Source organism: Psychromicrobium xiongbiense (assembly GCF_030271165.1).
Lineage (GTDB): Bacteria > Actinomycetota > Actinomycetes > Actinomycetales > Micrococcaceae > Renibacterium > Renibacterium xiongbiense.
Map to the genome: position 1 here is coordinate 56,667 of NZ_JASSZH010000038.1, position 42,713 is coordinate 99,379.

Sequence of the window (42,713 nt, forward strand, 5' to 3'; positions counted from 1 at the left end):
AGCTCCACCCTCCCCTCAGTGGTCCTTGAGCTGGGGCGACGCTTTGTTGACGCCGGTTATGAGCTTTCCCTGGTGGGTGGGCCGGTGCGGGATCTGCTGCTGGGACGCACCGCTCCCGACCTGGACTTCACCACCAGTGCCACCCCGGATCAGACCCTGGAGGTGGTCCGCGGCTGGAGCGACGCAGTCTGGGAGATAGGGCGCGCCTTCGGCACGATCGGCCTGCGGAAGAACGGCTACCAGATTGAGGTGACCACCTACCGGGCCGAGGAGTACGACGCCGACTCGCGCAAGCCCGAGGTCGCCTTTGGCACGTCGCTGGAAGCGGATCTTCGGCGCCGCGACTTCACCATGAACGCGATGGCCCTGCGCCTGCCCGGTCTGGAACTGGTGGATCCTTATGGCGGCATCAAAGATCTGCACGCTGGGCTGCTGCGCACCCCGGGGCGAGCGGAGGACTCCTTCTCCGATGATCCTCTGCGGATGATGCGCGCCGCGCGTTTCGTGGCCCAGTTGGCCGTGGAGCCCGCTGCCGAGCTGGTCGCCGCCATGACCGAGATGGCTGGTCGCATCGAGATCATCTCTGCCGAACGGGTGCGGGATGAACTGTGCAAGTTGATTCTGGCCCTGCACCCACGCCGCGGCATCGACCTGCTGGTCAGCACGGGACTGGCTGACCGCGTCCTGCCGGAGGTTTCCGCTCTGCGCCTGGAAGCGGATGAACACCACCGGCACAAGGACGTCTACCAGCACTCCCTGCAGGTGCTCGAACAGGCTGTTTCGCTGGAGACCGGACCGGAAGGACCGGTGCCCGGCCCCGATCTGGTGTTGCGGTTGGCGGCGCTGATGCACGATGTCGGCAAGCCGGCCACCCGCAAATTTGAACCGGGCGGCGCGGTCAGTTTCCGTCACCATGATCTGGTGGGCGCCAAACTCACGGCCAAGCGGCTCCGGGCCCTGCGCTTCGACAAGGACACCATCACGGCGGTGTCCCGGCTGGTGGAGCTCCATATGCGTTTCTACGGGTACGGGGATGCGGGCTGGACGGATTCTGCGGTGCGTCGTTATGTCACCGATGCCGGGCCACTGCTGGAACGCCTGCACCGACTGACCCGCTCGGATGTGACCACCCGGAACCAGCGCAAAGCGGATCGACTCTCCTTTGCCTACGACGACCTTGAGCAGCGGGTGGCTGAGCTGGCCGCCCAGGAGGAACTCAATGCCATCCGTCCGGATCTGGACGGTGCACAGATCATGGAGCAGCTGGGCATCAGACCCGGACCGGAGGTGGGCCGGGCCTACAAATTCCTGCTGGCTGAGCGAATGGAGCACGGTCCGCTGGGTGAGAGCGAGGCCCGACGACGCCTGGACGCCTGGTGGGCAGCTCAGGGGCCCTCTGCGGGGATATCGTTAGCTGACGGATCCGGTCATCAGGAAAGCGACGGAGAGAGCTCATGAGCAGCGAGACCAGCACCGAACCGACTCTGCCCTGGGACCACACCCCGTTGCCGAAACTCTGGCTGCTGCGCCATGGCGAGACTGAATGGTCGCGCAGCGGCCAGTACACCGGACTGACTGATCTGCCGTTGACCGCCAAAGGTGAGGATCAGGCCCGCTCGGCTCGTCCCGCACTGGCAGGAGTGGTCTTCGATCTGGTGCTCAGCTCACCCCTGCAGCGCGCCCGCAGGACGGCCGAGCTGGCAGGTTTCCCGGACGCCATCGTCGAGCCGTTGGCCCATGAATGGGACTACGGCGACTATGAAGGTGTGAACAGCGCCGAGGTGCGCCGCGACCGCCCGGGGTATCTGATCTGGAATGACGGAGTTCCTGGCGGGGAAACCATTGAGCAGGTGGCGGCTCGCGCGGATGCGGTGATTGATCGGATTCGTGGCTCCTGGGCGGCCAACCAGAAGCAATCCTCGCCTGGTGGCGCTGGTGCCGCCACCACGGAGGCCGGCGAACCGATCCGGAATGCTCTGGTGGTGGCGCACGGGCATTTCCTCAGGATCCTCGCTGCACGATGGCTGACACTTGACCCGCGTGAAGGAAAGCATTTTGTGCTGGGTACTGCGAAGGTCTGCACTCTGGGCTGGGACAAATTGACCCCCGCCATTGAGCAGTGGGGTCTATAAGCAGCATTGCTTTTTGGTCTGTATCCTGAGGATTGCTATTCCGAGCAATATGCGTGTATATTCCTAAGAGCGACCTAAGGCCGCGCCTTTCCCTGCTCCGACTCGGAGCGCTGACGGGAACTCACGCAGAAAGGGGTATGACGACATGATGATTTCCCAGACTTCGCTGGATGCGTTCACCATGGGCGGCACTGCTGCGCGCCGACGTCTCACCGTCTTTCCTGTGTGCGGAGATACGGGCCTCTGATGCCTGATTTCCAGGGTTTGTCGGACTGATCCGTCAACCAGTTCACCTCTCACAGGTGTATTTCAACAATGTTTTGAGCGTTCTTCGCGCCGCCTAAACCTCTTGTTTCTTCTTTCCCCCATCAGTGATATTTCTTCACGCCACGCCCTGGAACGGGATTGACCGTTCCATGATTCCCTGTGCCTATTAGCGCATATTCACTGGGCTGAATTGGCATGCCCGGAATTCCTGACAGAACCCTTCGGAGCACTTCATGATCCGCAGACCCGTCCCCGGACAACGTTCAGCTCGCTATCCCGCCAAGGAGGTGAACCCTATGAACGCCGAATCCATGCCCCGTCCCGTGCGGCCCGTGCTCGCTGACCAGATTCTGGACGGAAATTCTCACGACGTCGCCTCCCATCGCGAACGCGTGATCCGTGATCTGTACCAGCTCAGCACCCTCAACCTGAGGTGACCCCCTGGGCTGTGCTGTAGGCGGTTCCGCGCCACTCATCCGGTCTGTGCTGCCCGGTAAGCTCGTGCCATGCAGCACAGACCAGGTGGAAGGAGCACGCTCCCGCCCAGCCTCCGGAAATCACCCATTGTGGTACCCACTCGGTCGGACCCGACGCTCTCCCGGATGACGGAGGGCATCGGCGGGCCTCTGGGCAGACATGCTGAGCCCGGCGTGGTGCCTCCGCGGTTCTTCACGGTGGAACGCGTGCTGGTCCTTCTGGTGGGCCTGTCGGCGGTGCTCGCGGTGCTGTTCAAGGATCATTGCCGCCAGGTGGGCTGGCTCACGCCGGACCAGTTCTCCACCACCTGCGCCTCCGACATCGTGGCCGCAGGGCCGGGAACCGACACCCCGCTGGCGCCGCTGACCTCTCTGCTGGCTGCGCTGACCGGCTGGCTCAGCGGAGCTCAACCGGCCGATGCAGCCGGGACGTTGAGGTTCTTCGACCTCAACGCAGGGTTGATCGTCGTGGCCTGGCTGCTCGGCGTACTGGCTCTGGCACGCAGCAATCGGCTCAGGCCCTGGGATGCCGCCGTCTTTGCCGCCTCGCCACTGCTGCTGTTCAGCGCTTACGCCAGCTGGGACCTCTGGGTGGCGGCGCTGATCGGCATCGGGCTCTTCCTGTTCTCGCGCAGAACCTTCTTCGACGCCGGGTTGGTGCTCGGCGTGGCCGGGGCCATGCACCCGGTCGCTGCGTTGACCGTGACAGCCGCGGTGGTGCTGGCCGTACGTCGCGCCCGGGAGAGCCGCGCGTCGTACGGCCTGGGGGCCGGCCGGTTGGAAGCCGGGCCCGCCCTGGCTGTCGGGCCCTTGCTGGTGGGCGGCGTCCTGAGCTGGCTTGCGATCACGGTGGCCAGCTTTGTGCTTTTCCCCACCCGTTGGCTCGCCTACTGGGTGGTTCCGTGGACGGATCCGCCCGCTGAGGGTTCGTTGTATGGGGCGGTCAATGCCCTGGTGGCCAAGCTGGGTGTGGAGGCCTTCAGCGGTAGCGATGCGCTGGTGGTCTCCGCCGCACTGCTGATCATCGGCCTGGTGGGGCTGCTCCTGATCGCCGCTCGAACCCCACTGCCGCCCCGACTGGCCGCGCTCGCTTTCGTGCTGACCGCCTGGGCTCTGCTGGTCGACAAGCACGCCGGGCCGCAGCAGGCGGTGTGGCTGCTGCCCCTGCTGGCACTGGCCCGACCACGCTGGAAGACGGTGCTGTGCTGGCAGGCACTCGCTCTGGCGTACTACCTGGCGTATCTGCTGCACCTCGGCGTGATCCGGGGTGACAACAACACCCAGCACGGCATCGACGGCCCCTACTATGCCCTGGTCGTGCTGTCCTTTGACCTGGGGACGCTGGTGCTGATCGTCCTGGTCTGCCGTGAGATGTTCCAGCCATGGCGGGACCAGATTCGTCGGGGCGGCGTGGATGACCCGCTGATGGCCCCTGAGCAGCTTGTCGCTCAGGGGCCCGCGCCGCTCAGCTGATTAGCCAGTTCAGCTGGGAGGTCAGCTCAGTCGAGTAGCCAGCTCAGTTGGCGGCGGTGAAGCGCTGACGATGGTGCTTCGGCTGCTCCACTTCGTCCAGGAGGACGACGGCAAAATCCTGAGTGGAAATGCTCTCGCCCACCGGGCTGTCCAGGCCCAGGGTGACGTTGCCGGTCCGCTCCCCGGGGGCGATCACCGGGGCTGGAGACTGCATGGTCCAGTCCAGATCATCGCGGCTGGAGCGCAGCAGGTCCAGGAATCGGGCGGCGGTCAGAGCTTCTGCTTTGTAGGCTTCCGGGAAATCCGGGGTGTCGACGAGCCGGACGCCATCCACCAGCAGGGAGCCCGCTCCGCCGACCGCGAGCACTCGGGTGGTGCCGACGGCATCGAGCGCGGTGCGATTCTCCTCCAGCCAGACCTCGTGGTCGCCACCGGTGCGGCTGGGGCCGGTGGCCAGGATGATGGCGTCGTTCGCCGCCGCGAGCGACTGGACGGCCTCGGCATCGCCGAGTTCGAGGGCGAGCGGGACGGCGGCCGGTGCGCCTTCGACGGGCTTGCCGCTGCGGCTTGCTGCGGTCACCTCATGGCCACGCTGCAGAGCTTCGGCAGTCAGTGCCTGGCCGACCATACCGGTGGCGCCGATGATGGCGAGTTTCATGAGAGTTCCTTTCGGAGGGACTGGTAACCTGAACCCTTTGAAGGTATCTTTCAGTAACCGATATTTTCAACGAAAGTCAGTATCTTCTAGGTAAGTGAGATCTCCGCCATGGACGCGAACATTCTGGATCCTGATTGCCCTTCCCGTCTGGTTTTCCAGCGAATTGGCGACAAATGGGCGTCCCTGGTGGTGCAGGTCCTGGAGGAAGGACCGCTGAGATTTGGCGAGGTGCGCGCGCGGGTGGCTGTGGTGACGCCCAAGGTGCTGACCCAGACCTTGCGTGCGCTGGAGCGTGATGGCCTGGTGTCAAGGACCCTGCACGCCCAGATCCCACCCCGGGTGGACTACGAACTCACTGCCCTGGGGCGGAGTCTTGTGCCGCCCTTGCGACTGCTCCGTGAGTGGGCGGAGAGCAATGTGGAGCAGATGGAGCAGGCTCGTCTGGCCTATGACGAAGCGCAGGATGCCGCAGTGCTGGGCGGCTGACACTCAGTGCTGCCCGGGGTCAGGCCGGTGGTGGCACTTCGCCGGAGCCGCGCACGATGAGACGGGTGGGAACGGTGACCGTCCGGGCTGGCTCATTGCTGCCGTCCAGGCGGGAAAAGAGCAGATCCGCAGCCGTGCGTCCCACCTCGCCGGGGTCTTGCGCCACCACGGTGATCCCGGGCTCAATGACATCCGCCAGCTCAAAATCGTCAAAGCAGACCAGGGCGGGAAAACCTGGGCGACCCAGGCTGAGCCCTGCCTCTTTCATGACTCGCAGCGCGGTGATGGAGGCCTTGCTGTTGGTGCAGAAGAGAGCCGTGGGCCGCTCGTCCTCCGGCAGAGCGCAGAGCGAGGCAAGCCACTCGGCACTACTGACTCCGCCGCGGCCTTCGGCATGCTCCCACCGCGGGTTGGCTTCGATGCCGACCTCCTGAAGGGCTGCACGGTAGGCAGCAGCGCGCTGAAGGACCGTGCTGAGCTCACTCTGGTCACTCAGGCAGGCAATCCTGCGGTGTCCACGGCAGATCAGATGACTGACACCGTCCGCAGCGCCACCGTGGTTGTCGGAAACGACGGCATCTGCTGCAAAGGTCTGCGGTGCGCGGTCCACAAAGACCATGGGCGTGCCACTCCGGATTTCCTCCTGCAGTAGCGACTCGTCCAGCATGCGCGGTGGTGCCACGATCAGGCCGTCGAGGCGGCGCGCGCACAGCGCGTGGATCAGATCCGCGCCATGGACGGCATCGTTTTCTGAGGAAGCAGCCACTGATACGGTAGTCCGGCCGATTGCTGTCCTTTCCACCGCTCGGCTGAGCGCGGAAAAATAGGGGTCTGCCATGTCATCCAGGACCAGACCCACGCTCGCAGCACTCCCGGTGCGTAGCAGGCGAGCGCTGTCATTACGGCGGAAATTGAGTTCCTCGATCGCTTCCTCAACCGCAAGGCGGTTGTGTTCGCTGACTCGGGAATCACCATTGACGACGCGGGAGACGGTGGCGAGTCCGACGCCGGCGCGCCGGGCTACATCTTTCATGGTGGCCCTCGCGGAGCTTGATCTGGTGGACATCTGCGTGCTCATGGGCCCTCTCCGATCAGCGTGAAGCTCATTTGTGGGAAACGTTATCAACCTTTCGTCGCGGGAGGTTCCCCGGAAAATGGGAGAAACATCCCTCCCTCGGCGACCCGCGGTAACCAGGTGGACGGCCATCGTGTGACCCCAGCGTTTAGGGTGGCGGTATGAGTGTGATGAGAGCACATGACGAACCGCCGGTTCCAGGAAGTTTCAGCACCTCCTTCGAGGACTCGCAGACTCCGGCAGCGCTGATCAGCGTCGTGGAGACCGGTACCGATGGCACTTCGATGGCCTCCGGTATCAACGGGGCCCGGTCGGCATCGACCATGAACACCACCGTGGGCAACGGACCTGACAGCGGGTACAACATTAAGGCCCATGCCGGGTTCACTGGGCTGCGTTCTCTGCGTTACTCGGGAACCAAAACGGTCGCGGGTCGGGCATACGCAACGAATAAGCTCTTCGAGGTTCATCTTCCGGTGGGCCCGGACAGCCGGCTCAGCTACACCGTGATCCCCGATGCCGACTACACCAGCTATCTGCCGACCTACGTCGCCATCGACCTGCATTTCACGGATGGCAGCTACCTCTCCACACTGGGAGCGACGGACCAGAACGGCGTGCCGCTCACGGCTCAGGGGCAGGGCGATGGCAAGATCCTCTACCCGGCACAATGGAACTATGTGAGCAGCGCCCTGGGCGAGGTGGCTAAGGGCAAAACCATCGACCGCATCCTGCTTTCCGTCGACAACAGTGCCGCCCCGGCAGGCACGGCCTTCGGTGGATGGCTGGATGACGTGTCGATCGAGGGCAACCCGATCCCGATCGATGGCTCCTCGCGGACCCACTATGTGGACACCCGGCGCGGAACCAATGCCTCCGGTCAGTATTCCCGGGGCAACAATCTCCCGCTCACTGCCGTCCCGAACGGATTCAACTTCCTGACCCCGGTGACGGATGCCAGCTCGTCCAACTGGGAGTACAGCTACCAGTCGGCCAACAATGCTGAGAACCTGCCGACGCTTCAGGGGCTGGCCGTCTCGCACATCCCCAGTCCCTGGATGGGGGATCGCCAACAGTTCTCGGTCATGCCACAACTCGGCGCCGGGACCCCCAGTTCCAGCAAATCCGCCCGGCAGCTCGCATTCTCGCACCGGGACGAGATCGCACAGCCGGACTATTACTCAGTGAAACTGGCCGGGAACCTGAGGGCGGAAATGACGCCGAGCGATCACGGCGGCATCCTGCGTTTCACCTTCCCGGACACAGCCGGGACTCTCGTCTTCGATTCACCCAAGTCTGGGGCAGTTTTCAGCTTCTCCGGGAGCACCGTGACCGGCACCGTCCCGGCGCAAGGAGGCTCGGGTCAAGGGGACATGTACGTCTATGGCAGTTTCGACCAGGCTCCGAGCAGCACCCAGAACTCGGGCCCGAGCTTTGCGGGCTTCACTACCGCAGTGAATCCCATGGTGAACCTGAGTTTCGCGACGTCCTTCCTGAGCGCGGATCAGGCCAGACACAATTTCGATCTGGAAATCGCTGGCCAGAGCTTTGAGCAGGTGCGTGCGGCAGCCCGGGCGCAGTGGAATGACCGGCTCGCCGTGATCGACGTCCAGGGGGCCAACGATTCCCAGTTGACCACGCTCTATTCCAATCTCTACCGGCTCAACCTCTACCCGAATTCCGGCTTCGAGAACACCGGCTCCACCCAGGCGCCCGTCCACCAGTACCGTAGCCCGGTGTCTCAGAATGCCAGCGGTGTGGGGAGGGTCGTGAACGGCAGGATCTACGTCAACAATGGGTTCTGGGACACCTACCGGACCGCGTGGCCGGCCTATTCCCTCCTCTATCCACAGAAGGCTGCCGAACTCATCGACGGATTCGTTCAGCAATACCGCGATGGCGGCTGGATTGCGCGGTGGTCCTCGCCGGGCTATGCGGATCTGATGACCGGGACCAGCTCGGATGTCGCCTTCGCCGACGCTTATCTCAAAGGGGTTCCACTGCCGGACCCACTGGGAGCTTACGATGCCGCCGTGCGCAATGCCACGGTGCCCTCGACCGGCAACGCGGCGGTGGGCCGTAAGGGTCTGGATACCTCGATCTTCACCGGGTACACGGACACCACCACCGAGGAAAGTGTCTCCTGGGGCCTGGAAGGCTATATCAACGACTTCGGCCTGGGAAACATGGCAGCGAAACTGGCCGCCGACCCGATGACTCCGCAGGCGCGTCGGGCGCAGCTGACCGAGGATTCGGCGTACTACCTGAACCGGGCCTGGCACTACGTGAACATGTTTGACAGCCAACGGGGTTTCTTCAATGGACGCAGCCGTAGCGGCGAGTTCCAGGGCGGCCTGGATCCGCTCGTCTGGGGCGGCTTGTTCACCGAGACGGATGGCTGGAACTTTGCCTTCCACGCCCCGCATGACGGTGCCGGTCTGGCAGCGCTTCATGGCGGACCGAAGGGGCTCGAAACGACGCTGGACGACTTCTTCGCCACCCCGGAGACGGCCAACCACCCGGGAGGTTATGGGAGTGTCATCCACGAGATGCTGGAGGCTCGCGACGTACGGATGGGCCAGCTCGGCATCAGTAATCAGCCCTCGCACCACATTCCCTACATCTACAACTACGCCGGGGCGCCAGCCAAAACGCAGGCGGTCGTGCGTGAGATCCAGCAGCGGCTCTTTGTCGGCTCCGAGATCGGTCAGGGCTACCCCGGCGACGAGGACAACGGAGAGATGAGCGCCTGGAACATCTTCTCCAGCCTGGGCTTCTACCCACTGCAGGTCGGTTCCCCCTATTTCTCCATCGGTTCGCCTCAGTTCACCCGGGCCACGATTCACTGGGGGAATGGGAAGACGCTGACCATCAACGCTGCTAACAACTCGCAGCAGAATGTTTACGTTCAGTCACTGATGGTCAACGGCAAGGATCACCCCTCCACGGTCCTCAGCCAGTCGGAGATCGCCGACGGCGGCACCCTGGACTTCGTCATGGGACCGGCTCCTTCCAGCTGGGGAACCAGCGACGCCGTCACGGTGCCGGTGCGCGAACCGCTGATGGACACCACGGGCGACGCCCAGTTGAGTAGCGACGGTGGCGAGGATCTGCGCCACCTGAGCGACAACAGCTCCGCCAGCCAGGTTTCTTTCAGCACGGCGACGCCGGTCATCACGGTCGGTTACCGGGCATCCAGACAGAAGGTGGGCTTCTACACCCTCACCTCGGGCTCCACGTCGCCGGGATCCGATCCGAGCGCCTGGACGCTGGAAGGATCCGACGATGGCAAAGTCTGGACCGTGCTGGACCGCCGGACGGGCGTGACCTTCAACTGGAGGCTGCAGACCCGGCCGTTCCAGATCGCCACGCCCACGGCGTTCAGTCGGTACCGGCTGACCGTTACAGCCACCCGGGACGGCAGCCCGGCGACTGTCACCGAATTCGAGCTACTGGCGAAAGCCTCGGACGCGGTCTCTGTCAGCGCCGAGAGCTGACAGAGACCGCTGCATCGACCATTGAAGCCGTCCCAGGCCCGTTCCGCGAGCCGCCCGCTGCTTGTACTGGCAGACTGAGCAGGTGGCACATTGCGAAGTCGCTCAGATCGACTATTTCCTCCCCGACGGCACCCAGCTTCTCAACGGCGTCAGCTTCCGGGTCGGCGAAGGTGCCAAAACCGCCCTGATCGGGCCGAACGGTACCGGCAAGACGACGCTGCTGCGCATCCTCTGCGGAGATCTCGCGGCGGACGATGGCGCCATCACCCTCAGCGGGCGACTCGGCGTCATGCGTCAGTTCATCGGGCAGGTCCGGGATGAATCCACCGTCCGTGACTTGCTGCTCTCGGTGGCGTCCCCGGCGGTGCGCGATGCCGGACGGGCCGTCGATGCCGCGGAGCTGGCCATGATGGAGCACGATGACGAACCCACCCAGCTGCGCTACGCCCACGCGCTCGCCGAATGGGCGGAGGCGGGCGGCTACGAGGCGGAAATCACCTGGGACGAGGTCACCATGGCCGCCATGGGTGTGCCCTACGACCGGGCCCAGTACCGTTCCGCAGCAACACTCAGCGGCGGTGAGCAGAAGCGGCTGGTCCTGGAGGCGCTGTTCCGCGGTCCGGACGAGGTGTTGCTGCTCGACGAGCCGGACAACTACCTGGACGTTCCTGGCAAGCGGTGGCTGGAGGGCATGCTGGCCAGCAGCCCCAAGTCGGTGTTGTTCGTCAGCCACGACCGTGAGTTGCTGGCGCAGGCCGCCACCCGCATCGTCACGCTGGAGCCAGGCATCTCCGGGGCCACCGCCTGGACGCACGGCGGTGGATTTGCCAGCTACCACCAGGCACGCGAAGACCGCAATGCCCGTTTTGAGGAGCTGTTGAGGCGTTGGGATGAGGACCACGTCCAGTTGCGCGAGCTGGTTCAGCGGCTCAAGGTCAAGGCCGCGGTGATGGACCGTTTCACCTCGCGTTACCGGGCGGCGCAGACCCGCCTGGCCAAATTCGAGGAGGCGGGGCCACCCCAGGCGGCACCCCTGAAACAACACGTCACCATGCGTCTGAAGGGCGGCCGGACCGGCAAGCGTGCGGTGGTGGCTGAGCGCCTGGAACTCACGGGCCTGATGAAGCCGTTCGATGCCGAGCTCTGGTTCGGCGATCGGGTCGCCGTGCTGGGCTCCAATGGCTCCGGGAAGTCTCACTTCCTGCGGCTACTGGCCGCCGGGGGCAGCGATCCGGACCGAGAGCACCTGCCGGTCTCTGATGCCGTCATCGCCCCTGTCCCGCACGCCGGCTCGGTGAAGCTCGGGGCCAGGATCCGGCCGGGGTTCTTTGCCCAGACGCACACCCGCCCGGACCTGCAGGGCCGCAGTCTGCTGGATATTCTGCACCGCGGTGATGAGCACCGGGATGGCCTGCCCCAGGAACCTGCTGCGCGGGCACTGGACCGCTATGGCCTGGCCAGGGCGGCGGAGCAGCTTTTCGACTCGCTCTCCGGCGGGCAGCAGGCGCGGTTTCAGATCCTGTTGCTGGAGCTCTCCGGCGCCACGCTGTTGTTGCTGGACGAGCCCACGGACAACCTGGATCTGCATTCCGCGGAGGCCCTGGAGCAGGGTATCGATGCCTTCGAGGGCACGGTCATTGCGGTGACCCATGACCGCTGGTTTGCCCGCTCCTTCGACCGGTTCTTTGTTTTTGGCAGTTCCGGAGACGTGTATGAGGCTCCGGAGCCGGTCTGGGATGAACGGCGCGTGGTCCGGAAACGGTAGCGCCCTCGGGCTCCATCTCCTCCGCCGACTCCTCCGCCGAGTGTCGAGGTCATGCTGGAAACACGCGACATTCCAGCGTTATCTCGACAGTCACCGTGGGCATCGCCAGGCACCTGAGAGAAACGTCCACCAAAACAATCAAACAATCAAAAAGTGTTATCGTTTGATCATGAACAGTGAGGAACGCGCGCGCCGCGTCACCGATCTGCTGCGCCATCACGAACGGGTGGAGGTCGAGCAGCTCGTAGCGGATTTTGACGCCTCCCCGGCCACCATCCGCCGCGATCTCGATGTGCTGGAAAAGCGCGGCGTCCTGCGGCGCGTCCACGGCGGCGCGGTCTCGCTCCTGCTGGGCGGCGCCGTGCCGGGGTATGAGCAACGCGCCCTGGAGAGCAGCCAGGCCAAAGCGCTGATGGCCCGGGCCGCCGCGGCCCTGATCCATGACAAGGAATTCGTTTTTCTGGACAGCGGCAGCACGGCAACCGCGGTGGCGAGTGTGCTGGCCTCCCGGGATCTGAGCGTTGCCGCTGCGAATCTGCATGCGGTCCGGGAACTCACCGGCGCCCGTGCCGAGGTGCTGCTGCTCGGGGGCTCGGTGATTGTCGGCGAACTGGCGCTGCGCGGGCCTCTGACGGAACAGAACATCGCGTCATTGCGCTTCGACACCGCGATCATCACCCCCTGTGCCTTCACCTTCGCGGAAGGCCCCTTGGCTCATGACCTGGCCGATGCTGCCATCAAGCGCGCGGCGATGACCTCCGCTCACCGCACCATGGTGGTGTGTGAAGCCAGCAAATTCGCCCGGAGCGCCCCCGTACTCCTGGGTGGTCTGCGCCAGGTGGACCTTCTGGTCACCGATTACACCCTCAGCGCTGAGGAACACAGTCTTGCCCTTTCTGCCGGAATAGAGGTACACACCGTATGAGCAGCACCAACCCCCGGGCAGCCTACTGGGCGGCCATGATCGTCTTCGCGTTGAATGGCATCGCCTTTGCCTCCTGGGCTTCGCGCATTCCCACGGTGACCAGGATTCTGGACCTCACCGCCGGGCAGACGGGCGTCGTGCTGCTTGCCATGGCCGCTGGCTCGGTGGTCGCACTGCCCCTGGCCGGAACGGTAGCTTCGCACATCGGAACCGCCTCCACCGTCCGGGTGGGTGCCGCGATTTCCGGGGCCGGCGTGCTGCTGATGGCGCTGGGCCTGGCGCTGCCTTCTGTGATGCCGGTCGTCATCGGCCTGTTCCTGATGGGCGCTGGCATTGGGCTCTGGGACGTGTCGCAGAACGTGGAGGGTGCCGCGGTGGAGCGCCTGCTCGGCCGTACCGTCATGCCGCAGTTCCACGGCGCCTTCTCCGGGGGGGCTCTGCTCGGTGCGCTGATCGGGGCGCAGCTCTCCGCCCTGGAGGTCCCGATGACCTGGCATCTGGTGGCCCTGGCCGTAGTGATGGTGGCTGGCCTGTTCATCGCCACGAGCCGCTTCCTGCCCGAATCGCTGGCTCATGCCGCGAGCACTTCCTCGGAAAGCAGCCCGGGCGATGCCGGACGTAGCGCCAACACGACGAAGCAGCGCAATCCCTGGACCGAGCCGCGCACCCTGCTGGTCGGCCTGGTGGTGCTCGGTGCCGCACTCACCGAGGGTGCCGCCAATGACTGGATGGCGAAAGCCACGGTGGATGGCCTGCATCAGGAAGAGTGGATGGGTGCGCTGATTTTTGCGATCTTCGTCGCAGCGATGACACTGTTCCGGTTTGCCGGTGGCGGACTGACCGACCGTTGGGGCCGGATGGTGATGCTCTACAGCTCTCTGGCAGCAGCCTTGCTGGGCCTGGTGGTCTTCGTGCTGGGCGATTCGGTCTGGATCGCGGCTCTGGGTGCCATCCTCTGGGGAGCTGGTGCGGCCATGGGCTTCCCCACCGGCATGTCGGCTGCGGCAGATGATCCGATCCGTGCGGCCAAACGCGTGTCCGTCGTCTCCACCATCGGCTACCTGGCCTTCCTGGGCGGCCCGCCGCTCATCGGCTTCCTGGCAGATCACTGGGGTCTGCGTCCGGCACTGCTGGTGATCGGCGTCGTGATGCTGGCCTCCATTGCGGTGGTTCCGGCTGCCCGCCCGCTGAAGCCCGTCATCCCTGTGGAGGATGCCCGAGTTCATCCCTAGGTGGGGCGCGCCAACACCCGCGTCCGCGTAGCGTAAAAGCTGAGCCTGCCACCGGTCGCGGTGGCACACAGGATGTTTTGCGAACAGGAGCCAGATCAATGATTGAGGCACGGCAGCTGGCCAAGCAGTATGGGCCCAAAAAAGCGGTGGACGGGGTGAGTTTCACCGTTCAGCCTGGCAAGGTCACCGGCTTCCTGGGCCCCAACGGTGCCGGGAAATCCACCACGATGCGCATGGTGATGGGCCTGGACCGACCGACCCACGGTACGGTCACCGTCAACGGCCGTCCCTATGCCAGGCACCGCGACCCGCTGCATCAGGTGGGTGCTCTGCTGGACGCGAAGGCAGTGCACACCAGCCGTAGCGCCTACAACCACTTGCGGGCGATGGCGGCCACTCACAACATTCCGCTCTCACGGGTCCATGAGGTCATCGAGATGACCGGGCTCGGCCCCGTGGCGAAAAAGAAGGCCGGCGGCTTCTCGCTGGGTATGGGCCAGCGACTGGGCATCGCGGTGGCCCTGCTGGGTGACCCGCAGACGCTGATTCTGGACGAGCCGGTCAACGGCCTGGATCCGGAGGGCGTGCTCTGGGTGCGCAACCTGGTCCGCTATCTGGCCGGTGAGGGAAAGACGATCTTCCTCTCCTCGCATCTGATGTCCGAGATGGCGCAGACTGCCGATCATCTGCTGGTCATCGGCCGGGGACGCATCCTGGCGGATATGCCGGTGGAGGCGTTCATCGCCGGGAACCGGGTCTCCCGGGTCCGGGTACGCACACCTCAGGCCACCCAGCTGGGCCAGCTGCTGGCTCGCCAGGGAGTCACTGTCACCACCAGTGAACCGGAGACCCTGGAGGTCACCGGCATCGACTCCCGGCAGATCGCCCAGATCGCCCTGGACCAGCGGGTGCTCGTGTATGAGCTAGCTCCGCTGAATGCCTCGCTCGAGGAGGCATACTTCGCGCTGACCAAGGACGAGGTCGAATACCACTCCTCCTACGATGGCGCCGACCCCGGGGCCGCCCCGGGAGCGCCCGCTCATGCAGGGGCTGCCAACTACACCCCGGAAGGGAAGTGACTTCCATGTCGCACCTCACGGCAACCGCTCCGGCATCTCAGGCTCCGCTGAGGGCCTCGGCCGCTGGAACACACGGTCTGACCTTCGTGGGCGTTCTGCGTTCCGAATGGATCAAGTTCTGGTCCCTGATGTCCACCAAACTGCTCCTGGTGATCAGCTTTGTCGCCATGATCGGCCTGAGCACCTTCGGGGCTTGGGGCAACGCCTACGGGATGAGCGAGATGGGTAAGAACCCAGGGCGCTTCGGTCCGACCGCTGCCCAATTGCCGGATCCCAACAGCATCATGGGATCGGTGGCCACGGTGGGCCAGTACCTCGGAGTGCCGGTGATCGGCGCGCTGGCCGTCATGTTCATCGCCTCGGAATACTCCACCGGCATGATCCGCTCGTCCTTCGCCGCAGTCCCCGGGCGTCTGCCGGTCTTCTGGGCCAAGGCGATCATCCTCGTGGTGATCAGCTATGTGCTGTCCGTGGTGGCCTTTTTCGCCTCCTTCGCCCTGGATGCGGCGATCTTCAAGGCCTATGGCTTTGATGTCTCACTCAGCGGCAAGGGGACACTGTCCACCATCTTCCTGACCGGCGTCTATGTGGCCGGTGCGGTCCTGCTGGGACTGGCGCTCGGTGCGCTGCTGCGCAACTCCGCGGGCGCCATCGTGATTCTGGTGGGCCTGATCTTCGTGCTGCCGATTGCCGGAAACTTCCTCGGCCTGATCCCCGGCGACTTCTGGAAGTACCTGCCGGACTACTTCCCCTCCGAGGCGGGCGCCCGGATGGCGACTGCCCTGGATCACACCAACGGCAAGCTCGACGCCTGGCAGGGTGGCCTGGTCTACCTGGGCTGGATTCTGCTCGCGGCCATCCCGGCGCTCGTCCTGCTCAAGAAGCGGGATGTCTAAGCTGTCGATATGAGCCGTCACGACCCGGTGAGGGCGACGGAGGACCGAGCGAACGCGGTCACCGTCGCCCTCACCGAATTCACCACCAAGCGCCGAGGTCCTATCCGGCGCTTCTTCTACGAACACTCACTCGCGATGGACGCGGTGGTGGCCCTGATCTATCTGCTCCTGATGGGTGCCACCGCCGTGGTGGATGCCACTCAGGGGAACTGGCTGATGGTGGTCGTGGTGGTCGGCACTGCGGCCGCGTTGATGTTCCGACGCCGTTATCCGCGCATCGTGCTGGGTATTGTCGTGGCTCTGGAGATCCTCAACGCGGTGGCCGGATACTCCGGCAACGTCGGCCTGGGTGTGCTGTTTGCCCTCTACGCGGTGGCCGCGGCCTACGGTGGCCGGATCGGCTTCCTTAGCGCCGCCGTCGCGAGTCTTCCGCTGATCGCCGTGATGATTCTGGTGGAGCCGCACCGCTCCGATGCGGCAAATAACTCGCCGATGTCCGCCCAGGTGTTCTGGCTGGTGGCCGCGGGCTTCCTGGTCCTGGGCAATGTCATCGCCACCGGCATCGGGGTCTCGGTCTGGCGCGACCGCCACCACGAACTGGAGCTGCGGGCCTGGGCGCAGCGTAATGCGCAGTTGGCCTCGGCGCATGAGCGCAACCGCATTGCCCGGGAGATGCACGATGTGATTGCCCACTCGCTCTCCGTCATGATCGCGCTCTCCGATGGTGCCCGGCTGGCGATGGAACGCTCTCCGGAGAAGGCGGGCCAGGCGCTGGACAATGTCTCGCAAACCGGCCGACGGGCCCTGGCCGATATGCAGCGGATGCTCGGGGTGCTGCGGCGCGAGGGCACCGAGGAGCAGGATCAGCGCAAGCCCATGCCCGGTGAGCTCGATGTCGAATCGCTGCTGGACGGTTTCCGCCAGGCCGGGATGCCGCTCTCTTTCGCCACCTCCGGGCCTCCGCTGCCGGCTGATCCGGCCTTCCGTCTGGCCGTTTACCGGATCATGCAGGAGTCGCTGACCAATGTGCTGCGCTACGCTCGTGGCGTGTCCCGGGTCGACGCCCTGATTGCCCATGAGCATCCCGAAGTGACCCTGAAAATTTCCGATGACGGACGGCCGCCGTCCGCAGCAAGTTCCAAGGGGTCGCTGGAGATTCTGGGCAATGGAATTCCGGGCAGCGGTAAGGGACTGATCGGTATGAGCGAGCGGGCAGCAGCCTATGGCGGCCGGGTCAGTGCGGGACCACAACCGCAGGGCGGCTGGCTGGTCACCGCCAGCCTGCACTGCCCGGATGCCTCCGAGGAGTCTCAGGATGTTCCTGAGGTTGCGGTTCCCGAAACCTTGGTGCCGGACTCCCCGTTTCCCAGCGCCCGGTTTCCCAGTGCCCTCGTTCCGGAGCGCACCGCCGCCCGGGACACTGCCGCGTTGAAAGCCTCGAAAGGCACTCCATGAAGATTCTGCTGGTGGACGATCAGCCGCTACTCCTGATGGGGTTCCGGCTGATCCTGGAAGGTGAGGACGATTTCGAGATCGTCGGGGAGGCTGCCAACGGGGTGGAGGCACTCAGCCAGGTAGCCGGGCTGGAGCCCGATGTGGTGCTGATGGATGTCCGGATGCCGGTGATGGACGGGCTGGAGGCGACCCGGCGCATCGTGGCCTCCGGGGCGGCATCGAAGGTCATCATCCTGACCACCTTTGATCTTGACGAGTACGCCTTTGAGGGGCTCCAGGCGGGAGCCAGTGCCTTTCTGCTCAAGAACGTGGCACCCGAGGAGCTGGTCCAGGCGGTGCGGCTGGTGGCCAGTGGGGATGCTGTCGTGGCCCCCAGAGTCACCCAGCGGTTGCTGGAGCGCTTTGTCCGCATCCAGCCCACGCGCGAACCGAGTGATGGTGCCGAGGCCGGACTCACCGCCCGCGAGGTGGAGGTGGTCCGGGCGCTCGCTGAGGGGCTGTCCAATGCGGAGATCGCCACGAAATTCTTCCTCTCTGAGGCGACCGTCAAAACCCATGTGCGGCGCATTCTGACCAAACTGGACCTGCGCGACCGCGTGCAGGTGGTGGTCTGGGCCTATGAGAGCGGCGTCGTCGTCCCGGGAGCCGAATGAGGCCGGGAGAATCCGGCGGCGCTGAAGGAACCTGATTGAATGAGCGTATGTCTGCGCTTGCTGAATCCGCCGCTCTGGAACATATTCACGATCTGGGGAGCTTCGTCTCCGCCTCGCCATCGAGCTTTCACACCGTCGCCGAGGCCGCTGCGCGCCTGAAGGCTGCCGGGTTCAGGGAGGCGCGGGAAAATCAGGACTGGCCGGTAGGCCCGGGGAGCTATTTTGTGCAGCGCGATGGCGCTCTGATCGCCTGGGTGCTGCCCGAGGACGCCCAGCCGACCACCGGCTTTGCGGTGCTCGGCGCGCACACCGATTCGCCGTCGTTCAAGCTCAAGCCCAAGCCCACGATCGGCGCGCACGGCTGGTTGCAGGCTGGGGTCGAGGTCTATGGTGGCCCGCTGCTGAATTCCTGGCTGGACCGGGAGCTCCGCCTCGCCGGACGGCTGGCACTGCGCTCCGGACGCACCGTCCTGGCGGCGACCGGGCCGCTGTTGCGCCTGCCCCAGCTGGCGGTGCATCTGGACCGGGCAGTCAATGAGGGCCTGACCCTGAATAAGCAGCAGCACCTGCAGCCAGTCTGGGGCCTGGGAGATCCGGCTCAGGCGGATGTGCTGGCGGTCCTGGCCCAATCTGCCGGTGTGGATCCGGAGGAGGTCGGTGGCTACGACGTTGTCGTTGCCGACTGCCAGGAGCCGGCAGTGTTTGGCGGTGCGCAGGAGTTCTTCGCCTCCGGCCGGCTGGACAACCTGAGCTCGGTGCACGCCGGGTTGCGCGCCCTGCTGGATCACCATCAGGCCGGTGCCGGGGGTCTGACCGGTGGACCGATCGCTGTGCTGGCGGCCTTTGACCACGAGGAGGTGGGCAGTGCCACGCCCTCCGGGGCCAGTGGGCCGTTCCTGGCTGATGTGCTGGCGCGGATCAGTAACAGTCTGGGTGCCGGCAGCGAGCAGTGGCACCGGGCGCTGGCCTCCTCGGTGTGCCTCTCTGCCGATGCCGGTCACGCTGTACACCCGAACTATCCGGAGCGGCATGATCCGGCGAACCATCCGCTGCTCGGCGGCGGGCCGTTGCTGAAGATCAACGCGAACCAGCGCTATGCCACGGATGCGGTGGGTGCTGCTCTGGTGGCCCGGCTCTGCGCCGAGCAGGGCATTGCCTATCAGGAGTTTGTGTCCAACAACAATGTGCCCTGTGGCTCGACGATCGGTCCGCTGACCGCCACCCGGCTGGGCATCCGGACCGTGGATGTCGGCGTCCCGCTACTCTCCATGCACTCGGCGCGGGAGATGTGCTCGGTCACCGATCCCTATCACCTCAGCCGCCTTGCCGGCGCATTTTTCCGCTCGACCGTGCTGGCGGATTTCGCCGGCTGACCTGGGTTCAGAGGGGCTCAGCGGGTTTCAGGAGGCCAGGCTGACCACCAGGTTGATCGTGGTGGCCAGGATTCCGGTGCCGAAAACAAAGGCCAGCAGGCTGTGTCGGAGCGCGGTCAGCCGCATGACCGAATTGGTGATCGACGTGTCAGAGACCTGGTAGGTCATGCCCATGCTGAACGCCATATAGGCGAAGTCGTTGTAGTTGGGGCGTTCTTTCTGGTTAAATTCGATGCCGCCCGGCTCGGGGCGGTGGGTGTAGTACAGCTCGGCATAGCGCAAGGTGAACAGGGTGTGGACCATCAGCCAGGAGAGCACCGTGGTGATCAGGGCCAGCGCCGCCAGCGCCAGACGCTCGCCACCACCGGCGCTCTTCCCGTCGATCATGACGACGACGACGGCAGCCAGGCTGGCGACGGCGGCGAGGGTGACCAGCAGGTTGCTGGTGGGTCGGCGGGGATCCTCTTCGGTAGCATGAGCGGCCGTCCGGGCGGTGTCCATCCGGCTGATTTTCAGCCAGATCCAGATGTCGTAGACGGCTGCTGCGGCCGCCCAGGCGGCGGCGGGTGCGTGGAGCCAGGAGTCCAGGAATCCCACGGCGCAGCCGACCACGACGGCGACGGCTCCCATGGTCAGAAAACGTCGGCGGGCCAGTCGTGCGCGGTGGCTCAGGGCTGGATGGTCTGCTGAGGTGCGGTGTGGTTCCCGCGAGGATGTCATAGTCCGATTTTAGGTGCTGGATTCTGGCCGCCGATGGCGTCGGTATGCTGAGCCCATGAAAATCGCGGCATGGCTCGGTGGCCTGCTCGGCGCCCTGCTGGTGTTTCTGAGCGCCATGGTGCTGCCCTATGGTCCGATTAATGGTGCGGCCGGGGTGGTTGACGGCGGCAGTTTTCTGGGCTGGCGGTACACGAGCTTCGACGAGGGCTCTGCCTGGCCGCTCAGCCTCGCCTTTGCCCAGAGCTGGTACGTCCTGGTGATTCTGGTGCTCGGTCTTGGCCCGTTCGTGGGGTTGGGGACGCGGCGTGCTGAGCGATTTGCCGGTGCCATTCTGCAGGGCCTGGGTGCCATCGGCGTGGCGATTCTGGCGATTACGCTCTTGGTGGTTCTGGTGAATCTGGGCGGCGATTCCCTCTGGGTGTGCGGGGCGGTTCTGGTGTTGGCCCTGCTGTTGCTTGGCGCTGCCGTGCTGAGCGGATTCGGCCGCGCCTTCTGGGGCTCACCCGTGGTGGTGTGCGCGGCGCTGCTGGGTCTGGTGGGTAGCACCTCGATGGCCTGGGAGCAGGGCAGTACACCGGGCGCGGCGCATGGCGTCGCCACCTGGCTGATGCCGGTGGGTTTTGCGGTATCGCTTATCGGGGCATTCTGCGCCTGGCAGGCGGCCCGACGTCGTGAGCCAGTTCGTCGCAGTGAGCCAGCTCGCTCCGCTCGGTGACCCGGGCGAAGCGAGCTGGCCAGCCACTGGGACTGGTGTTCTGGACTTACAGTCCTGGGCCTACTGTTCTGGGCCTACTGTTCTGCGGGCAGCGTGATCAGGCCGAAGGCCTCACCATGCGGTGCGCGGACAATGGTCATCCGGCCGAAAGGGCTGTCAGAGGCGGGCATCAACGCAGTGGCACCCAACTCGACGGCCTTCGCCAGCGTGGCATCCACGTCATCGGCCGCAAACCAGGTGAGCCAGTAGTTCGGGTGACCTTCGGGCATCGAGGGGTCATCGTTCATTCCGCCGACGTCCTCGCCATCGGAGGCGCGCTGGAAGGTCGAGTAGATGAACTCATCGCTGTTGATGTCCCGGTAGTTGAAGCCGAAGACCTCCGTGTAGAAGGCGCGGGCCGCCGCGTAATCGCGGGTGTGCAGCTCGTTCCAGCAGAGGGTGCCATCCTCATTGAACAGGCCAACGCCCAGGTGATTTCCACCCTGCCAGAGGCCAAACACCGCACCGGTGGAGTCAGCGACGACGGCCATCGTGCCCTGCTCTGCCACTGCGGTGGGCGGGAAGAATACAGCGCCACCGGCATCGACGACCTTCGCTGCGGTTGCTGCGGCATCGTCGGCGGCGAAGAAGGTGGTCCAGACCGAAGGGTCTGTTTCACTCTGCAGAGGGCTGATGCCGGCCACGGCGCGGCCGTTCTTGGTTACCAGGCGGTAGCCGCCCATGGACTCGTCGCCCTCAGGCACATCCCAGCCGAAAAGCGATCCGTAGAAGGTGGCGGCAGCAGCGGGATCGCTGACAGCCAGATCAGGCCAGTTCGGGGTTCCCTCGGGCCAGGCTTCGTCACGCGTAGGCATAATTTCTCCTTGACTCAGAGCGGGCAGAGCCGCTTGAAGATGCCGCCCGGCGGAACACCAAGGCGATCTACCCTGAGCGTAGATCCGAGCACCGACAGGATGGAAGTGGTAGAGCAGCCTCCAGGGCTGTTGATCGGCTGAGTTTCTCAGGTGGCCCCCGGCAGGCGTATCCGTTACCATGGATGGGTCCGTGTTTGCACGGCATCGATCCGTCGCGTCCGCACCCCAGTATCGTTCTGGGGAGCCTGTGGGCCCGGATCAACGCACACGAACCTCCTGTTGCGGAGAGACCGCAACCGCTTAGCCCAGAGGAGGTGGGTTCACATATGCGTCCTTACGAACTGATGGTAATCATCGACCCCGAGGTCGACGAGCGTACCGTCGAGCCGTCCCTTCAGAAGTTCCTCAAAGTGATCACCGGCGACGGTGGAACTGTTGACAAGGTGGATTTCTGGGGCCGTCGCCGACTGGCTTATGACATCAAGAAGAAGTCCGAAGGGTTCTACGCAGTGGTTAATTTCACCGCTGAACCGGCAACCGCTCAGGAGCTCGACCGCCAGTTGAGCCTGAACGAGACGATCCTTCGCACCAAGATCATCCGCCCCGAGGATCAGAAAGTGTCCGCCGAGTAATTCCGGCGAACGCTAGATCTTCAGACGTAGGAAGCAGGAAGACATGGCAGGCGAGACCACCATTACCGTTATCGGTAATCTGACCAACGATCCGGAACTGAGATTCACCCCCTCCGGTTCGGCAGTCGCCAACTTCACCATTGCGTCCACGCCGCGCACCTTCGACCGCCAGTCCAATGAGTGGAAAGACGGCGAAACGCTGTTTTTGCGCGCATCGGTGTGGCGGGAGGCTGCTGAGAATGTCGCCGAGTCGCTCACTAAGGGCACTCGCGTCATCGTCAGTGGTCGGTTGAAGTCGCGCTCCTACGAAACCAAAGAAGGGGAGAAGCGCACCGTGATGGAGCTTGAGGTCGATGAAATCGGCCCCTCGCTGCGGTACGCCAACGCCAAGGTCAACCGCACCCAGCGCTCCGGCGGTCAGGGTGGCGGGAACTTCGGTGGCGGCGGTGGCTTCGGTGGGAACTCTGGCAACCAAGGCGGAGGAAACTCCGGCTGGGGTGGCCAGTCGGCTCCCGCTGACGATCCCTGGGCCAGCCCGTCCTCTCCGGGCGGCGGCTGGGGTGCCGGTCCGGATTCCTCCGAACCTCCCTTCTAAACACCACTCATAGTCAGGGTCCCTCCGTGGCGGCGAAGCCGACACAGCCGGGCCTGAACAACACCAAAATAGAGTGGGGCAGTCAGGGTCCCTCCGTGGCGGCGAAGCCGACACAGCCGGGCCTCAACAACACCACAATAGAGTGGGGCAGTCAGGGTCCCTCCGGGGCGGCGAAGCCGACACAGCCGGGCCTGACCAACACCCAAAGAGAGTGGGGCAGTCAGGGTCCCTCCGTGGGGGCGAAGCCGACACAGCCGGGCCTGAACACCACCACAATAGAGTGGGGCAGTCAGGGTCCCTCCGTGGCGGCGAAGCCGACACGAAAGGGCCTGCCCCAATCTCCATCCCGTGAAAAATCACGGGCTCCAGAAAACAAAGGAGCACCACGATGGCTAAGGCTGAAATTCGCAAGCCCAAACCAAAGTCCAACCCCTTGAAGGCCGCTGACGTTACCGTCATCGACTACAAGGACGTCGCCTTGCTGCGCAAGTTCATTTCCGATCGTGGAAAGATCCGCGCCCGTCGCGTCACTGGCGTGACCGTGCAGGAGCAGCGCAAGATCGCTCAGGCGATCAAGAACGCCCGCGAAGTGGCCCTGCTGCCGTACTCCGGCGCTGGCCGCGGCTAAGGGAAGGGAATAACCACCATGGCAAAACTCATTCTGACCCAGGAAGTGACCGGACTCGGCGCTGCAGGGGATGTTGTTGAGGTCAAGAACGGCTACGCTCGCAACTACCTGTTGCCGCGTGGCTTCGCTCTGACCTGGACTCCCGGCGGCGAGAAGCAGGTCCTGTCGATCAAGGCCGCTCGCGTGGCCCGCGAGCACGCTTCGGTTGAAGCTGCTCAGGCTCAGGCAGCCAAGCTGTCCTCCACTTCGGTGCTGCTCGAAGTGAAGGCCGGCGAATCCGGTCGCCTCTTCGGCACCGTCAAGGCTGAGGACGTCGCCCGCGCCGTCGAGGCCGCCGGTCTCGGCGCCATCGACAAGCGCAAGGTCGAGATCCCGGTGCACATCAAGAGCATCGGCAAGTACCAGGCCAACGTCCGTCTGCACGAGGATGTTGCTGCTGTGATCGACCTGAACGTCGTCAGCAAGTAGTTTCGCGTACTCAAGGCCGCTCCACCTCCGGGTGGGGCGGCCTTTCGCATTCTCGCCAACGGTCGTGACGCTCCCGATCGTTGGGTGAGGGAAGGCCAGTCAGCTCATCCGGTCAACCAGGTCCTTGGCGCTGCGCAGATCGGCACCGGTGACTTTCCGCACCAGCGCAATGGCCTGAATCTTGTGCCCCTGGCGGATCATCGTCTGGGCGGCGGTGAGGAGCTCTGGAGTGAGTTGCGGCGGGATGATCGCGGGCTGCTGAGGCTGAGCCGGGTAGCCGCCGGGCTGCTGAGGCTGAGCGTACGACTGGCTGGGGTACGACTGGCCCTGCTGGGCCTGGTAAGGCTTGATGGTGGACTGCGTCCCCACCCGCAGAGTGTGGACGCGGTTGAGGGCCTGAGCGCGCTGCTCCTGCTCCTTGCCATGCAGAATCTGCAGGTAACGATCCGCATCGGAGAGCCCTGGATCGTAGCTTCTGCCACCCCTGGCAGCCCACACAATGACGATCACTCCAACGATCACGATGCCGATCACGATGATCCAGGTAACCATGGTCTGAGTGTAGTCGCTCTGGTGGCCGGTGGAGCGGGAGAAGCCCCTGGCTCGACGTTTGCGCTGGTGGACAGGCAAACTATTTGACGCTTTTCAGGAGTATTTCTTTCAGGGAGGTCTGAAAACCGTGTTTTCGAACCCTGCCTTAAGGGGTTCCGGATACTTTGTCAACATGCAAGCTGTGGATGAAGGTTGCCGCTGACAAATTTTCCACCCACTCGCTGTGGGTATTATCGGTGCAGGTCAGAGGCGGAATAGTTCGGAAAAATAGTTTCTCATCCACAACCTTGTCCCCAACCTGTGCACAAGCCGGCGGCCTGCTATCCACACGTTATCCACAAGGAACACTTGGTGTGTTTTCGCCCACCGTCTAACGTTGCCGCAGAGCATCATTCGGCGGTGCTGAGATGGGGTGCGCTCCATCCGGGACGGCACCCCGGCACTCATGGTCACACTCACTGTCGGTGCCTGCCGGTAAACCAGTATTGACAGCATGATCGAAGCACGTCGGTGCGTCCAGGATGGGGAAAGGACCCACAGTATGTCCATGACGAGCGCGGACTCTTCCGTCGGATCATTGCGAGAGCCGGAATTTGCGCGGACTCCGCCCCAGGACCTGGTGGCAGAGCAGAGCGTGCTCGGTGGCATGTTGCTGTCCAAGGACGCCATTGCCGATGTGGTGGAAGTGCTGCGCGGTCAGGATTTCTACCGCCCGGCCCATGAAAGCATCTATGAGGCCATTCTGGATCTCTATGGGCGGGGAGAACCGGCCGACGCCGTCACGGTGGCCGATGAGCTGACCAAGCGGCAGGAAATCACGAAGGTGGGCGGCCCGGCCTATCTGCACCAGCTCATCCAGTCCGTGCCGACCGCCGCCAACGCTGGCTTCTATGCCCAGATTGTCTCTGAGCGCGCCGTGCTGCGCCGTCTGGTCAATGCCGGGACCAAGATTGTCCAGCTCGGCTATGCCAACGATGGCGAGGTGGAGGACATCGTCAATGCCGCGCAGGCAGAGATTTTCGCGGTGGCCGAGCGTCGCTCCGCGGAAGACTATGTGCCGCTGGGTGATGTCATGGAAGCTGCTATGGACGAGATCGAGGCGGCTGGTCATCGTGGCCAGGGCCTTTCTGGTGTGCCGACCGGGTTCTACGATCTGGATGAGCTCACGCATGGTCTGCATGGTGGTCAGATGATCGTCATCGCCGCCCGTCCGGCCGTCGGCAAGTCGACCTTCGCTCTGGACATTGCGCGATCTGCCGCCATCAAACATCAGATGGCCACGGTGTTCTTCTCGCTCGAAATGAGCCGTACCGAAATCGCCATGCGTCTGATGAGTGCGGAGGCGACCATCCAGCTTCAGGATCTGCGTAAGGGAACGGTCAAGGACGAGCAGTGGGCCAAAATCGCGAAGGTGATGGGGCCGCTCAACGAGGCACCGCTGTACATCGATGACAGCCCGAATATGTCGCTGATGGAAATCCGGGCGAAATGCCGTCGGCTCAAGCAGCAGCACAACCTTAAGCTCGTGGTCCTTGACTACCTGCAGTTGATGTCCAGTGGTAAGCGTGTGGAGTCCCGTCAGCAGGAAGTCTCCGAATTCTCCCGTGCCCTCAAACTGCTGGCCAAGGAGCTGGAAGTGCCGGTCATCGCACTTTCGCAGCTCAACCGCGGATCGGAGCAGCGCACTGATAAGCGGCCGCAGGTCTCCGATCTGCGTGAATCCGGCTCCATTGAGCAGGACGCGGATATGGTGATCCTGCTGCACCGCGAAGACATCTATGACAAGGAATCTTCCCGCGCCGGGGAGGCCGATGTGATTGTGGCCAAACACCGTAACGGTCCCACCAAGACCATTGTGGTGGGCTTTCAGGGTCACTATTCGCGATTCAGCAATATGGCCCCCGAAGGCGGTCAAGGTTACTAGGGACGGCATCGGATGACCTCCAGACCAACGTCAACTGACGCACCCGCGTCACTCAAACTGCCTGGCCTCAACCGCAAGATCCTGCATCTGGCCATTCCTGCGTTCGGCGCCCTCATTGCCGAGCCCCTGTTCGTCATCGCAGACTCCGCCATCGTGGGTCACCTGGGAGTGGACCAGCTGGCGGGCGTCGGCCTGGCTTCCACCGTGCTGCAGTCGGCGATCGGCCTGATGGTCTTTCTTGCCTACGCCACTACGCCCGCAGTGGCGCGGCTGCTCGGTGCGGGGAAGCGGGCTGAGGCTGTGGCGGCAGGCCGGGACGGCATCTGGCTGGCCGCGATCCTGGGTATTGTGCTCGCCACGGTAGGTATGCTGACGGCTGGACCGGTGCTCAGTGCTCTGGGCGCACAGGGACCGGTGTTGGAGTACGGCGTGAGCTACCTGTACTACTCACTGCCAGGTATCCCGGCGATGCTGATGGTTCTGGCGGCCACCGGTGTGTTGCGCGGCCTCCAGGACACCCGGACGCCGCTGGTGGTAGCCGTGGCCGGGTTTGCGCTCAATGCGCTGCTCAACTGGGTGCTGGTCTATCCGCTGAACCTTTCGGTGGTCGGCTCCGCGGTGGGAACGTCGCTGGCGCAATGGGCGATGGCGATCGCCTACCTTCTGGTGGTGGTCCGTGCGGCGCGTGAGCACCGGGTGGCCCTGCGGCTGGACTGGCGCTCGCTGCTCTCTCTGGGTTCGGTCGGTGGGTGGCTCATCCTGCGCACGCTGAGCCTGCGGATCGCCCTGCTCGCCACGGTGTTCGTGGTCACCGGCCAGGGGCCCGTCAACCTTGCCGCGCACCAGATCGCGATGACCCTCTACAACCTGCTGGCCTTGGCGCTGGATGCGATCGCCATCGCTGCTCAGGCCCTGATCGGGCGGGAGCTGGGTGCGGCCAACCTGCCGCTGGTCCGCGCGCTGATGCGCCGCATGGTGTGGTGGGGTCTGGGCTTCGGCGTGGTCACCGGTGCGCTGTTGGCCCTTGCCAGCCCCTGGCTCGGATGGGTTTTCACCCCCGATCACGGCGTGCAATCGGCGTTGACTGCGGCGCTGCTTGTCCTGGCAGCGGGTCAGCCGGTGGCGGGATATGTCTTTGTGCTCGATGGCGTGCTGATCGGCGCCGGGGATGCCCGGTATCTAGCGGTGGTCGGGCTGGCGTGTCTGGTGGCCTATCTGGCCATGCTCTGGGCAGTTACGGTGGCGTTCCCGCCGGTGACCGTGAGTGGGATGCACGATGCCGGCGGGCACCCGGCAGCGCTGGCCTGGGTCTGGGTGGCTCTGGCCCTGGGATATCTCAGCGCGAGGGCGGTCAGCCTGGGTCTGAGGGCGCGAGGTACCCGTTGGCAGCGCGTGGGTGCTGTGTAAATCGTGCCTATCCGGTAAATCGTGGGTGGCTGCTGGCGCCGCATAGACTGGAACAGGCCGTGGTTCTCGGCGAGCCCGGCCCAGCCACTGCCGACCAGCCAACACTGACCGGCTACCGGACCCATGGCCAGTCAATCCCAACAGAAGGAACGGTGAGCGCACGTGTCGAGCGCATCGGCGTCGCACCCGACGTCTTCCCCGAAGGCGGCGAAGCCCACTCCGGAGCTCGAGTTGTGGAAACCTGTGCTGTTCAGGGCAGTGGTTGCGCTCCTCTTCGGCCTGCTGAGTGTGTTCTGGCCGGATATGCCGCAGCTGATTCGTGGCCTGGTCACCGGGGTGTACTTCGTGGCAAGCGGTCTGGCGGTTTTCACGCTACACCGGACGGCCCAGCGCTCCCGGACCTCCTCTCGGACGCTCTTCGGCCCCTGGTTGCTGCTGGAGTCTGCGCTGTGGCTGGTGGGCGGCATCGCCGTGGCCCTCGCCTGGTCCGGTGAGCTGTTCATAGTGCTGGCCGCGGTCACGCTCCTGGCAGCCGGGGTCATGGAATTCCTGCTGGGCCTGCAATTCCGGCAGCGTACGGTTCTGGGCCGGGACTGGTTGATCACCGGAACCGTCGGCTTGCTGGGTGGCGTCATCCTGCTGTTGCTCGGTCATGCTGCGGCGCGCGCGCCGATCGGTGTGCTGGGCGGAGTGGCCGTGGTGATCGGCGTGGTGCTGTTGTTGGCAGCGCTGAGCTATCGGCACGATGCCCGTAGCGAGGCAGTACCGGTGAAGCAGTCGGGAAACAACAGTTCTCTACCGGGCGTAGAATAGTTGAGGATTGTACTGAGCACATCGGAGGATGAACGTGGCCTATGACGACGGAGAAGGGCGTGGCAGCAAGCTGCGCACCTCGGTCAAAGGACCGCTGATTTTTGCTACCGTCCTGGCACTGGTCGCCGGGGTGGTGACGACCGTGGCCGCCACCGGCGGCACGGGTCCGCAGACCAGCAACGGGACCATGCGGATGGTCCGCTTTGATCTGGGCCTGATCGCCTTCGGCATTGCCTTTGTGGTGGTGCTCGTGGTGTGCGCGGTGCTCATGATGAGTTTCAAGGAAAATGACGAGGAACTCGGCGCAGGTTCCGGAGTGAATCTGCGCTCGGCGGACCGTCAGCGCAAGCCCGTCCGGGGAACGCGCCCGTCGGCTCAGGATCCCCAGGACAGGCCAGAGACAGATCCGGGCGACCCCGCCAGCTCCTGACTTGCCGCCTGCCTCGCAAAACGGGGAGGATCAGGCCACACGGCGGTGATCACACCCCGCGTAGTGCCGCCAGGCTGTTGGCAATCCGCTCGAATACCTGCAGATCCACCTCAACGCCTGCGGTGCGCAATGCGAGCAGTGCAGCACCGGCCAGGCCGTCCTCCACGCGCACCACCGTGGCTCCGGCTACAGCCTGCTCCACCGCGGTTGCCACCGGTGAGCCCAGACCCAGAATGCTGCCACCGAGCACCAGCGTATCGCCGGCTCCCGGCCCCTTCCTGTCCGAAGGCCCCTCCAGGGCCCCCAGGCTGTGCACCAGTGCGGCGCCAGCCTCGGCGAGGATCTGACGTGCGACGTCGTCGCCCTCCGCAGCCGCCTGGAAGGCCAGTGGGGCGAGGGTCGCCAGGTCAATGGGTCGGAGTCGGTAGAGCGCGGTGATCAGTGCTTGGAGCTGTCCGGGCCGGCCCTCGATCCTGGCGACCGGCGCGGTGATGGCGACCTTGTCCAGCAGCAGTTCGGCGAGGCTGGTTGGCGCTCCGCGTCCATCCATGCTGGCGAGGGCAGCCCTGGCAACATGCTGCCCGATCCAGAATCCCGATCCCTCGTCCCCCAGAAGCCAGCCCAGTCCGTCGACCACCTGGTGGATGCGGTAGTCGACAATCCGGGCGCACACAGCGCCGGTTCCGGCCACCATTGCGTAGCCACTTCTGTGATGATTTCCTGAGAAAAAAGTCGCTAAAAGATCAGATTCAATCACCATGTTCTGACCCAAATTGCGGTGTGAAAACTGCTGCTGAAGCGTTTTATTGACCGAGACGGTAGCGCCGCCAGCCATGGCGATGGTCACCGTGGAGATCTCCGCTTTCTCCTGGCCGGAAGCCTGGATGGCCTGAGATGCCGCTTCCAATTGTGAGGCAGATGCCTTCTCAATCCCCGAAGATATAGGGTTTCCTGGCCCCGAACGACCGTAGCCGAGGCAGTGGCCGCTGAGGTCCAGGAGCACCGCCCGAGTGGAGGTTCCGCCGGCATCGAGGGCCAGGAGCTGGAGTGAGTTTTTCAACCGTAATCAACCTTTTACATTCTGTGACTTGACACACAGGATAGCTGAGAATAGTTTTCTTGCAACGCCTGCAAACAAGAAATGGATTTTCACATGGGGACTTCTGAGCACGCTGTAGCCTATACAGCCGCTGACTCGGTGGTCGGCATCGCCCAGAAGATTCAGTCACGAATGCCGGAGATGAGTGGTGCGATGGTGAAAATCGCCCGTTTCCTGGTGGAGAAGCCGCAGGCGCCACTGACCTTGTCCATCAAAGAACTGGCCGCAGAGACAGGGACCTCCGCAGCAACGGTGACGCGTTTCTGCCGGATCATCGGCTACAGCGGCTATGCGCCTTTCCGGGTGGGAGTGGCTGCCGATTCCGGACGTTCAGATGCCCGAGAGGCGTGGAAAACGGACATTGGGCGGGCCTTCGGACCCGACGATTCACCTCGCGACGTGCTGAGCAGCCTGCTCAACGCTCACACGCGCTCGCTGGTCGAAACAGCCTCCACCATCGATCTGACGGTGCTCAAGGCGGTGGCTCGCAAGATCGCGCTGGCCGCCCACGTGGATATCTACGGCATCGGCGGTAGCGCCATTATGGCGATGGAACTGCAGAACCGGCTTTACCGGATCGGGATCACCGCCTACTACTGGACCGAAGTACATGCCGGACTGGCCAGCGCCTCCCTCCGTAACCGGGACAGCGTGGCGATCGGGATCTCCAACACCGGCCGCACCGAAGAAACCATCGAAATGCTGCGCCAGGCCGGTCAGGCGGGAGCCTATACCGTGGCATTGACCAGCAATCCGCACTCGCCGCTGGTTGAGTCCGCAGAGGTTCATCTGGTCACCAGCGCCTACGAACGCTTCCTGCAGCCCGATGATCTCTCCGCCAAACACGTCCAGCTTCTGGCCATCGACCTGTTGTACCTTCTGGTGGCCCAGGAAAACTTTGCCCGGACCACCGCAACGCTCTCCGCCTCGGCGGTGGCGGTGGCCCCGCACCGCCGGCCCACCAGGAGTCAGTCGGCAGCAGAACGGATCGCCCAGATCACTCCGCACTCGGTTGAACGGAAGAGGACAAGTCTTGCCTGAAGCACCTCAGACGTCATCGGGACTCGTGGAGGAGAAGGCCCTGATGGCCGAATTCGGTCAGAACGTGAGCTCCCGGCTCGCGCGCCTGGCCCAGTTCGCGCAGGATGGCGGCCTCGACCCGGCCGTGACGATCCTCGCCGAGGCTGTGGCAGCTGGTGGCGTGATCCACGCCTTCGGTACCGGGCATTCGGAAGCCTTCGCCATGGAGATCGCAGGCCGTGCCGGTGGCCTCATCCCGACGAATCGGATCACGCTGCGCACCCTCGTGCTGCGCGGAGGCTACGACGCCAGCGTGCTCAGCGGTTCAGAGCTGGAACGTAACCCGGACGTGGTGACCGACCTGTTGAATCTATTCCGGATCGAACCCCAGGATGTCTTCCTGATCGCTTCCAACTCCGGCGTCAACGGGTCCATCGTGGAACTGGCACAACAGATCAAGGCGCGCGGTCACCAACTCATTGCGGTCACGAGCCTGGAGCACACCACTGCGGTGCATCCCAAGCACTCCTCCGGGAAGCGGCTGAGTGAGGTTGCAGACGTGGTGATCGACAATCTGGCCCCTTATGGGGACGCCACCGTGACCACACCCGGCGGCATCGGCGTCGGGGCGGTCTCCTCCATCACTGCGGCCTATATCGCGCAGCTTCTCACGATCGCCACGACGCAGCGACTGGCTGCGAGTGAGGCCATCCCGCCGGTCTACATCTCGGCGAACATACCGGAGGGTGATGCCCACAACCACGCCCTCGAAGCACTCTATGACGGTCGAATCCACCAAGGTGGCTAAAGGCCCAGCTCGACTTCATTTCCCCTTGTGGGGCGACGACGCGCCACAAGAATTCGCACTGCAATCACCCAATGCACCACAACGGAAGGTAAAGAAATGACCATCAGCACCAAAACCTTTGAACGGCGCGGATTCCTCCGCGGCGCCCTCGCTGCGGCCGTCCTTGTTCCCCTGGGTGGGACGCTGGCATCCTGCGCCGCGGGCGGTGGCGGCGGTACCGCTGCTGGCCCGACCGGCACCGTTTCGGACAAGAACCCCTTCGGTGTGGCAGATAACTCCACTGTCGACATCGTCGTGTTCAACGGTGGCTACGGCATCGACTATGCCGAATTCGCTGCTACCGCGCTGTCCAAGGGCCTCTCCACGGTCAAGGCGACGGTGAAGTCCTCGACCGATATCTCCGGTGAGCTGCAGCCGCGTTTCGCCGGTGGCACCCCGCCGGATGTGTTTGATAACTCCGGTGCAAAGTCGATCGGCATCAACACCATCCTCGATCAGTTGGAGGACCTCACCCCGCTGCTGAGCGCCAAGAACCTCGAAGGCACCACCATCAAGGACACGCTCTTTGAAGGCGTCGCAGCTCCGGGCACCTTCGGCGGCAAGTTCGTGGCGCTCAACTACGTGCTGACCGTCTTCGGTGTCTGGTACTCCGCCTCACTCTTCGAGGCCAACGGCTGGACCCCGCCCAAGACCTGGGACGAGGCGCTGGCCCTCGGTGCTCAGGCCGCGACCAAGGGCAAGAAGCTCTTCGTCTGGGGTAAGGAAGCGGCCACCTACTACATGACGCTCGCCATGGATTCGGCCATCAAGGAAGGTGGCGACGAGGTTCGCCTGGGTCTGGAGAATCTCAAGGCGGATGCCTGGAGCCACCCCGCCATCAAGACCGTGCTGGGCAAGATCGAGCAGGCCGTTAAGGCCGGCTACTTCATCCCCGGTGGCTCGGGTACGCAGTTCACGCAGGCTCAGGCCTCCTGGTCCAACAACCAGGACGCCCTGCTTTACCCCTCGGGCTCGTGGATCGAAAACGAGATGAAGAAGCAGACCAAGGACGGCTTCAAGATGACCGGTATGCCGGCCTTCACGGTCACCTCCAGCCCCAAGCTGCCGTACGAGTCGGTGCACAGTGCTGCCGGTGAGCCTTACATGATCCCGACCAAGGGCAAGAACGTCGCTGGCGCCAAGGAGTTCCTGCGCGTGATGCTTTCCAAGGAAGCGGCTACCAACTTCGCCAAGACGAAGCTGGCGCCGACCATCGTTAAGGGCACCGTTCCTGCGGATGGTTTCGGTTCCACGGCACTGGTCTCGCAGACCAAGATGATCGACGCTGCCGGCAAGAACACCTTCACCACCAATTTCAACGATTTCTACGGCACCAACAAGGACTTCCTGACCATCTGGAATACCTTCCTCGATGGCAAGTCCGATGCCGCCACTGTCATCTCCGCCTCGCAGGGGATCTTCGACAAGATCCGCACTGATAGCTCGATCACGAAGGTCGAAGTGAAGTGACCGCAGTCAACCTCGATTCGCGCCCGGGTGACGGCAATGCCGTCGCCCGGCGCGGTCGGCGCAAGAAGCTGACCTTTGACAAGGTCAGTTTCTTCGCGGTGTTCCTGGGCATCCCGATGGTGTTGTACCTGGTGTTCGTCGTCTCGCCGTTCCTGCAGGCCATCTACTACTCCCTGACCAGCTGGAAGGGCTTTGACAACGTCTTCACCTTTATCGGGCTGGACAACTACGCCAAGGTCTTCCAGGATGACAACTTCGTCAAGGCCATGATGAACAACCTCATCCTGGCCGTCATCGTGCCCATTGTCACCGTGGTCATCGCGCTGGTCTTCTCCAGTCTCGTCACGGTGGGTGGGCCGAGCCGTGGGCAGATCCGCGGTCTGCGCGGCTCCAGCTTCTACCGCGTGGTCTCGTTCTTCCCGTACGTGATCCCGGCCATCGCCATCGGCCTCATCTGGGCTCAGGTCTACGTGCCCAATGGTGGCCTGCTCAATGGTGCGCTGGGTCTTTTCGGCGTGGACAAGATCAACTGGCTCGGCGATGAGGCAACGGCCATGCCGGTCAGCATCTTCGTCATCGTCTGGGGCATGGTGGGCTTCTACATGGTGCTCTTCATCGCTGCGATCAAGGGTGTGCCAGCCGAGATCTATGAGGCCGCCCGTATTGATGGTGCCGGGCGCTTCCGGATCATCACCTCGATCACCCTGCCGCTGATCCGCGACAATGTGCAGACCGCCTTCGTCTACCTGGGCATCATGGCGCTGGATGCCTTCACCTACATGGCTGCGCTGAACCCGAATGGTGGGCCGAACAACGCCACCTGGGTGATGCCTCAGGAGATTCTGCAGATTGCGTTCGCCAAGGGTCAGTTCGGTCTGGCCTGTGCCATGGCCGTGGTGGCCGCGGTGCTCACACTCGCCTTTGCCGGACTGGTTTTCCTGATCAATCGGCTCACCGGCGCAGGGAAGGATACCTCGTACTGATGGCGACTCAACTCTCATCCCGGGCAGCCGCGCTGCCGTTGCGTAAGCCGAAGACGACGACGGGGGACCGCGTCGTCGCCAGCGTCTCACATACCGTGCTGGTGATCTGGTCCGTCATCGTGATCGTTCCGCTGCTGTGGACCATCATGAGCTCCTTCAAGACCAGCCAGGAGATCTTCGCTTCACCGTTCGCGTTGCCTCAGGTCTGGCATTTCGACAACTATGCCCGGGCCTGGACGGATTCCGGGATCGGCTCCTCCTTCATCAACACGGTGATCGTGGTGGGCTGTTCGCTGGTTCTGGTGATGCTGCTCGGCGCCATGTGCGCCTATGTGCTGGCCCGGTTCACCTTTCCCGGCAGCCGCGCCATCTACATCGGCCTGCTGGCGGGCCTGACCTTCCCGGCCTTTCTCGCTATCGTGCCGCTGTTCGGCATCCTCAAGGGGATGGGCCTGCTCGGCACGCTCCCGGGCCTGATCCTGGTGTTCGTCTCCTTCGCCCTGCCGTTCACGGTGTTCTTCCTCTTCTCCTTCTTCAAGGCGCTGCCCTTTGAAATCGGGGAGGCGGCGTCCATTGACGGTGCAGGCGAATGGCGGACCTTCTTCCAGGTCATGTTGCCGATGGCCAAGCCGGGTCTGGCCTCGGTGGCGATCCTGAACTTCGTGGGTCTGTGGAATCAGTACCTGTTGGCGGTGGCGCTGAATGCGAGCCACCCGGAGAACCGCGTGCTCTCCCAGGCGCTCGCAGCCTTTGCCGGGCAGGCGGGCTACGCGGTGGACTTCGGCGCTCTGTTCGCCGCCGTGGTGACTACCGTGATCCCGGTGTTGATCGTGTATGTGATCTTCCAGCGTCAGCTGCAGGGATCGGTCAGCGCGGGCACGTCCAAGTAGTCCATCTCAACGAACAGTTTCAGAACGCCTCTGTGGCGGCCTTCCGTGCGCGGTAGGCCGCCACATGTGTTTTATTGCCGCAGTTTCCGGTGGCGCAGAACCGGCGGGAGCGGTTCTTGGACAGATCCACCACCACGGCGGTGCAATCCTCTGCGGCGCAGCGACGCAGCCGCCCCAGTTCGCCGGAACGGATCACATCCGCCAGTGCCATGGCCGCCTCTACCGCCATGCGGACGCCCAGGTCCGCCTCCGGTGCCGTGGCGTGAAGGTGCCAGTCGAAGCCATCGTGCCGGACCAGTTGCGGCAGGGCGGAGGCCTCTCGAAGAATCGCGTTGGTCTCGGCGACCACAACGTCCTCCTCCGCACCCCACAAGGCCGTCAAGCGGGAGCGGACCTTCTGCACCCCGGCCAGCTCGGCGGCATCGTGCGTGCGGGAGCCGCTGAACTTTTCCTGATCGACAAAGGCATCCAGCTCCGCCACCGTGCCCAGCAGTTCGGTGCGCACTCCGGCCTTGGTGGCGCCCGTGTTGATCAGTGCCACGGCAGAGTTGAGGGCCAGTTCAGTGTCTGGGGTGAAGATCATCGGTGCTCCGCTGCTCGAGGCGTGTCATTAGTGTAATGTTGTTTACTAATGACACGTTTATCAGTTACTCCATTATCCGGGCTGGGCCTGTCCCTGGCCTCGGCTGCCGCTTTTGCGTTCTCTGGCTCCTTCGCTAAATCTCTGTTCGAGGCCGGATGGTCCACTGGTGCGGCGGCCCTGGCTCGGCTGGGCGGCGCTGCCCTGGTACTGCTGGTCCCCACCTTGATCCTGCTGATGAAACACTGGCCCACGGTACGATCTTCCCTGCCCCGGATCGCGCTCTACGGGGTGGTGCCCATGGCGCTGTGCCAGCTGTTCTTCTTCAACGCCGTGCAGCATCTTTCGGTGGGCGTCGCCCTGCTGCTGGAATACCTCTCGCCGGTGCTGCTGGTGCTCTACGCCTGGGCCCGGACTAAACGGCACCCGGCCCTCCTGACCATGGCCGGCGGCCTGAGTGCCGTGGCCGGCCTGGTGCTGGTACTGGATGTGACCGGCAGTCAGAGCGTTGATCTGGTGGGCGTGCTCTGGGGACTCGCGGCTGCGGTGTGTTCGGCAGTGTACTTCGCGATGGCGGCCAAAGCGGACGACGTCGTCCCGCCGGTTCTGATGACCGGCGGCGGTCTGCTGGTGGGCTCGGTGCTGATCGGCGTCCTGGGCCTGACTGGCCTGATGCCGATGGGCGTGGGAGGCAGCGAAGTCGTCTTCTTCGGCCAGAGCACGGCCTGGTGGGTTCCGTTGCTCGGGATGATCCTGGTGACCACGGTGTTCGCCTACCTGACTGGAATTCTCTCCGCCCAGCGGCTTGGCTCCCGTCTCGCCTCCTTTGTGGCGCTCGTCGAGGTTCTCTTTGCGGTGGTCTGGGCCTGGCTTCTGCTGGGCGAGGTGCCGCGTCAGGTGCAGCTGGTGGGCGGGGCGCTGATCGTTCTGGGCGTGGTGCTGGTGCGCTGGGGCGAGATCCGCCAGTCACGCGAGGTGGTTCCGGCGACGGTTTCGGTGGTTGCTCCGGTGGAGATTCCGGAGCCCGGAAAAGCAGCAGCGACCCGCGCACTGGTCGCGGGCCGCTGAGAGCAGTCCTGAGGATCAGCTGACGCCCATTAGCTGATCCTCAGGAGCGGCCAAACCGGGTCAGCCGCAGCGAGTTCGCGACCACCAGCACCGAGCTGGCCGCCATCGCCGCCCCCGCGATCATCGGGTTGAGCAGGCCCAGAGCCGCAATCGGCAGCCCCACCACGTTATAGGCGAAGGCCCAGAACAGGTTGACCTTGATGGTGCTCAGGGTGGCCCGGGAGAGCTCTATGGCGGTCGCCGCCTGGCCGAGGTCGTTGCCCATCACGGTCAGATCGGCGGCTTCAATGGCCACGTCGGTGCCGGAGCCCATTGCGATTCCCAGATCGGCCTGCGCCAGCGCCGCCGCGTCGTTGACGCCATCGCCCGCCATGGCCACCGTGGCACCGGCCGCCTGCAGCGCCCGGACCACCTCAACTTTCCCTTCGGGACGGATCTCTGCCCGCACATCCTCGGGCGGAATCCCGATCGCGGCAGCCACCAGTGCGGCGGCCGCGGCATTGTCGCCGGTCACCAGCAGGGGGCGCAGACCCAGGGCCCGCAGTTGTGCGATGGCGGCCGCGGAGCCGGGTTTGAGTCCGTCCTCCAACACGATGACGCCGCGCAACGTGCCGTCGACGGCCAGCCAGACCTGGGTGCCCGGAAGGCTGGGCTCCATCACGGACACGCCTTCACCGATCAGAAACTCCCGGGTCCCGGCGAGCAGCAACTCCCCGTCCACCCGGCCACGGACGCCCCCGCCGGGAGTGGCCCGGAAGTCGGTCACCGGTGGGAGCGGCGCAGGGTCAGCCTGGGGCGAATCCTTCTGGCCGGCCTCGTTCTGGGTGGCCCGGCGAAGCACCGCCGCTGCAATCGGATGTTCACTGCCGTGTTCCACCGCAGCGGCCCAGCGCAGGACCTGAGCTTCAGTGGCCCCGTTGAAGCCCCGCACCTCCGCCACGGTGAGCCTGCCGGTAGTCACTGTCCCGGTTTTGTCCAGCACGATGGTGTCCACAGTGCGAGTGTCTTCGAGCACCTGAGGCCCCTTGATCAGGATCCCCAGCTGTGCCCCGCGTCCAGTGCCGGCCAGCAGAGCCACCGGCGTGGCCAGACCGAGCGCGCAGGGGCAGGCGATGACGAGCACGGCGACGGCGGCCACGAAGGCCTGTTGCAGATCTCCGGAGAAGATCCACCAGAGCAGGAAGGTCAGCACCGAGATGCCCAGCACTACGGGTACGAAGACGCCGGAGATCCGGTCAGCCAACCGCGCGATAGGCGCCTTGCTGCTCTGTGCATCGCTGACCAGCCGGCCCATCTGGGCGAGTGTGGTCTCGCTGCCCACCCGGGTGGCGGCCACCACAAGACGACCGGAGGTGTTGAGCGTGGCCCCCGTGACGGCATCGCCCGGGCCGACCTCGACGGGCATCGATTCGCCGGTGATCAGGGAGGCATCCACTGCGGAGCGCCCTTCTTCCACGATGCCGTCGGTGGCGAGTTTCTCCCCGGGGCGGACCACGAACCGGTCGCCCACCTGTAGCTGGTCCGCCGGGATCGGGACCTCGACGCCATCGCGCATCACGCTGGCCTCTTTGGCACCGAGGCTGAGCAGGGCTTTGAGCGCATTGCCAGCCGAGGTCTTGGCGCGCGCCTCCAGATAGCGGCCCAGCAGCAGGAAGGTGGTTACCACGGCCGCGACCTCGAAGTACAGCGCCGGGTGTGAATCCCCTTGGCCGGACATGCCCGCCATCTCCGGGCTGGCCGTGAGGTCCGGATGGAGCAGCAGCGTCACGAGGGAAAAGGCGTAGGCGGCGATGATGCCGATCGAGACCAGGGTGTCCATGGTTGAGGCGAGGTGCCGGGCGTTGATGGCGGCGGCGCGATGAAAGTTCCAGGCGCACCAGGTGACCACGGGCAGGCTGAGCACGGCAACCGTCCAGCCCCACTGTGGGTACTGCAGGGCCGGAATCATGGAGATCAGCACGACCGGGATAGTCAGCACCGCGGCGATGAGCAGTCGGGGCAACAGGCTGGAGGCCGTGCCGCCGTGAGCCATATGGTCCTGTGGATCCATCGACTCGTGGTGGTCCATGCCATGCTCCATGCCCTGGTGCGCAGGTTGGCTGCTTGCTGGCCGCGGGGCGCTTTTTACGGTTGCCCCGTAGCCGGTCGCCCTGACCACGGCCAGCAGCTCCTCATCACTGACCCCCGCCGGGACTTGGACCCTGGCCGATTCGAGCGGAAGGTTCACCGAGGCCTGGACGCCTTCGATCCGGTTGAGCTTCTTCTCGACCCGGGCTACACAGGAGGCGCAGGTCATGCCCTGGATCTGGAGGTCGACCATGCGTGGGGCGTCGTCGGTCGGGATGGTTTTTGTCATCACAGTGGTCCTTTCCGCGCCTCGGGGGACGGCGTGCGTGCCCGCCCCGGGATGGTACGTGTGAGGTGCGATTCACGAACGGCTGGCTGCCGACGGCCCTGTCTGGGTCACCGAAGGGGGCTGCGCGATCGTCGCGTGGAAAGTATTTGGAACCCCGGGCTGCGCGGCCCGGCCAGTTGAGGAGAATCAGGCGTCGTTGGAGACGACGAGATAGCCCGCCTCGGCCACAGCCTCACCGATGGAGGTGGGGCTGACCGGACCATCGGAAGTCAGGGTGGCCGTGGAGACTCCTCCGGGATTGAGCTCGATGGCGACAGACTCGACGCCTGCCAGGCTGGAGAGCTCTTCAGTCACCGAGTCAACGCAGTGCCCGCAGGTCATTCCGGAGATGGAGACGGTGGTGGTGTTCATAATGGCTCCTAGCTTCGCAGCAGTCGGGAGATGGCCGCGGTGGCCTCCTCCACTTTTTCCTGGACGATGGTCGGGTCCCCGGCCTGGGATGACTCCTCGGCCGCGCCCACGACGCAGTGGTTGATGTGTTCCTGGAGCAGGCCGATGCTGACAGCATGCAGTGCCTTATTGACCGCGGCGATCTGCGTCAGGATATCGATGCAGTACTTATCGTCATCAATCATCTTGGCGATGCCCCGGACCTGGCCCTCCACCCGACGTAGTCGCCGGGCATAGGCTTCCTTGTCCTCGGTGTATCCATGTTCCATAGCTGGACGATATACCCCCTGGGGGTACCTGTCAAATACCCCCAGGGGGTATAAAGAGGGAGGGCACGGTGTCCCGGCGTCTCGCTATATGACGATTTCCTGGCGTTGTGTGACGACCGCGAAGAGTGCCCCGGGCCCGCAGATAGAGCGTTTTAGCTCGCGACAGGATTCTTCTTTCAAAGAATTAATCCGTGGAAACGATTTTTCGTTGAGAGCCCCTTGTGGGTTGAAAATGTGAGCCGTACGCTTCTTGTGAATTGACTGTTATCCCGGGGGGGACTGAGCATTCAGTGGGGCGCTATCCGGAGGGAGTGACATGCGCTTGCCGAAGCCCCGCCGTACCCATGTCGCGAAAATCCTCCGCCGCTCCCTTCTGGGTCTGGGCCTCGGTATTGCCTGGTTCGCATTGTCCGGCCAGGCCGCAAACGCGGCAGATCACACTGATGGCCTCATCCCGGATATCAGCTCAACCCTCAGCTCAACGATCCACCAGGTGAGTGGGGCTGTCACGCCCGTCACCCAGGTGGTCTCCGGGACGGTTTCCCGGATGGAGACGATTGCGCCGCCGGTACAGCCGGTGATTCAGCAGGTTGCGCAGATAGCCAGCTCTCCCACGGTCGCCAGTGTCCAGACCTTGGTCACCAGCACGACGCATCTGGCCAGCAACACCGTCAGCGCGACAACCTCGGCGGTCACCACCGTTCTCAATTCGACGACCACCGCACTGCAGCCGGTGACCCAGGGAACGATTCTTCAGCCCGTGGTCTCGGTGACCACCGGTACCGTTGATGGACTGCTCGGTTCCACCAGTCAGTCGGTGAGCGGATTGCTGCCTCAGATTCCATCGACGATTCCCACTGTCTCCTCCTTGCTACCGGGTGGCACGACTGCGGGTCAGGGCGAGACCGGCACGCTACCCGTCAACTCAGTGCCCAGTGGCTCAGTGCCGCAGGCATCGGCGGCGGCCGGAGTGCCTGGTGATTCCAAGGTATTGACGCCAACGGCTTCTTCGACGGACTCCATCCAGGCGATGGCGACTTCCCGTCTTTCCAGCTTTGCTCCTCAGCTCGCGTCCGCCGCTCACCTGGAGGCTCAGGACGGAGCGTCGGGCACTCAGGTGCCACTGTATCCATCGCCTCGCGGCGCTCCCGACGCACCGTGGGTGGCGCCATCGACCTCGAGCAGCAGCAGTGCCAACAATGGCAGCTCGGGTGGTACTTCATCCTTCGCTGCTGTACCCAACGACTTCTTCCTCCTGTTTGACGTCCAGAACGGGCGCGGTGCTGTCAGTTCTCGGCTGACGCCTGCCGCGCCGACGTTCGATCCAGGTTCAACTCCTGACTGAGTAGGGGTGAGGACTGCCTGTGGCAGCACATCACCACTGACCGCGCACAGCGCGGATCAACCAACTCAACACAAGGAGTAATTCCCGTGAACAACAATGTTCGCCGAGCGCTATATGGCACGCTCATGGCTGGCGGTTTGTTGGGACTTGGGCAAATAGCAGCACAGGCAGCAGATCACACTGATCTTCTGACGCCCCCGCCTTCCCCCTCCTCCAGCTCAACTACTACTGAAATTCATCCGCCCCTCGCTGCGGCGACCAATCTGACGACGGATGTCACTTCAACGGTTCAGCACCTCCTCTCCGGAGTCATTCGGACCGTTGTTCCCCCCATAACTTCTACGAGCACTCCTGCTCCCAGCACGCCGGCTCCGAGTGGTACTGCTGGCGTTTCCACCGCTCCCGCTGCAGCCGCAGCTGCCCCGGTGAATGTTGCCGCGCCGGCACCTGCCCCCGCACCTGCTCCGGTAGTCCAGGCGGCACCGAGCGCGGCGGCATCGGCGCCGACGGCTGCAACTGTTTCCACTCCCGCTGCGCCGGTAGCGGTTCCAGCGCCAGATTGCGGATGCGGCAGCCCTACTCTTCCGGGTGAGAGCGTGATCAACAACGCGGTCAACACAGCCGGCTCCGTTGCGAATAACGGAATTTCACAGGTCGGAGGAGCCGCGAACGCAGTGGCGCCCATCGTCAGTGGGATTGCACCGACGGGTAATCTGCTCGGTGGCATGCTGCCGGGTGGCACCAACGCTCCGAGTGGGATTGTTGCCGACGTCATTCATCAGGCCAATGGCACGCTGAACACGGTCAGCGGCATTCTGGGCAGCCAGACGTTGCCGGGCGGCGCTCTTCCTGGTGGCAACAGCAGCCCTACCGACATCGTGACCGATGTGATTCATACGGCCAACGGCGGGGTGAACACTGTCAGCGGAGTGCTGAACAGTGTCACTCACCAGGATCCGCAAGGACCGAATTGCGTGACTGGTGCCGTAACCTCTGTGGTGCACGATCTGACGGGCAAGCTGCCCGGAGTTCCTGTTCTTCCCACTCTCCCTGAAGTTCCTGCTGCAACTGGTCTGTTGGGGGCCGTCAATGGCATTGCCGGTCAGTTGCCTGGTTTGCCGGGTGTGGGTACGCCGGGTGTTCCTGGGTTGCCGGG

At 64.2% G+C, this 42,713-nt stretch carries 41 protein-coding genes (1 of these 41 only partly in view); 31 read left to right on the forward strand and 10 right to left on the reverse strand.

Annotated features, from left to right (window positions below):
• The 4 genes from QQM37_RS12745 to QQM37_RS12760 all read left to right on the forward strand — a co-directional run.
• Nucleotides 1-1,458: the 3' portion of a CCA tRNA nucleotidyltransferase gene (locus QQM37_RS12745; protein WP_285727989.1), read on the forward strand. 18 nt of this gene lie to the left of the window's left edge; the window shows 1,458 of its 1,476 coding nt (coding positions 19-1,476); the start codon falls outside the window, past its left edge; it ends in the stop codon at nt 1,456-1,458.
• A complete protein-coding gene (locus QQM37_RS12750; protein ID WP_285727990.1) occupies nt 1,455-2,132 on the forward strand; it encodes a histidine phosphatase family protein in 678 nt (225 codons plus the stop codon). The genes QQM37_RS12745 and QQM37_RS12750 overlap by 4 nt, the downstream gene beginning before the upstream one ends.
• A 563-nt stretch (nt 2,133-2,695) precedes the next feature.
• The gene (locus tag QQM37_RS12755; protein ID WP_285727991.1) at nt 2,696-2,836 is read left to right on the forward strand and encodes a hypothetical protein; all 141 of its coding nucleotides are present in this window, start codon (nt 2,696-2,698) and stop codon (nt 2,834-2,836) included.
• A gap of 129 nt (nt 2,837-2,965) precedes the next feature.
• Nucleotides 2,966-4,348, forward strand: a complete 1,383-nt coding sequence (locus tag QQM37_RS12760) for a hypothetical protein (protein WP_285727992.1) — start codon at nt 2,966-2,968, stop codon at nt 4,346-4,348.
• 43 nt (nt 4,349-4,391) lie between these two features.
• Here the strand turns inward: QQM37_RS12760 and QQM37_RS12765 are convergent, their stop codons facing one another.
• Nucleotides 4,392-5,006, reverse strand: coding sequence for an NAD(P)-dependent oxidoreductase (locus tag QQM37_RS12765; RefSeq protein WP_285727993.1), 615 nt, complete (start codon nt 5,004-5,006; stop codon nt 4,392-4,394).
• A 108-nt stretch (nt 5,007-5,114) separates the two neighbouring features.
• On the opposite strand from QQM37_RS12765, the gene QQM37_RS12770 reads away from it, so the two are divergent.
• Entirely contained in the window at nt 5,115-5,492 is a 378-nt protein-coding gene (locus QQM37_RS12770; RefSeq protein WP_285727994.1) for a winged helix-turn-helix transcriptional regulator, read from the forward strand.
• A 19-nt stretch (nt 5,493-5,511) separates the two neighbouring features.
• On the opposite strand, the gene QQM37_RS12775 is transcribed toward QQM37_RS12770, so the two are convergent.
• Nucleotides 5,512-6,525 carry a LacI family DNA-binding transcriptional regulator gene (locus QQM37_RS12775; protein ID WP_285727995.1) on the reverse strand — a complete coding sequence of 338 codons (1,014 nt, stop codon included), beginning with the start codon at nt 6,523-6,525 and terminating at the stop codon, nt 5,512-5,514.
• A gap of 203 nt (nt 6,526-6,728) precedes the next feature.
• Here QQM37_RS12775 and QQM37_RS12780 point away from each other — a divergent pair, with 203 nt between their 5' ends.
• From QQM37_RS12780 to QQM37_RS12820, 9 genes are all read left to right on the forward strand, one after another.
• The gene (locus QQM37_RS12780) at nt 6,729-10,064 is read left to right on the forward strand and encodes a GH92 family glycosyl hydrolase (protein WP_285727996.1); all 3,336 of its coding nucleotides are present in this window, start codon (nt 6,729-6,731) and stop codon (nt 10,062-10,064) included.
• 82 nt (nt 10,065-10,146) lie between these two features.
• Nucleotides 10,147-11,829, forward strand: coding sequence for an ABC-F family ATP-binding cassette domain-containing protein (locus QQM37_RS12785; RefSeq protein ID WP_285727997.1), 1,683 nt, complete (start codon nt 10,147-10,149; stop codon nt 11,827-11,829).
• A gap of 169 nt (nt 11,830-11,998) precedes the next feature.
• Entirely contained in the window at nt 11,999-12,754 is a 756-nt protein-coding gene (locus QQM37_RS12790) for a DeoR/GlpR family DNA-binding transcription regulator (protein WP_285727998.1), read from the forward strand.
• Nucleotides 12,751-13,986, forward strand: a complete 1,236-nt coding sequence (locus QQM37_RS12795) for an MFS transporter (protein ID WP_285727999.1) — start codon at nt 12,751-12,753, stop codon at nt 13,984-13,986. The genes QQM37_RS12790 and QQM37_RS12795 overlap by 4 nt, the downstream gene beginning before the upstream one ends.
• A 98-nt stretch (nt 13,987-14,084) precedes the next feature.
• Nucleotides 14,085-15,065, forward strand: a complete 981-nt coding sequence (locus QQM37_RS12800) for an ABC transporter ATP-binding protein (protein ID WP_285728000.1) — start codon at nt 14,085-14,087, stop codon at nt 15,063-15,065.
• Between the two features lie 5 nt (nt 15,066-15,070).
• Entirely contained in the window at nt 15,071-15,961 is an 891-nt protein-coding gene (locus tag QQM37_RS12805; protein WP_285728001.1) for an ABC transporter permease, read from the forward strand.
• A 9-nt stretch (nt 15,962-15,970) separates the two neighbouring features.
• Nucleotides 15,971-17,416 (forward strand): sensor histidine kinase, encoded by a 1,446-nt coding sequence (locus QQM37_RS12810; protein ID WP_285728002.1) that lies wholly within the window; start codon nt 15,971-15,973, stop codon nt 17,414-17,416.
• Nucleotides 17,413-18,069, forward strand: coding sequence for a response regulator (locus QQM37_RS12815; protein WP_285728003.1), 657 nt, complete (start codon nt 17,413-17,415; stop codon nt 18,067-18,069). Before QQM37_RS12810 ends, QQM37_RS12815 begins: the two co-directional genes overlap by 4 nt.
• A 47-nt stretch (nt 18,070-18,116) precedes the next feature.
• On the forward strand, nt 18,117-19,442 hold the full coding sequence (locus QQM37_RS12820) for a M18 family aminopeptidase (protein WP_285728004.1): 1,326 nt from the start codon (nt 18,117-18,119) through the stop codon (nt 19,440-19,442).
• A gap of 27 nt (nt 19,443-19,469) precedes the next feature.
• On the opposite strand, the gene QQM37_RS12825 is transcribed toward QQM37_RS12820, so the two are convergent.
• Nucleotides 19,470-20,162, reverse strand: coding sequence for a DUF1345 domain-containing protein (locus QQM37_RS12825; RefSeq protein WP_285728005.1), 693 nt, complete (start codon nt 20,160-20,162; stop codon nt 19,470-19,472).
• Between the two features lie 55 nt (nt 20,163-20,217).
• Between QQM37_RS12825 and QQM37_RS12830 the strand changes: the two genes are divergently transcribed.
• Entirely contained in the window at nt 20,218-20,877 is a 660-nt protein-coding gene (locus tag QQM37_RS12830) for a hypothetical protein (protein WP_285728006.1), read from the forward strand.
• A gap of 74 nt (nt 20,878-20,951) precedes the next feature.
• Here QQM37_RS12830 and QQM37_RS12835 read toward each other — a convergent pair whose 3' ends face one another.
• A complete protein-coding gene (locus QQM37_RS12835) occupies nt 20,952-21,731 on the reverse strand; it encodes a VOC family protein (protein ID WP_285728007.1) in 780 nt (259 codons plus the stop codon).
• A 326-nt stretch (nt 21,732-22,057) separates the two neighbouring features.
• Between QQM37_RS12835 and rpsF the strand changes: the two genes are divergently transcribed.
• From rpsF to rplI, 4 genes are all read left to right on the forward strand, one after another.
• The gene (gene rpsF, locus QQM37_RS12840) at nt 22,058-22,363 is read left to right on the forward strand and encodes a 30S ribosomal protein S6 (protein ID WP_285728008.1); all 306 of its coding nucleotides are present in this window, start codon (nt 22,058-22,060) and stop codon (nt 22,361-22,363) included.
• A 43-nt stretch (nt 22,364-22,406) separates the two neighbouring features.
• Nucleotides 22,407-22,958 (forward strand): single-stranded DNA-binding protein, encoded by a 552-nt coding sequence (locus QQM37_RS12845; RefSeq protein ID WP_285728009.1) that lies wholly within the window; start codon nt 22,407-22,409, stop codon nt 22,956-22,958.
• Nucleotides 22,959-23,346: 388 nt separating this feature from the next.
• Complete coding sequence (rpsR, locus tag QQM37_RS12850; protein ID WP_285728010.1) at nt 23,347-23,586, forward strand: 30S ribosomal protein S18; 240 nt, start codon at nt 23,347-23,349, stop codon at nt 23,584-23,586.
• A gap of 18 nt (nt 23,587-23,604) precedes the next feature.
• Nucleotides 23,605-24,054 carry a 50S ribosomal protein L9 gene (rplI, locus tag QQM37_RS12855; protein ID WP_285728011.1) on the forward strand — a complete coding sequence of 150 codons (450 nt, stop codon included), beginning with the start codon at nt 23,605-23,607 and terminating at the stop codon, nt 24,052-24,054.
• Nucleotides 24,055-24,153: 99 nt separating this feature from the next.
• On the opposite strand, the gene QQM37_RS12860 is transcribed toward rplI, so the two are convergent.
• Nucleotides 24,154-24,606, reverse strand: coding sequence for a hypothetical protein (locus QQM37_RS12860; protein WP_285728012.1), 453 nt, complete (start codon nt 24,604-24,606; stop codon nt 24,154-24,156).
• Nucleotides 24,607-25,147: 541 nt separating this feature from the next.
• Here QQM37_RS12860 and dnaB point away from each other — a divergent pair.
• From dnaB to QQM37_RS12880, 4 genes are all read left to right on the forward strand, one after another.
• Complete coding sequence (dnaB, locus tag QQM37_RS12865) at nt 25,148-26,530, forward strand: replicative DNA helicase (RefSeq protein WP_285728013.1); 1,383 nt, start codon at nt 25,148-25,150, stop codon at nt 26,528-26,530.
• 12 nt (nt 26,531-26,542) lie between these two features.
• Entirely contained in the window at nt 26,543-27,937 is a 1,395-nt protein-coding gene (locus tag QQM37_RS12870) for an MATE family efflux transporter (protein ID WP_285728014.1), read from the forward strand.
• Nucleotides 27,938-28,099: 162 nt separating this feature from the next.
• Nucleotides 28,100-28,750, forward strand: a complete 651-nt coding sequence (locus QQM37_RS12875) for a DUF308 domain-containing protein (protein ID WP_285728015.1) — start codon at nt 28,100-28,102, stop codon at nt 28,748-28,750.
• Between the two features lie 34 nt (nt 28,751-28,784).
• Nucleotides 28,785-29,180, forward strand: coding sequence for a hypothetical protein (locus QQM37_RS12880; protein ID WP_285728016.1), 396 nt, complete (start codon nt 28,785-28,787; stop codon nt 29,178-29,180).
• 49 nt (nt 29,181-29,229) lie between these two features.
• Here QQM37_RS12880 and QQM37_RS12885 read toward each other — a convergent pair whose 3' ends face one another.
• Entirely contained in the window at nt 29,230-30,240 is a 1,011-nt protein-coding gene (locus QQM37_RS12885) for an N-acetylglucosamine kinase (protein WP_285728017.1), read from the reverse strand.
• Between the two features lie 93 nt (nt 30,241-30,333).
• Between QQM37_RS12885 and QQM37_RS12890 the strand changes: the two genes are divergently transcribed.
• From QQM37_RS12890 to QQM37_RS12910, 5 genes are all read left to right on the forward strand, one after another.
• Nucleotides 30,334-31,320, forward strand: coding sequence for a MurR/RpiR family transcriptional regulator (locus tag QQM37_RS12890; RefSeq protein ID WP_285728018.1), 987 nt, complete (start codon nt 30,334-30,336; stop codon nt 31,318-31,320).
• Complete coding sequence (locus tag QQM37_RS12895) at nt 31,313-32,107, forward strand: sugar isomerase domain-containing protein (RefSeq protein WP_285728019.1); 795 nt, start codon at nt 31,313-31,315, stop codon at nt 32,105-32,107. Before QQM37_RS12890 ends, QQM37_RS12895 begins: the two co-directional genes overlap by 8 nt.
• A gap of 96 nt (nt 32,108-32,203) precedes the next feature.
• Nucleotides 32,204-33,616: an N-acetylglucosamine/diacetylchitobiose ABC transporter substrate-binding protein gene (ngcE, locus tag QQM37_RS12900; RefSeq protein WP_285728020.1), complete on the forward strand. Its 1,413-nt coding sequence runs from the start codon at nt 32,204-32,206 to the stop codon at nt 33,614-33,616.
• Nucleotides 33,613-34,599, forward strand: coding sequence for a carbohydrate ABC transporter permease (locus QQM37_RS12905; protein ID WP_285728021.1), 987 nt, complete (start codon nt 33,613-33,615; stop codon nt 34,597-34,599). The genes ngcE and QQM37_RS12905 overlap by 4 nt, the downstream gene beginning before the upstream one ends.
• Nucleotides 34,599-35,489: a carbohydrate ABC transporter permease gene (locus tag QQM37_RS12910; RefSeq protein WP_285728022.1), complete on the forward strand. Its 891-nt coding sequence runs from the start codon at nt 34,599-34,601 to the stop codon at nt 35,487-35,489. The genes QQM37_RS12905 and QQM37_RS12910 overlap by 1 nt, the downstream gene beginning before the upstream one ends.
• 19 nt (nt 35,490-35,508) lie before the next feature.
• Here QQM37_RS12910 and QQM37_RS12915 read toward each other — a convergent pair whose 3' ends face one another.
• Complete coding sequence (locus QQM37_RS12915) at nt 35,509-36,072, reverse strand: CGNR zinc finger domain-containing protein (RefSeq protein WP_285728023.1); 564 nt, start codon at nt 36,070-36,072, stop codon at nt 35,509-35,511.
• Nucleotides 36,073-36,120: 48 nt separating this feature from the next.
• Between QQM37_RS12915 and QQM37_RS12920 the strand changes: the two genes are divergently transcribed.
• The gene (locus tag QQM37_RS12920) at nt 36,121-37,137 is read left to right on the forward strand and encodes an EamA family transporter (protein ID WP_285728024.1); all 1,017 of its coding nucleotides are present in this window, start codon (nt 36,121-36,123) and stop codon (nt 37,135-37,137) included.
• A gap of 40 nt (nt 37,138-37,177) precedes the next feature.
• Here QQM37_RS12920 and QQM37_RS12925 read toward each other — a convergent pair whose 3' ends face one another.
• From QQM37_RS12925 to QQM37_RS12935, 3 genes are all read right to left on the reverse strand, one after another.
• Entirely contained in the window at nt 37,178-39,493 is a 2,316-nt protein-coding gene (locus QQM37_RS12925) for a heavy metal translocating P-type ATPase (RefSeq protein ID WP_285728025.1), read from the reverse strand.
• A 186-nt stretch (nt 39,494-39,679) separates the two neighbouring features.
• On the reverse strand, nt 39,680-39,904 hold the full coding sequence (locus QQM37_RS12930; protein WP_285728026.1) for a heavy-metal-associated domain-containing protein: 225 nt from the start codon (nt 39,902-39,904) through the stop codon (nt 39,680-39,682).
• Nucleotides 39,905-39,912: 8 nt separating this feature from the next.
• Nucleotides 39,913-40,212 carry a metal-sensitive transcriptional regulator gene (locus tag QQM37_RS12935; RefSeq protein ID WP_285728027.1) on the reverse strand — a complete coding sequence of 100 codons (300 nt, stop codon included), beginning with the start codon at nt 40,210-40,212 and terminating at the stop codon, nt 39,913-39,915.
• 316 nt (nt 40,213-40,528) lie between these two features.
• Between QQM37_RS12935 and QQM37_RS12940 the strand changes: the two genes are divergently transcribed.
• Nucleotides 40,529-41,557: a hypothetical protein gene (locus QQM37_RS12940; RefSeq protein ID WP_285728028.1), complete on the forward strand. Its 1,029-nt coding sequence runs from the start codon at nt 40,529-40,531 to the stop codon at nt 41,555-41,557.
• Between the two features lie 596 nt (nt 41,558-42,153).
• Nucleotides 42,154-42,713: hypothetical protein (locus tag QQM37_RS12945; protein ID WP_285728029.1), on the forward strand; the 560-nt coding region annotated here is incomplete at its 3' end.

Excerpts from the sequence above, each read along its gene's own strand:
- QQM37_RS12845 (WP_285728009.1), top strand. The coding sequence starts at position 22,407 with ATGGCAGGCGAGACCACCATTACCGTTATCGGTAATCTGACCAACGAT.
- QQM37_RS12870 (WP_285728014.1), top strand. The coding sequence starts at position 26,543 with ATGACCTCCAGACCAACGTCAACTGACGCACCCGCGTCACTCAAACTG.
- QQM37_RS12810 (WP_285728002.1), top strand. The coding sequence starts at position 15,971 with ATGAGCCGTCACGACCCGGTGAGGGCGACGGAGGACCGAGCGAACGCG.
- QQM37_RS12915 (WP_285728023.1), bottom strand. The coding sequence starts at position 36,072 with ATGATCTTCACCCCAGACACTGAACTGGCCCTCAACTCTGCCGTGGCA.
- rplI (WP_285728011.1), top strand. The coding sequence starts at position 23,605 with ATGGCAAAACTCATTCTGACCCAGGAAGTGACCGGACTCGGCGCTGCA.
- ngcE (WP_285728020.1), top strand. The coding sequence starts at position 32,204 with ATGACCATCAGCACCAAAACCTTTGAACGGCGCGGATTCCTCCGCGGC.
- QQM37_RS12920 (WP_285728024.1), top strand. The coding sequence starts at position 36,121 with ATGACACGTTTATCAGTTACTCCATTATCCGGGCTGGGCCTGTCCCTG.
- dnaB (WP_285728013.1), top strand. The coding sequence starts at position 25,148 with ATGTCCATGACGAGCGCGGACTCTTCCGTCGGATCATTGCGAGAGCCG.
- rpsF (WP_285728008.1), top strand. The coding sequence starts at position 22,058 with ATGCGTCCTTACGAACTGATGGTAATCATCGACCCCGAGGTCGACGAG.
- QQM37_RS12755 (WP_285727991.1), top strand. The coding sequence starts at position 2,696 with ATGAACGCCGAATCCATGCCCCGTCCCGTGCGGCCCGTGCTCGCTGAC.
- QQM37_RS12820 (WP_285728004.1), top strand. The coding sequence starts at position 18,117 with ATGTCTGCGCTTGCTGAATCCGCCGCTCTGGAACATATTCACGATCTG.
- QQM37_RS12815 (WP_285728003.1), top strand. The coding sequence starts at position 17,413 with ATGAAGATTCTGCTGGTGGACGATCAGCCGCTACTCCTGATGGGGTTC.
- QQM37_RS12830 (WP_285728006.1), top strand. The coding sequence starts at position 20,218 with ATGAAAATCGCGGCATGGCTCGGTGGCCTGCTCGGCGCCCTGCTGGTG.
- QQM37_RS12930 (WP_285728026.1), bottom strand. The coding sequence starts at position 39,904 with ATGAACACCACCACCGTCTCCATCTCCGGAATGACCTGCGGGCACTGC.
- QQM37_RS12770 (WP_285727994.1), top strand. The coding sequence starts at position 5,115 with ATGGACGCGAACATTCTGGATCCTGATTGCCCTTCCCGTCTGGTTTTC.
- QQM37_RS12825 (WP_285728005.1), bottom strand. The coding sequence starts at position 20,162 with ATGACATCCTCGCGGGAACCACACCGCACCTCAGCAGACCATCCAGCC.
- QQM37_RS12925 (WP_285728025.1), bottom strand. The coding sequence starts at position 39,493 with ATGACAAAAACCATCCCGACCGACGACGCCCCACGCATGGTCGACCTC.
- QQM37_RS12935 (WP_285728027.1), bottom strand. The coding sequence starts at position 40,212 with ATGGAACATGGATACACCGAGGACAAGGAAGCCTATGCCCGGCGACTA.
- QQM37_RS12790 (WP_285727998.1), top strand. The coding sequence starts at position 11,999 with ATGAACAGTGAGGAACGCGCGCGCCGCGTCACCGATCTGCTGCGCCAT.
- QQM37_RS12890 (WP_285728018.1), top strand. The coding sequence starts at position 30,334 with ATGGGGACTTCTGAGCACGCTGTAGCCTATACAGCCGCTGACTCGGTG.
- QQM37_RS12940 (WP_285728028.1), top strand. The coding sequence starts at position 40,529 with ATGCGCTTGCCGAAGCCCCGCCGTACCCATGTCGCGAAAATCCTCCGC.
- QQM37_RS12780 (WP_285727996.1), top strand. The coding sequence starts at position 6,729 with ATGAGTGTGATGAGAGCACATGACGAACCGCCGGTTCCAGGAAGTTTC.
- QQM37_RS12860 (WP_285728012.1), bottom strand. The coding sequence starts at position 24,606 with ATGGTTACCTGGATCATCGTGATCGGCATCGTGATCGTTGGAGTGATC.
- rpsR (WP_285728010.1), top strand. The coding sequence starts at position 23,347 with ATGGCTAAGGCTGAAATTCGCAAGCCCAAACCAAAGTCCAACCCCTTG.
- QQM37_RS12765 (WP_285727993.1), bottom strand. The coding sequence starts at position 5,006 with ATGAAACTCGCCATCATCGGCGCCACCGGTATGGTCGGCCAGGCACTG.
- QQM37_RS12775 (WP_285727995.1), bottom strand. The coding sequence starts at position 6,525 with ATGAAAGATGTAGCCCGGCGCGCCGGCGTCGGACTCGCCACCGTCTCC.
- QQM37_RS12805 (WP_285728001.1), top strand. The coding sequence starts at position 15,071 with ATGTCGCACCTCACGGCAACCGCTCCGGCATCTCAGGCTCCGCTGAGG.
- QQM37_RS12750 (WP_285727990.1), top strand. The coding sequence starts at position 1,455 with ATGAGCAGCGAGACCAGCACCGAACCGACTCTGCCCTGGGACCACACC.
- QQM37_RS12835 (WP_285728007.1), bottom strand. The coding sequence starts at position 21,731 with ATGCCTACGCGTGACGAAGCCTGGCCCGAGGGAACCCCGAACTGGCCT.
- QQM37_RS12795 (WP_285727999.1), top strand. The coding sequence starts at position 12,751 with ATGAGCAGCACCAACCCCCGGGCAGCCTACTGGGCGGCCATGATCGTC.
- QQM37_RS12910 (WP_285728022.1), top strand. The coding sequence starts at position 34,599 with ATGGCGACTCAACTCTCATCCCGGGCAGCCGCGCTGCCGTTGCGTAAG.
- QQM37_RS12800 (WP_285728000.1), top strand. The coding sequence starts at position 14,085 with ATGATTGAGGCACGGCAGCTGGCCAAGCAGTATGGGCCCAAAAAAGCG.